The sequence below is a fragment of the Parasphingorhabdus sp. genome, from assembly GCF_039982415.1.
Taxonomy (GTDB): Bacteria; Pseudomonadota; Alphaproteobacteria; order Sphingomonadales; family Sphingomonadaceae; genus Parasphingorhabdus.
Genome location: NZ_JBDWYL010000006.1, coordinates 743,457 through 801,127 on the forward strand (window position 1 = coordinate 743,457; position 57,671 = coordinate 801,127).

The following is a 57,671-nucleotide window of genomic DNA, read 5'->3' on the forward strand; positions in this document are numbered from 1 at the left end:
TTCATCGAAAATGTTGCGGGCAAATCAAAGACAAGGACGTGATTGTCGGTAATTTGGCAGTCATGGATGGAGGGCCCTTGATGAACCGGAATGGGTTCTTCGCGGATCACTTTGCCTTCGGGGCCGATAACGACATGCCAGACCGTGTCCATGATTGGCGCGTCATAACAAATGGCATGCATTTCGCCGGTTTTAGGATCGAGATGCGGATGAGCCGAAAACGCATTGTGTAGCGTGCCATCAAACGGATTGTGAGAAACCGTTTCCAGCTCATCAGTCAATTCGACAGGAAAGCCGCCAGCTTCCACAATCGCAAAGGTTCGCCCGCCAATTTCCACGATATTGGTATTGGCGGTATCGGTCCGCGGTTTGCGGGTGCCGGGTTTGCGGTCTTCACCGAGTGCGTCGCTCACCGCATTGGAGCGGATCCAGCGATTGCGATACCAGTCGGCTTTGCCATCAGAAATGCGAATGCCATGAGCCATGCCTTCGCCGACAAACCAATGATAGCTGGCTTCATCGGGCGCGGTGACCGGATTGGGACCGATCCGCAAATAGCGGCCATCAATCTGTGCCGGTATTTCTCCCTCAACTTGCAGTTGCGCCAAGGTGACCTCTTCCGTCATTGGCTTATGGATGCCGTGTAAATAGGGATGTCCGCCTTCCGGCGCCTTCATCCGTTTGCGATTGAAATTCGCAACCGCGCCCATGACCGGAGTGACCGCTGAACGGATCGTATTTTCAATAACGCTGGCCATATAATTTTCCTTTTCAATGTACCCAAATGTCCGCGGCGGTCAGGGCTGCGGCAAGTAACAACAAAATGCCTCCGGGATGGGGGCGGCGCAAAGCAATAAAATTTCCAACACCGGAAAGAACAAAAATAAAAATGGCCAAATAGCCGATGAGCGCACCGCCAGCGTGCAGACGATTGACCAATACCGCAATGCCAAGGCTGGCCCAAACCACACTGTGCAATTGATACATTGCCCATGTCAGATGCTGTAAGGTTGGTGCGGCCAATACCCCTTCTGTCTGTTCGTTAAGCAAGGGGCCTAGCACGAGTTTTTGGCCAAGTATAAAGTGGGCGGCCGCCACAATTGTGGCGACAATAGCTGCCGAAAGAGCAAATATCAGCATGGACGCAAACTCCTGTTGGCTTACCGACTCCAAATGTTTATGCTGTTAACATGCGACGTAATGATAACAGTGTCAACATTAAAGATTCAAACCCCTATCACCACGGTGATTTGAGGGCGGCGGCTATAGCAGTGGGGATGAAGAAAATTACCGAAGCGGCGCATCCCGATCTTGGGCTGCGCGCATTGGCGCGAGAACTAGGAGTGTCCGCAACGGCTCTATATCGGCATTTCCCGAACAAAAATGCTTTGCTCGATGCATTGGCTTTGGAGGCCTTGAACAGATTGGGTCATAATCAGGCGGTGGCCGCCCGCGCCGCTGGTGGCGGCCGTGAAGGCTTTGTCGAAGTGGGTATCACTTATGTGCAATGGGCGGTTGAAAACCCGGCCATGGTTCGGCTTATTTATGACCGGGTCGGCAAAGTCGATCTCGATAGCGACGATCCGACCGCCATGGGTGAAGCCTTTCTCCAACTGCGCAAGGGGATTGTCGCGCTGATGCCGGATGACATGTCGGGTGAACGACGAACAATCGCTGCCCTCCACGCTTGGTCTCTCGTCCATGGCTTGGCGATGCTCATCCTGGATGGTCAGGTTGAATATGATCCCGACATGGTACGCAACGTGGTTCAAGCCACTGACCTGGCCAATTGCTGAATCGCTGCACGATCATGATTTAGGCAGCCTAATTAGCTTTCTTCATAGCGCAGTAAATCGCCCGGCTGACACTGCAATTCTTGGCAGATTGCTTCCAAAGTACTGAATCGGATTGCCTTGGCTTTCCCGGTTTTTAGGATCGACAAATTTGCTATCGTAATATCAACCCGTTCTGCCAATTCGGTCAGGGTCATGCGATTATCATGGAGCAAATCATCCAGCTTCACTTGCACTGCCATTAGATGGTCCCGTCCAATTCTTCTCGCATTTCTGCGCCGCGATCAAAAACCCGAGCGAGAATGATGAGCAACAAGACCATCAATATTCCCGAAAGCGACAAGCCGAAATCCATATGTAGCGAATCTTCGCGGCCATCTTTCATTTCGCCGAGAAACCGTATGATCAATCCGACAACCGCGCCCAAGGCGAGCGTTAAAACCTGGATGGCAAGCATGGCAATGCCCATCCCGCGCAACCGGACGCCGTTTATTCTGATGAAGGGATCGCCATCGCGTACGGAAGCAACGACTTTGCGCAGACGATCAATCGTGAAATAGCTGAGCAGCAAGATGAGCATCAGGATAAGGATGACTCCGGCCATGGCCCAAAGCACTTCTGTTGGGGGGCTTTCTACATAGGCGTTGCCCAATTCCGCGAGAATCTCTTGAGAAAAAATCACTAGCATGGGCAAGGCTATGATCGCGGCCAGGCCTGCGATTATGACTGCAACGCGGAAAAAGCCTAAAAGACCGCGAGCGGATTTTAATATAAGGTCATCGTGCCCTTGGACGGATGGTTGACTCATTTCTGTCTCCGTAGAATATTGATTTACGATATATGATTCGTCGACTATCAATACATATTTATTGATAAACATCAAATTATTTATTGATATTCGATAATTTCACGCTTATGGGCATTTTCATCGAAATTGGGCAAGTGAGGAAATTTTCTATGACCTTCATTATGGCCGTGCATATTGGCATGAGGACGATTGTGGTCATTTCCGGCGCTGCTGCTCTTTTTGTCCGCAAAGGATCTCCCGGGTATTGATCACGAAATGGTACCAAGACAAACCAAGCCATGCGTCAGAAATGCCGCCTCCGGCCTCTTGACCGGAGTCCAACATCTCCCTATATGAGCCGCTCACCACAGATTTCGAGACAGGGCGTGCAGTTGCGCGGTGCGCCAAAAGAAATGAAATTTGAACGGTTTTCAGGACGCTAAGAGCTGCGACTCTCTTTCCCAAATTGGGTGTGAGAGGACGTGGCTTTTGTTGTTCTGATGCGCCCCTTAATTGATTTCCGTTGGTCTATTCCTAAGGAAAACCGGCGATGGCGAGAAGGCAAAATTACATGGCGACGAAAGCAACTTCGGTAAAGACAACAGCTCTCACACCGACCCGCAAAAAACGCATCCGCAAGATTTTTGGTGATATTCACGAAGTGATTGAAATGCCGAATCTCATCGAGGTTCAGCGCGAATCATATGAGCAGTTTTTGCGCTCAGATGCTGCTATCGGTTATGTCTCCGGTCTTGAAAAAACACTGCGCAGTGTTTTTCCCATTCGCGATTTTGCTGGCACGGCGGAAATGGATTTCGTCAACTATCAGCTCGAAGAACCCAAATATAATGTCGAAGAATGCCGTCAGCGCGGGATAACCTACGCGGCCCCCATGAAAGTCACATTGCGCTTGATCGTTTTTGAAGTCGACCCGGAAACCGAAGCGCGGTCTGTTCTCGATATTAAAGAGCAGGATGTTTACATGGGCGATATGCCTTTGATGACTAAGAACGGCACGTTCGTCATCAATGGTACAGAGCGCGTGATTGTCAGTCAGATGCACCGTTCGCCCGGTGTCTTGTTCGACCATGACCGTGGCAAAACCCATTCGTCCGGCAAGTTTCTGTTTGCTGCACGGGTCATTCCTTATCGTGGCTCCTGGCTCGACTTTGAATTTGATGCCAAAGATATTGTCAATGTCCGCATTGACCGGAAGCGCAAATTGCCAGTGACGGCACTATTGCGCTCTCTTGGCGATGCAACCATTGAAGTAAAAGAGAAAAAGCCACCCTTTAAAGTCGGCGAAATGGTTCGCGTTGCCGGCATGAAGCAGCCAGCTGAAATTATTGAATTGGATGGCAATCGGATCACCATCAAAGAGCCGATGGGCGCGATTGAAATCCAAGGCAAAATTGAAGATGAAGGCCGGACCAAAAGTGCTGAAATTACGGGTATTCTGAAGCAAGGCTATTCTGAAGAAGATATTCTCAACGAATTTTATAACCGCATCACGTACAAGCGCGCGAAAGATGGTTGGACCATACCTTTTGTTGCTGAGCAATGGCGTGGTCAAAAACCATCTTATGACATTGTCGATGCTGATAGCGGCGAAGTCATCTTTGCCAGCGGGAATAAAATCACACCGCGCGGCGCCAACAAGGCAGAAAAAGATGGCATGAAGAATGTCGTTATTCCCACCGAGGAAATTTTCGGTCGGTATAGTGCTTTCGATTTGATCAATGAAAAGACCGGTGAAATCTATATTGAGGCCGGTGATGAAGTGACGGTCGAAAATCTCGAGAAGTTGGATGGCGCTGGTATTGACCAGCTTGAACTGCTCGACATTGACCATGTGACAACAGGGCCTTGGATCCGCAATACGTTGAAAGTCGACAAGGCGGACGATCGCGATGGCGCATTGTCTGATATTTATCGGGTCATGCGTCCCGGTGAACCGCCAACCCGTGAAACCGCTGAAGCTTTGTTCGAAGGCTTGTTCTTTGATCCAGAGCGTTATGATCTGTCGGCTGTTGGTCGGGTGAAGCTCAACATGCGTCTCGACCTTGATGCACCTGATGATTACACGGTTCTTCGCAAAGAAGATATTTTGGCTGTGGTCAAAACGCTTGTCGATCTGAAAGACGGCAAAGGCGAAGTTGATGATATCGACAACCTTGGTAACCGCCGGGTTCGGTCTGTAGGCGAACTGCTTGAAAACCAATATCGTGTTGGTTTGCTGCGGATGGAACGGGCTGTCAAAGAGCGTATGTCCAGCGTGGATGTATCGACTGTGATGCCCAATGATTTGATCAATGCGAAACCGGCCGTTGCGACTGTGCGTGAATTTTTCGGCAGTTCACAATTGTCGCAATTCATGGATCAAACCAATCCGTTGTCGGAAGTTACCCATAAGCGCCGTGTGTCGGCGCTTGGGCCTGGTGGTTTGACACGTGAACGTGCTGGCTTTGAAGTGCGCGACGTTCACCCAACCCACTATGGTCGGATTTGCCCGATTGAAACGCCAGAGGGACCGAATATCGGTCTAATCAACTCTTTGGCTTCCTTTAGCCGGGTCAATAAATATGGCTTTATCGAAACGCCTTACCGTCAGATCAAAGACGGCAAGGTCACCGATGAGGTGGTTTATCTCTCGGCCATGGAAGAGCAAAAACACACGGTCGCGCAAGCCAATGCTGAGCTGACCCCAGATGGCAGCTTTGTTGAAGAATTGGTATCTTCGCGCGAAGCAGGTGAATTTTTGATTGCCCAACGTGAACAGATTACGTTGATGGACGTTTCCCCGAAACAGCTCGTTTCGGTTGCGGCCTCGCTGATCCCTTTCCTGGAAAATGATGATGCCAACCGCGCCCTGATGGGATCGAACATGCAACGTCAGGCTGTGCCATTGGTAAAAGCGGAGGCGCCGTTTGTCGGCACTGGTATGGAAGAAACAGTGGCGCGCGATAGTGGCGCTGCGATTGCTGCGCGTCGGGGCGGTATTGTCGATCAGGTCGATGCGACCCGGATCGTGATCCGTGCGCAAGGTGATGTGGAAGCAGGCAAGTCCGGCGTCGACATTTACACGTTGCAAAAGTTCCAGCGGTCCAACCAAAATACCTGCATTAACCAGCGTCCGTTGGTGAAAGTGGGTGATATCGTTCAACAAGGCGATACGCTGGCTGACGGTCCATCCACGGATATGGGTGAATTGGCACTGGGCAAAAATAGCCTCGTGGCTTTCATGCCCTGGAACGGATATAATTATGAAGATAGTATTCTGATTTCCGAGCGTATCGTGAAAGACGATGTCTTCACTTCGATCCATATCGAAGAATTTGAAGTCATGGCGCGTGATACGAAATTGGGTCCTGAAGATATTACGCGTGATATTCCCAATGTTGGCGAAGAAGCACTGCGTAATCTTGACGAAGCGGGCATTGTTTACATCGGTGCAGAAATTGAACCGGGTGATATTCTTGTAGGTAAGATCACCCCAAAGGGTGAATCTCCGATGACCCCGGAAGAAAAATTGCTCCGGGCGATTTTTGGTGAAAAAGCCTCTGACGTTCGAGATACGTCCCTGCGTCTGCCGCCCGGTGTTGCCGGAACGGTCGTCGAGGTGCGTGTGTTTAACCGTCATGGTATCGACAAAGACGAACGCGCTTTGGCGATTGAACGGGAAGAAATTTCTCGCTTCACTAAAGACCGCGACGATGAACGCGCTATCCTTAATCGGGCAACCTTCAATGCCTTGAAAGACATGTTGATTGGGCAAACCGCAACATCGGCACCCAAGCCAATGAAAAAAGGCGCCGAGATTACGGCTGACGGTCTGGCTGAGTTGGAAACCGCGGATTGGTGGAAAATTGCCGTCAAGGACGACAAGGTCCAATCTGACTTTGAAGCCACTCGCGGACAATATGACGAAGCGATCAAAGAAATTAACGAGCGCTTTGAAGATCGTCGTGAGAAGTTGGAGCGCGGTGATGAACTGTCTCCTGGCGTCTTGAAAATGGTCAAAGTTTTCGTCGCGGTGAAGCGCAAGCTGCAACCCGGTGATAAAATGGCTGGCCGTCACGGAAATAAGGGGGTTATCTCCCGTATTCTTCCGCAAGAAGATATGCCATTTCTCGAAGATGGAACGCCGGTTGATATCGTGTTGAACCCACTGGGTGTGCCTTCGCGCATGAATGTTGGGCAAATTTTTGAAACCCATTTGGGCTGGGCTGCACGTGGTCTGGGCGAACAGGTGACAAAGGCTCTCGAAGAATGGAAACTGGCCAATCCCGATCCTCAAGCGGCGCCGCCGCCTGATGCAGTCAAGGAGCGGCTCAAGACCATTTATGGCGAACAATATCACGAAGATATTGATAGCCGGGAGACTTCGGAAATTGTCGAAATGGTCGGTCATTTGCGCAATGGTGTTCCGATGGGAACGCCCGTGTTTGACGGCGCACATGAAAGCGATGTTTCTGACATGCTGGAACTGGCAGGATTGGATCGCAGTGGTCAGGTAGACCTTTATGATGGCCGGACCGGCGACAAGTTCGATCGCAAGGTTACCGTGGGCTATATTTATATGCTCAAACTGCACCACTTGGTCGACGACAAGATTCATGCCCGTTCAATCGGACCTTATTCTCTTGTCACGCAGCAACCATTGGGCGGTAAAGCGCAATTTGGTGGTCAGCGTTTCGGGGAAATGGAAGTCTGGGCTCTGCAAGCTTATGGTGCGGCTTATACTCTCCAGGAAATGCTGACAGTCAAATCGGATGATGTGATCGGACGGACCAAAGTTTACGAAGCGATCGTCAAAGGAGACGATACGTTCGAAGCCGGTGTGCCCGAAAGCTTTAACGTTCTGGTCAAGGAAATGCGTTCGCTGGGTCTCAATGTCGAACTCTCCAGCTTCGGTGACGAAGATGAAGACGATGATGATGACGGTGTGGCGATAGCGGCGGAATGAGGCGGTAATCCTCATTCTCGCTAGCATTTAGATTTTTGGGCACAGGCCCCGAAGGAAAAGAATATGAACCAAGTAACAAATTTCGCAAATCCGATCGCAAAGCCGGAAACTTTTGATCAGATCCAAATCGGCCTCGCTTCGCCAGAGCGTATTCGTAGCTGGTCTTTTGGTGAGATTAAAAAGCCTGAGACGATCAACTATCGGACGTTCAAACCAGAGCGCGATGGCTTGTTCTGTGCACGTATCTTCGGCCCGGTAAAAGATTATGAATGCCTGTGCGGAAAATATAAGCGCATGAAATACAAAGGCATTGTCTGTGAGAAATGCGGTGTCGAGGTTACGGTCACTAAGGTGCGTCGTGAGCGTATGGGTCATATCGATCTGGCCGCACCAGTTGCCCATATCTGGTTTCTGAAATCCCTGCCTAGCCGTATCGGCCTGTTGCTGGACATGCAGCTCAAGCAATTGGAGCGTGTGCTTTATTTTGAAAGCTATGTGGTCATCGAGCCCGGTCTTACCGCGTTGGAAAAATTCCAACTGCTGACCGAAGATGAGATGCTTGAAGCACAAGACGAATATGGCGAAGATGCTTTTTCTGCCGGCATCGGTGCAGAAGCTGTGAAAATCATGTTGCAAGATCTCGATCTGCAGCGTGAAAAAGAAGATCTCATGGAAGAATTGGCGACGACCAAGTCTACCTTGAAACCGAAGAAAATCATCAAGCGTCTCAAGGTTGTCGAAAGCTTTATCGAATCTGGCAACAAACCAGAGTGGATGATCCTCGAGATTATCCCTGTGATCCCGCCAGAGCTGCGCCCGCTCGTGCCTCTTGATGGTGGTCGTTTCGCAACATCGGATCTGAATGATCTCTATCGCCGCGTAATCAACCGGAACAACCGTTTGAAACGTCTGATGGAATTGCGCGCGCCGGATATTATTGTCCGTAACGAGAAGCGTATGTTGCAGGAATCTGTCGACGCCTTGTTTGACAATGGTCGTCGCGGCCGGACGATTACGGGTGCGAATAAGCGCCCGCTAAAGTCTTTGTCCGACATGCTGAAAGGCAAGCAGGGCCGTTTCCGTCAGAACCTTCTCGGTAAACGTGTCGACTATTCCGGTCGTTCGGTAATCGTGACCGGTCCGGAGCTGAAATTGCACCAATGTGGTCTGCCGAAGAAAATGGCCTTGGAATTGTTCAAGCCGTTTATCTATGCGCGTCTCGACGCCAAAGGCCTTTCGATGACGCTGAAACAGGCCAAGAAATGGGTCGAAAAAGAGCGCAAAGAAGTTTGGGACATTCTCGAAGAAGTGATCCGCGAGCATCCCGTGATGCTCAACCGTGCGCCTACGCTTCACCGTTTGGGCATTCAGGCGTTTGAACCGGTATTGATTGAAGGCAAGGCGATTCAGCTGCACCCTCTCGTCTGTTCCGCATTTAACGCTGACTTTGACGGTGACCAAATGGCCGTTCACGTTCCGCTGAGCCTGGAAGCACAGCTGGAAGCACGGGTCTTGATGATGTCGACCAACAATATCCTGTCTCCTGCAAATGGTAAGCCGATCATCGTGCCTTCACAGGATATGGTGCTAGGTATTTACTATCTCACCATGGATCGTAAAGGCGAACCAGGCGAGGGCATGATGCTCGCTGATATGGCTGAGGTGCATCAGGCGCTCGAAATTGGTGCGGTCACCTTGCACTCGAAAATCCACACCCGGGTTCCGCAAACGGATGAAGAAGGCAATCCCATCCTCAAACGTTTTGAAACCACACCGGGACGTTTGCTGATCGCAGAATGTCTGCCGAAATCTCACAAGGTACCGTTTGACATTGTGAACCGTTTGCTGACCAAGAAAGAGGTCGGTGACGTGATTGACCAAGTTTATCGTCACACCGGCCAGAAGGACACCGTCCTGTTTGCCGATGCGATTATGGATCTGGGTTTCCGTCACGCATGTAAAGCCGGTATTTCTTTCGGTAAGGATGATATGATCATTCCGGATTCGAAAGATGCTACGGTGGAAGAAACCCGGGCTTTGGTGGCTGACTATGAGCAGCAATATCAAGATGGTCTGATCACTCAGCAAGAAAAATATAATAAGGTGATCGACGCGTGGAGCCGCTGTGGTGACCAAGTTGCGAATGCGATGATGGAAGAACTGGCCGCAACGCCAGAGGATGAGCATGGCCGAGAGCGTCAGATTAACGCGATCTACATGATGAGCCACTCTGGTGCTCGTGGTAGCCCAGCACAAATGAAGCAGCTGGGCGGTATGCGCGGACTGATGGCCAAACCTTCAGGCGAGATTATTGAAACACCAATTATCTCGAACTTTAAAGAAGGCCTCACGGTTCTCGAATATTTTAACTCGACTCACGGTGCGCGGAAAGGTCTTGCCGATACCGCGTTGAAAACCGCTAACTCCGGTTATCTTACCCGCCGTTTGGTTGACGTATCTCAAGATTGTACGATTGTCGAAAATGATTGCGGCACCGAAAATGCGCTGGAAATGAAAGCCATTGTCCAGGGTGGTTCGGTTATCGCTTCGTTGGGCGAACGTATTTTGGGTCGGACCATGGCTGAAGATATTGTCGACAGCAAAGACGATAGCGTTGTTATCAAAGCCGGTACGTTGCTGGATGAAGCCGCAATTGTCCTGATCGAAGAGCTCGGTATTCAATCCGCGCGCATTCGTTCTCCGCTTGTCTGCGAATCCAAAATGGGCGTTTGTGCCACATGCTATGGTCGTGACCTGGCTCGGGGTACGCCGGTTAATATCGGTGAAGCCGTGGGTGTTATCGCAGCGCAATCTATCGGTGAGCCGGGTACCCAGCTTACCATGCGGACGTTCCACATTGGCGGTGCTGCGCAGCTGAACGAGCAATCCAATCTGGAAGCTGTTGCTGAAGGTACGGTGCAATATCGTGATATGCCGGTGATCGAAGATAAGAATGGCCGGTTCTTGTCGCTTGCGCGCTCTGGCGAAATTGCGGTTATTGATGATGAAGGGCGTGAGCGTAGCGCTGACAAGCTTCCTTATGGTACCAGCCTGTTGGTTAAAGATGGCGCTAAGGTCAAGCTGGGTGATCGTCTGGCGGAATGGGATCCATTCACCATGCCCATGATTACCGAGAAGCCCGGTGTTATCAAATATCAGGATGTGATTGAAGGCAAAACCATGTCGGAAATTACCGATGAGGCAACTGGTATCGCACAGCGCGTGATTACCGAATATCGGGCGTCTGGTCGTGGGGCGAATAAAGAAGACTTGCGTCCACGTTTGACTTTGCTTGACGAAAATAGCGGCGAAGCTGGCCGGTATTTGTTGGCCAACGGCGCGACTTTGTCGGTCACCGATGGTCAGGAAGTTCAAGCGGGTGATGTGATCGCGCGTGTTTCACGCGAGGCAGCCAAAACCCGTGATATTACCGGTGGTCTACCGCGGGTTGCTGAATTGTTCGAAGCGCGTGTGCCGAAAGACAATTCGATTATTGCGAAAGTATCGGGCCGGATTGAATATCTGCGCGATTACAAAGCGAAGCGGAAAATCGCGATTGTTCCAGAGGAAGGCGAACCAGTCGAATATCTTGTTCCGAAGACGAAAGTCATCGATGTTCAAGAAGGCGATTTCGTGAAAAAAGGCGACAATCTTGTTTCCGGATCACCCGATCCCCATGACATTCTTGAAGTTATGGGCGTGGAAGCTTTGGCTGAATATCTCGTTGCAGAAATTCAGGAAGTTTATCGTCTGCAAGGCGTGAAAATCAACGATAAGCATATCGAAACGATTGTTCGTCAGATGTTGCAGAAAGTTGAAATCACCAATGGTGGCGATACGACACTTCTTCCTGGCGAGCAGGTCGATTTGGAAGAGATGCTGGAATTTAATGCCAAGCTCACCAAGAAACAGGTTCCTGCGGAAGGTAAGCCTGTTCTCTTGGGTATCACCAAGGCAAGCCTGCAAACGCGCAGCTTTATTTCTGCCGCTTCTTTCCAAGAAACCACCCGGGTCCTGACCCAGGCGGCTGTCGAAGGGAAGAAAGACTCGCTCATCGGTCTGAAAGAGAACGTCATTGTTGGCCGTTTGATCCCAGCCGGGACAGGCGCTGGCATGAACCGCGCACGAATTGCGGCAACCGGCCGTGATGCAGCGCTGCGGGCACAGCAACAGAAAATCGCGGATGCCATGGCAGCAGCGGATGATCTGAAAGCCGAAGAAGCTGCTGCAACCGCTCCAGCGGTGGCTGCTGAAGAGGTGTTCGATGCTCCGGCGGCTGAAGAAACGCCGGCAGTCGATGTGATGGTGGAAGACGCTCCTGAGGCCGACGCACCAGCAGCGGCGCCTGAAGCAGGAGAAGAGGAAGCATAGCTTTTTACTCTTCGCCAAAACAAAAAAGCCCCGCTGGAGACAATCCTGCGGGGCTTTTTTGACGTTATGCTTATGCTGTTGCGATTTGCTCCAACGCGTGGGCAACAGCCGTTTCGCCTTTTGCCATTTGCTGGTCTGCTGCGATGATCGTCACATCGTCTATGCCGATAAAACCCAAGACATGGCGTAAATAACCGGTCGCAAAATCTAATTCACTCCCTACCTGGGTGCCGCCAGATGCCGCCAAAATATAGGCCTTCTTGCCTTGAACCAATCCCTCGGGGCCAGTGGCTGTATAGTGAAAAGTCTTGCGAGCCCTTGCGATCATATCGATCCACGCTTTTAGAGAGGCTGGGATACCAAAATTATATATCGGTGCGCCGATGACAATGATATCGGTGGCAAAAATCTCTTCCACTAGAACGTCCGATAGACTGAGTATCGCTTTTTGATCGTCCGAGCGATCCGCTTCATCTGTGAAATTGGCTCCGACCCAATCTTCAGTCACAAAAGGCAAGCCTTGCGAAACATCCCGCACCGTTAGATTCTCAGGCGCAATTTGATCGATCAGTGCATCGGTCATGGTGCGTGTTGATGAACCAGTTGTTCGCGCGCTGGCATCAATGCGGAGTACAGATTTATGTGTCATAAGAAGTTCCTTTTTTTGTTTGGTTTGGGAAGGAGCGCCCGAATTTCGCGTGCGCTCCTTCTGTGCAGTTGTCAGTTTTGGGTTTCAAGGGCTTCGACAAAAACCAGCTCGGCATTGTCGGTGGCTTCTATTTCCAGCGTCGCCACGTCCCGAATGGCTAAGGCATCACGCGCAGCAACATCTTCGCCATTGATCCGCAGGGAACCAGCGGACGCGACCAGATAGACATGAGCATTTTCGTCTATATCGTGGCGAATAACCGTTCCGACTTTCAGGGTCGCACCGTAAAGGCGCGCATCTGCTTGGATCATCAAAGCTCCGTTATCAATGTCTGCATCATATCCACTGGCTAATATCTCGAGACTTCCCGAACGCTCTCCCTTGGGAAAGGTTTTGGCATCCCAGCGTGGATCACCGCCCAAAGTGCGGGGTTCGATCCAGATTTGGAAGAGCCGTGTCTGTTCGTCTTCAAGATTATATTCGCTATGTGTGACCCCGGTTCCCGCGCTCATGACCTGGACATCGCCAGCTGCGGTGCGGCCTTCATTTCCAAGAGAGTCTCGATGGGTAATGGCGCCTTCGCGAACATAGGTGATGATTTCCATATTTTCGTGCGGGTGCATGGGGAAACCTGTTTGCGAAGCGATTTCGTCATCATTCCAAACTCTAATGGGGCCAAAGCCCATTCTTGCTGGATCATGATAACTGCCGAAAGAAAAGTGATGCCGGGCCTTTAGCCAGTCGCGGTTGGCATGAGCCAAATCACTAAATATACGTTTCTCAATCATGTTCATTCTCCTTCTGGGGACCATTTTCGCTTGGTTGAAGGCGATGTCCGTTTGCTTGAGAGTGAACTAGAATGGATTAGACTATATAAAAATAGAAAATATAGAAATTGATTGTTTCCAAAAATTATATAATAAAATCCTATGAACCTTCCAGATTTTGAAGCTTGGGCAATTTTTGCCACCGCCGCCCGTTTGGGCAGTTTTACCGCAGTGGCGAGGGAATTGGCGCTGTCCAAACCCACTGTGTCCAAAGCTATAACCCGGTTAGAAACAGAGTTGGGAACCGTATTATTCCATCGGACATCGCGGAAAATATCCTTGTCTTCTGCTGGAAAAGCGCTGCTTCCTTTCGCGCAATCGATCGCGCGCGACGGGGAAATGGCAATGGAAGCGGCGCGGGAAACAACCCAATTGCTGCGTGGCCGGGTCCGGCTTGCCGCGCCGCTGAGCTTTGGCTTGTCGCATCTGGCTCCGGTGCTTGCTGACTTTATGTGTGAGTTTCCAGAAATCACAATTGATGTGCAGCTCAGCGATGCGCGGGTTGACCTGGTGGATGAAGGATTTGACCTGGCAATTCGTATTGCCGAACTTTCGGATAGCAGTTTGCGCGCGATTCCTATCCGCAAAATGCAAGGCTATTTCATAGCATCGCCTGACTATCTGGCGCGCCATGGTCATCCGATGGAGCCTAGCGAATTGGCGGCACGTGACTGTTTTCTCTATTCCAACGAAGCCAGTCCTGAGCTTTGGCATTTAAACGGACCGGACGGTCAACAGTTAACGGTGCGGCCGCAATGCCGTTTTCAAAGCAATAATGGCGATATCATGTTACCCGCTTTGATCGCAGGAAGGGGTATTGGCTATCTGCCTGATTTTCTCTGTCAGCAGGCCATCGATAGCGGCGCCTTGAAAACAATCTTGCCGGGTTGGCGCTTTGGCGAACTGGGACTTAATCTGGTTATGCCGCCTTCGCCGCAACGGCCGGCTCGGGTCAATGCATTGATCAAATTTCTGAAACATGGCCTGTCTTGACGGACTATCGCTGGTTCAAGGCATCTTTCCGTTCAAAGGAAGAAATAGAGCCCGGGCTGTTGATTTGTTGAGAAAAGGCCCGCGCCTTTTGATTGATTCCGTGTATAGATTGCCCATCTTGGTGATTTGGCAAGAGGTTGCTTTTCTTAACTATGCCGCTCGAAACTATCTTGCTGTTTGTGATTACAGATTTGACCTTTTGTTTCTCGCCCGGGCCGGCCACCATGGTGACGGTTAGCCATGCTTTGCCTGCGGGTCGTCAGGGCGGCATGCGCGGCGCTTTGGGGCCGATTGTTGGCATTAATGTTGGTAATTTTATCTGGTATGCGCTCACCGCTTTCGGACTCATAGCCATCATCCAGGCTTTTCCATCCATTTACAGTTTCTTGCGCTGGCTCGGTGTGGCCTATCTGGCCTGGCTTGGGATCGCCATGATGCGGGCATCTCAACAGCAGCTCAGTGGTTCAACGGCAAAAATTGCCGATTTCAAGCGGGGATTTTTAAGCGGTCTGGCGGTGCATATGTCCAACCCCAAAGCCTTGTTCTTCTACACAGTCATTATTCCCCCATTTGTCGACCCCAATGGCGATTTGTGGGTACAATTCGCGATCTTGGCCGGATTGACCATATTGACCGAAACGGCAGGCCTGACATTTTATGCAGCCTTGGCAACCCGAGTGCGTAGCTTGGGAAATGCGGATAAGGTTCAGAACCGATTTAAGATCGTTGCTGCGGGCGTTCTTATCGCGGTGGCGCTGATAATGGCCTATCTCAATCTCAGCGAAGCCAATATCGATTCTATGTTCAACAGCGGGAAAGGCTAAGTTGGTTAGATGAAGCCGATGATCCGTCTGATTTTTTTAGCCCTGAGCGCTGTATATCTGCTGTTGCCGGTTCATCTTTCCGCCCAAAGCAGCCAGCAACCGCCCGTGCCGGAAGCGATACAATCCCTCCAGGCTTTGCAAAAGCTTGATCAACGGCTTCACAATGTGGGTTATCGTTTGGCGTCGGCCAATGCTGAATTTTGCCCCACCACGATTTCCAATCTTGGATTATTGATCCATGATATTGACCAATATGGCAATAAAAGCATGGCGCGGCGCGCGTTTGGTTTTGATCACCCTATTGCGATAAATGCTATTGCTTTGGGCAGTCCCGCGGCATTGGCGCAGCTGGCCGTCGGCGATAATATTATAGATATTGCGGGCCAGCCGATTGAGAATATTATGGTTGATCAACAGAAACTGGCGGATGAAAAGGCGGAATATCGCCGTATCGCTGCGGTTAAAGATCATCTCGCCCAATCGGCTGCCAGCGGTGAAGTTGCCTTGACCCTCACCCGCGAAAATCAAAAATATTCTGAAATATTAAAGGCGGCGCGGACCTGTCCTAGCCAATTCCAGATCCGGGTGAGCAAAAGCCGCGAAGCATCGGCCGATGGGAAAATGGTCAGCGTCAGCTCAACTCTGGCGGAATATGTTGTCGATGACAATGAACTGGCCGCCATTGCGGCGCATGAATTGGCGCATAATATACTCAAGCATCGCGACCGCCTCAACGCGTTGAAAGTTAATCGTGGTTTTTTTGGTCAATTTGGAAAAAGTGCCGGACGGATAAAGGCGGCGGAAATTGAAGCCGACCGGCTATCGGTATGGTTGATGGCCAATGCGGGCTATGACCCGCAGGCCGCGATCCGTTTTTGGACGCGTTACGGCAAGCGCTATGGCAAAGGAATTTTTTCAGCCTCGACTCATTACCGTTGGAAAAAACGGGTCAAATTATTTGCAGAAGAGTTGAAAAAAATGACCAATGCGAAAACCAGAAACGGCAAATTTGCGCCTCCATTATTAACGCAAGAAGCCAAGTTCTAGGTCAATTATCCTCGTAGTCCCGCTTGCATTGTTTGCGTTCGACTTTGGTTTCTGCGCGATCAAGACAGACTTCGCGTTGTTGTTTACGTTCGGCTAATACCCGCCGCCCGACATCTTCCTCTTTTTCAGACTGGGTTTGCGTGGTCGCATCCACCGCCGTCTCGACCACTGTGCCCGCCGCTTTGAATGGCGCAGTGACGATCTTGCTGGCAACGCAGCCGCTGAGCGAAATGCTGACCAGAATTGTGGTGATGATAGCAGATGTGCGCATGATTATCTCCTCACGGCCGTTGTGGACGGTGATCAATGAAGACCGGCTGAACAGTCTATTTCAAACGGATAAGCCTATGATTTCGCCAAAAGCTTTTCTGCTATTGTGCGAATATCGCTGCCAATTTCCGGATGCGCGAGTGCCAATGCAAGATTTGCTTCGACATAGCCTGCTTTGGACCCGCAATCATAGCGATGGCCGTCAAAGGTCATGCCGTGAAAAGCTTGTTTGCCAATCATCTGTGCCATGGCATCGGTCAGTTGAATTTCGCCACCAGCCCCGGCTTCTTGCGTCTCAAGAATGCGCATTACTTCCGGTTGCAAGATATAGCGGCCGGGCAATATGAGATTGGAAGGCGCCGTACCCGCTGCGGGCTTTTCAACCAGCCCTTTGACTTCCGTTATCGGTCCATCCCGATATCCCGGGTCGATGACCCCGTAAGAAGGCGTGTCTTCAATGGGAATTTCCAAAGCGCAGACAATATTGCCACCCAGCTTTTCATAGGCATTGACCATTTGGCGCATGCAGCCCGGGCTGCCAACCATGAACTCATCGGGCAGGAAAATCGCAAATGGTTCATCGCCAATAATATCGCGCGCGCACCAGATTGCATGGCCTAGTCCCAGCGGTTCTTGTTGGCGAACGAAGACGCTATTGCCAGGTGTGAGCCGAGTTCCGTCGAGGACCGATCCGTCCTTGCCCCGATCACCCATGGTGCGTTCCAGCTCATAAGCGAGATCAAAATGATCCTCGATCATTCCTTTTCCGCGCCCATTGACGAAGATCATTTGTTCGATGCCCGCTTCCAACGCTTCATCCACGGCATATTGCAATAATGGCCGATCAACGATGGGGAATAATTCCTTTGGCATGACTTTCGTCGCCGGAAGAAAACGGGTCCCCATGCCTGCGACAGGGAATACGGCTTTTTTAATAGGTTTTTGAGACACGAATTCAGTCCTTTAGCTTATCAGCAAAACTGGTGCGCAGTTTTTGCAATTTCGGGGGGATGGTGGCAACACAATAGGGATTTCCACGCCCTTCGTCTGCCCAATATTGTTGATGGTAATCCTCGGCAACATACCAGGTTGCCGGACCTTCTATTGTTGTCACAATCGGATCCGCATGATCTGCGCTGACGCGCTCAATCGCGGCCACTGCAGCCGCGCGCTGCGCCTCATCTAACGGAAATATAGCGGATCGATATTGCGTCCCAATGTCATTGCCTTGCCGGTTTAGCTGGGTGGGGTCATGTGTGGCGAAAAATATTGCGAGCAGATCGTCATAAGAAACCCGCTCAGGATCATATTGCAATTTAATCCCCTCTGCATGGCCGGTCGTACCCGAGCAGACTTGCCGATAAGAGGGATTGGCATTGGAGCCGCCAATATAGCCGCTTTCCACGCTGTGCACGCCAGCAATATCGTTGAATATAGCTTCGGTACACCAGAAACAGCCACCGGCAAAAATTGCATCCTGCATGGTCATTATACACTCCTTTTAGGCAGGCACCGTGAGATCAGGGGCCGCGCCGTCACCATTTTTCTTCTCTTCATCACGTCGTGCAATGAGCAAATACATAGCTGGGGTCACGACGCGGGAAAGCAAGGTCGAACTGATCAATCCGCCAATAATGATAATCGCTACGGGCGCGTAAAGGGTCCCGCCGAGCAGCGCCAATGGCAGCAAACCTCCAATGGCTGTTACCGACGTGAGCAGCACCGGGAGGAAACGGACCTCACCAGCTTTTTCAATTGCATCCCGTAGCGGCATGCCTCTTTCGCGCAATTGCGCTGTAAAATCGACAAGCAGGATGGAATTTTTAATCTCAATTCCGATCAGCGCGATAAACCCAATCACGCCCATGAAGCTTAGGGCGCTGCCGCTCAGATATTGCGCGATTAATCCGCCAAATGTTCCCAGGGGAATGACGCCGGCGACGACAATCGTCTCTCTAAAGCGCCCGAACTCAGCAACCAATATCGCCAAAATCAACAATATTGCCGTGAAAACAATCGGCCCGAGATCACCAAATGTGTCGCCGATTGACTCGCTTTCACCGCCGACCGAAAAAGAATAGCCATCCGGGAAATCAATTTTTTCAATTTTCCGCACGGCCTTGTTGGTGACGATGGACGCCACTTCATTATATTCCAACTGCGCGGTGACCGACACCGAGCGTTCTAGCTGGCGTCGCTGAATCTGCGGAGGGACATTGGTCAATTTGGGATTGGTCACCTGGGACAATGCCACTGGCGCGCCGCTTCGTGTTGCCAGATAAATATCATCCAAAACCGATACAGGTTGGGTGCCATTTAAAGGCAGTCGGACCGTCACCGGATAGTTATCACCTTCCTCATCCCGGAACGTAGCGGCCCGTTCGCCGCTAATCGCCAATTGAATTGCCCGCCGTGCTTCGCCTGGCGGAATGTTGAGCAAGGCCGCCTTTTGAGCATTCAAACCAATATCAAGGTCAATCTTGTCCGTTCCGATGGGGTTATTGATATCGCGCGCGCCCTTTGTGTCGCGTAAAATATCTTCGACCTGCCCGGCCAAGTCTTTCAATATGTCCAGCTGTTGGCCGGATATCTCTATCGCGACCGGGGCTTCAATCGGAGGGCCATTTTGAAATGGTTCCAACTTTACCCGAGCGCCGGCAATGGCATCAAATTTTTCTCGCAGCCGGGACACTAATCTGGGTCCTTCATCGGCATCCCATTCGTCCATTACGGCCAATATTTCCCCATAATTTGTGCGCTCTGCACTGACGAAAATATTGTAGAATACTTGGGGATTGCCGGCCCCGATATTTTCTGCACGCACTTTTATGGCGGGCTCCGCCGCCATAATTTTTGCCACTTGGCTCACTACCTGGTCTGTTTGGTCCAAGCTGCTGCCTTGCTCGGTTTCGACCGACACTCGGAAATAGGGGGAATCGGAATTGGGGAAAAGCGAGAAACCCATCAGCGGAACAAGACCAAAAGCGGACGTACATAAAAGCATAGCAATAATAACGGTCCGACGCGGCGCGCCTAAAGCAATATGCAAAAGCGGGCTGTAAACTTTTTGAATTTTTTCGTTCAACCAGCGCAGCAAGGCATTGCCTTCTGGGTTTTCATCTCGCCGGAGCAGATGACTGGCCAGAAACGGGATGAGGGAAAGCGAAATCACCAGTGATGCAGCAACGGTCATCATGATCGCCAAATAGAAAGAACGGGTATAAGAGCCCGCGCCGCCTGGTAGAAAGAGCAGCGGTGCAAACGCAAAAATCAAGACAAAAGTCGATCCAATCACTGCCCCGCGAATTTCCAGCGTGCCTTCTATCGCCGCTTGGGTTCGGGCTTTCCCCATCCGCAAATGGCGCGCAATATTTTCGGTGACCACGATACTGTCATCAACCAACAAGCCGAGCGAGACGATGAAACCGGCAATGGAAAGCTGACTGAGATTATAACCCATCGAATAGAGCACGAGCAGCCCGGAAGCCAAGGAGAGGGGAATGGAAATCATGACCATTGCCGATGCGCGCCGGCCAAGAGGCAATAGCGTGAAAATCACCAAGCCCACGGCAATGGCAAAATCGCGGGTTAGTTCATCCAGGCGTCGGGTCACATCGCGGCTTTGATCAAATTGTAGCTCCAGCTTGATATCGGGAGGCAATATGGCCTGCTGATTTTCCAATTCGACATTGAGTTGTTTGCGTAATCGCGTGACATCAATGCCGTCTTTTTGGGTGGCCGTCACGATAACGGCGCGTTTGCCATTATGCCGCGTGCGATAAATTTGCTCCGCCGCGCCCCATTTGACAGTGGCGACGTCCTCGACGGTGAGCAAAGCGCCATCGGCTGCGCGAAGCGGCAGCGAACTGATGGTCTCGAGATCGCGAAACGCTCCTCCGGCTTTGACATTGAGACGACGATTGCCGCTTTGCACAGCGCCGCCAGGCAATTCTATTCCGCCTTGTCGCAAGGCATCGGCAACGGCATTGGCCGGAACGCGCAATTCTGAAAGGCGTGCGGGATCGACTTCGACACTGATTTCCGGCTGCGGCAAACCAAATATGCGGGATTCCCGGACGCCGGGATAGCGGGTCAAATTGTCGACCAGATCGTCGGCATATTTTTCCATTCGCCGCCAAGACGCGGTTTCGCTGACCAGAGCCAGTTGCAATACTGCAGCTTCAGTGGTGCGGACCTTGCGAAATTCCAATCGTTGCAGATTGGGCGGTAGGCTATCGCGAATGGCATTTACCTCGCGGACGACGTCGTCAAAATATCCTTCAACATCGCCGGTCCAATCGGTAAATTCAACCGTGATGGTGCTGCCGCCGTCGGTGCTGTTAGACCGCACTTCCTTGATATCGTCTAAGCTTTGAACGGCTTCTTCAATCGGCTTGGCTATTGTTTCTTCCATGTCCTGCGCATCAGCACCCGGTAAAATCGCGATGATGCTAACGACCGGAATAGGAAAATGAGGATCAACCGCGCGGGTGATGTTAGACAGCGCGCTAATCCCCAATATGACGAGCAGCGAGAATAGGATGAGAGTGAGCTGCCACCGGTTTATGACAAATTTAGCGAGCATTCACAGATGACTCACCAAGGGAAATGGAGCGTTGATCATTGCTTCTTGCTGATCGGTTTGATGCTGTCGCCATCGCGTAATTTTTCGACGCCGCGCGCAACCACAATTTCGCCTTCCGTCAGACCCGCGGTTATTTCCAGGCTATTGTCCGTCAGTTTGCCAAGGATCACGTTGCGGGCTTTCACGCGCTTTTCTTGATCCACAATATAAACCAGGCCTTCTCCAGACCGGACACCAAAAATTGCCGTGGCAGGTACGGCAATCGAACCGTCATTATCCCGCGAAACTTCAATCTCAACCGTTCCCAATTGCCCCGATCGGAGACGCGAATTGTCAGGCAGTAGAAAGCTTATTTCAAACGTTCCGGTTTGCTCATCGGCGCGGCCGTCTTTTTCGCTGACAACCGCTTCGAGCGGTGCATCAGAAACAGCTGAAATCGTGACCAACGCGCGCATTCCCGAGCGCACCCGAGAGGCATCTGCATCGGTGAGCGGGACTTTGAGAACAAAACCTTTGTCGGTTTCGCCCAATATCAAAGCAGTGGATCCGGCTGTGACAATCTGCCCTTGATCGATATTCCGGCTGAGAATAATCCCATTGCTTGGGGCATGAATATGCGAAGTCCGGCTAGCAAAATTGCTCGCATTCACTTGCGCCTGTGCCGCACGCATTGCAGATTCGGCTTGTTCCAATTGCGCTTTGGTTACCCATCCATCGGCATAAAGCGATTTGACACGCGCAAATTGCGACTTTGCGCGGTCCCGTTCCGCTTTGGCTGATTCCAGGCTCGCTGAAACCGTGCTATCGTCAAGCGCCGCAAGCGTTGCCCCGCGTTTCACTCGGTCGCCTTCTTCAAAGCGCACCGAAGCAACTTGCCCTGCTGTGGTAAATCCCAATGCGGTCTCTCGCCGCAAACGGACTGTTCCGGCGGCAGTGAGCGTTTCATTTTGACTGGCAAATTGCGCGACAATGGTCGCTGCCGGGATCGCTTGTCGGCTTTTGGGTGGTTCTTCGGCTTCTGTCCGACTGCATCCGATCAGCAAAAGCGAGGCTGCTATAGCCAGAGACTTGTGGCTGAATGATGTTTGACTGCGCCCCACCATAATCTCAAATTAGTCCTCTCTAGTGACCCCTTCATAAGTCGCTAAATCGCTGTGACCAATAAAAAATTGCATATTGCAACCAAAAGGGCCGGACAATTGCCCGGCCCTTGAGGTTTATATTTATCCTTTGGGAAGAGAAAGCTAGCTTTCTGTCCCGGCGTTATTTTTGTCATCTCCGCCGATAATCTTGTAAGCAATGCCGGCCAAAACAGCACCGACAATAGGTGCAATCCAGAATATCCACAGCTGAGACAGCGCGATACCGCCTTCGATTAAGGCCGGGCCCGTGCTCCGCGCGGGATTAACCGAAGTATTGGTTACTGGAATGCTGATCAGATGAATCAGAGTGAGACCCAAGCCTATGGCCAAAGGCGCAAATCCGGCTGGTGCACGGCCGTCTGTGGCCCCCAAAATGATCATCAAGAAAAAGAATGTCAGCAAGACCTCAATGGCAATGCCAGCGCCCATTGCATAGCCGCCTGGTGATTTTTCACCGACACCGTTTGTGGCCAATCCATTGACCGCAATGTCATAGCTTGGTGCGCCACTAGCGATCAGATAGAGCACGGCAGCGGCGGCGACAGCGCCCACCACTTGTGCAATAATATAGACCGGGATTTCATTGGCTGGGAACCGCCCGCCTGCCCATAGTCCGATGGTAACCGCCGGGTTCAGGTGACACCCGCTAATATGGCCGATGGCATAGGCCATGGTCACAACGGTCAATCCGAAGGCCAGCGATACACCCAATAGGCCGATGCCAACATCTGGAAAGGCAGCAGCAATAACCGCGCTACCACACCCGCCAAAAACGAGCCAAAATGTACCGATAAATTCCGCTAAAGATTTTTGAATAGCCGTCATAGGCTGCACTCCCCTCAATTTATTCACGGCATCGTATGGCCGGATCGCAGCAAACTAAACCAATTGCGGGAAATTTCCAAATGAGGCAGCGTAAATCTATGTAACAGAGAAAGCGGCTTAGTGCGCTGCGCGGCGCAAACGATCGTTAATCGCCGCGCCAATGCCATGTTGCGGAATAGGCGCAACGGCGATATCGGCGTGGTCGCTGGCATCAGCTTGGTGGAGCGCGGCGAACAGACCGGCAGCAGCTTGAGCGAGATCTCCACTTGGTGCCAAGTTCATATCACCTTCATAGGTGCCAAAACCGATATAAAATTCGTCATTTTCAGCGCTCTTGGCATTGAGGCGAAGGGGTTTGGAGGGCGCATAATGGCTATCCAATTGTCCCGGCGCTTCGATTTTCTTCCTGTCCGGAACTAATGCAGGTTTTCCAATCTGATTTTGAAGATCGCCGGCTGTAATCGGGCCTTCTCGAAGAATGTCATAATCGTCACCGCGGACAGCGACAATCGTCGATTCAATGCCGCTTTCACAGGGTCCACCATCTAAAATCATCGGCGCGGCGGTACCCAGGCTCCGCCGCACATGGTCGGGCGTGGTGGGACTGATCTTGCCGCTTTTATTGGCGGAGGGTGCCGCGAGATAGAGGCCGGATAGGGTGAGCAATTCTTGCATCAGCGGGTGCGCTGGACAGCGCAAGGCAATGGTGTCCAAGCCCGCGGTTACCGCCGGAACCACCGGGCAATCTTGCTGCCGCGGAACAATAATGGTTAGCGGACCGGGCCAGAAGGCTGCTGCGACACGCCGCGCCAAGACATTAAACTGGCCGAGTTTTTCCGCCATTTCGAGATGCGCAATATGGACAATGAGGGGATTGAAGTCCGGACGGCTTTTGGTGCGATAAATGTCGGCAATGGCATCGCTATTGGTCGAATCGGCTGCCAAACCATAGACGGTTTCGGTCGGAATAACGACCAAGCCGCCGGCATGAAGGCTAGCCACCGCTGCCGATAGCGGCTGATTGCCGTAGCGTCGCGTATTTTCGTCAATATGATCATTTGAGCCAGACATGATAGGGCGCTATAGCCCAGCAAGATTTCAAGCAATAGCGGATAGATAAAAGATGAGCTTTACAGCGCCCAGCCGGGAACAAAATTTCGTTCTGAAACATATAGCCAATGTCGGTGCATTGGCTGAGCATGAACGCTTCTCCGGGGCGAGTGAAGATATGGTTGAAGCGATAGTCGAGGGCATCGGGCAGTTTGCCGCGGGCGAATTTGCGCCGATAAATCGCACTGGCGATACGGTCGGCGCGCTATGGCAGGATGGCAATGTGACCATGCCGGCTGGGTTTAAAGACGCTTATAGCCAATTTGTCGCAGGCGGATGGGCCTCGATTGACGGCCCAGAGGAATTTGGCGGACAAGGCTTACCTTATTCCTTGTCAGCTTTGATTCTCGAAACCTGCGGTGCGGCCAATTTTGCTTTTACTTTATGCCCGATGCTCAGCTTTGGCGCTGTCGAAGCTATTCATGCCCATGGCAATGACGAGCAGAAAGCTACATATTTGGAAAAAATGATATCCGGTGAATGGACCGGAACGATGAATTTGACTGAACCACAAGCCGGTTCCGATGTCGGGGCATTGCGCTCCACTGCCGAACCGATTGCGGAAGGCGAGCATGCCGGGAAATATAAGATCAAGGGCCAGAAAATCTATATTACTTTTGGCGAGCATGATCTCACCGACAATATTATTCATCTGGTGCTGGCACGCACGCCGGACGCGCCGGAAGGAACGCGGGGCATATCCTTGTTCATTGTCCCTAAATTTCATTTGGACGCCGAAGGAAAAAGTGCGGCTCCCAATGATGTCACCTGTGTATCGATCGAGCATAAGCTGGGCATTCACGCGTCGCCGACTTGTGTCATGGCTTATGGCGAAAATGATGCCTGTATCGGTGAAATGATAGGCGGCGAATTTGGCGGCATGAAAGCGATGTTCACGATGATGAACAATGCGCGGATAAATGTCGGTTCGCAAGGCGTTCAAATTGCCGAGCGCGCAACCCAGCAGGCTATTCACTATGCCATGGAACGGGTTCAATCAGCACGGGCGGGTAGCGGAAACAAAACACCGGTCGCGATTATTGAGCATCCGGATGTGCGGCGGATGATATTGCGCAGCAAGGCGCTGACTCAGGCCGCCCGCGCCTTGCTCTATTATGCCACATCCTATGTCGATGGGGCTACGCTAGCGTTGGAAGGCGCAAAGTCGCGCGCCGAAATTTTAACTCCTCTAATCAAGGGTTATGGCACGGATATTGGCAATGAGGTGGCGTCTATTGGCGTGCAAGTGCATGGCGGTATGGGTTTTGTAGAAGAAACTGGAGCCGCGCAACATTTTCGCGATGCCCGGATTGCACCAATATATGAAGGGACGAACGGCATCCAGGCTGCTGATCTGGTCGGCAGAAAATTGGGATTGGATGGCGGTGATGCGATGGCCAGCCTCATTGCTGATATCAAGGCCGAAGCTCAAGATGAAGACGGGTTGATGACATTGGCGATGATGGTGGAAGATGTCGCGACATGGATGACTGGCGGAGAGGCTTCTATTGATGACCGATTGGCTGGCAGCTATCCGTTTATGACAATGGTGGCGACCGCCACTTGCGGCATGTTGATGAAAAAACAGCAACGCATTGCCGAGGCGCAATTGGTAGATGGCAATGATCCATTTTTGAAAGCAAAGCTGGTGACGACCCGCTATTATCTCGATCATTTGGTACCCGAGGCCATTGGCTTGAAACCAGCGGCAATGGCTGGTGCGCAGATTTTATATCAGCTTGATAGCGATCAATTGACCGCCTGACATGCGCGATGAGCAAACCACAAGGGCCCTGGAAAGAATTGCCAATGCCTTGGAACGCCTGTCCCCGGCAGTGCAAGATGCGCCCGCTCTAGAAAGCGGGTCTGCTTTTCATTGGAATGGGCAACAGCTTGTCGCGGTCGACAATTTTGAACCGATCGGGTTGGATCTGCTGACTGCAATCGAGCGGCAAAAAGAAAAATTGTGGGTGAATAGCGAACGTTTTGCCGATGGCTTTGCGGCCCATGATGTCTTGCTATGGGGATCACGCGGAATGGGAAAGTCGGCGCTTTCCAAATCGGTGATCCGGGCCTTGCAACAGAAACACAAAAATATCGTCTTGGTGGAAGTCGGAGCCGATCAGCTTGCAAGCTTGCCCGATTTGTTCGCCAAGCTGCAAAATATAGACCGCGCATTTGTCCTGTTTATCGATGATATTGGCTTTGACGAAGGCAAGGCTGCGCCGCGCATTTTGCGCTCGGTTCTGGAAGGCGGCGCGGCGTCACGGCCCGAAAATATCCGCCTATATGTGACATCCAATCGGCGGCATATTCTTCCCCGACATATGTCCGAACAAGAAGATCCGATCAATCCGCGCGATGTGATTGATGACAAGCTTGCCCTTTCGGACCGATTTGGATTGCGTTTGGGCTTTCATGCCGCATCACAAGAGGATTATCTGGCTATGATTGCCCGCTATGGCGAGGTCCATGGTTTAGATTATGATCCACAAGAGGCGCTAACATGGGCCAAACAGCGCGGTCATCGCTCTGGCCGGGTCGCATGGCAATTTATTGTTGAATTGGCGGGCCGGGCTGGCAAAAAGCTTAGCTAGCCGGTGGCGCCTCGGTTGCTTTAGCCCGAGTTTGCGCAGCGCGTTTTTGTGACACACGCCAAATAATTCCACCGACATCGTCGCTGACCAGCAGCGCTCCGCTTTGATCAAACTCGACCATAGTGGGCCGACCTCGCGCCTTATCTTCTTTATCAACAAAGCCGCTGAGCAGCATTTGCGGTTTGCCTTGTGGTTTTCCTTTGCCGTCAAAGGCCACATAAACCACATCATAGCCCGATAAGGGTTTGCGGTTCCAAGAGCCATGGCGGGCAACGACCGCCCCGCTATCAAAAGCTGCTCCCAAGGCTTGGCCATGAGAAAAGGCCAGGCCAAGAGGCGCGACATGGGCGCCCAGCGCATAATCTGGTCGCCGTTCATATTGCCGATGATCAAGGTTTTTCGGCTCAACTCTAGGGTCAATATGGCCGCGCCAAAAATGCCAGGGCCAACCATAGTGGGAAGCAAATAGTACTTCGGTGAGATAGTCGGGAACCATGTCGCTACCGAGCATGTCGCGTTCGTTAACAACAGTCCAAAGCTTCCCGCTCGTTGGCTCATAGGCCAAGCCGACCGGATTGCGCAGACCATCAGAATAGACAATCTTATTGTTGGTCGCTAATTCGACGCGCAACACGGCAGCGCGTTCTTTTTCGCTGTCCATGCCATTTTCGCCAATATTGCTGTTGGAGCCAACAGCGATGAAAAGATATTTGCCGTCCGGACTGGCGATTAAATTGCGTGTCCAATGGTTGTTCGGCGCCCGCGCATTGAGATTGGCCACTTTTCGGCCTTCGGCTGTAATGTTCGTGTCGCCGGTCGCATAAGGATAAGCCATGACATTATTGGTATTGGCAACATATAATAGGTCGTTCACCAATACCATGCCAAAGGGGGAGTTGAGATTTTCCAGAAAGGCGAATTTTTCATCCACTTTGCCATCCGCATCTGTATCGCGCAGCAAGCTGATCCGATTGGCCGAAGCTGTACCAGCGCCCGCTTTGCTCATCAGGTTGCGCATGATCCAGCCTTCGATACCGCTATTGGTGCGCGGCGGACTGTTGGTCTCAGCGACCAGGATATCGCCATTGGGCAAGCGCAACATCGATCGGGGATGGTCCAAGCCTTCGGCGAATCGTTCAACCTTGAGGCCATCTGCGGCAACGGGGCTTTGATCGGCTTCCCATGGTGAAGCCTCGGCGATATTAATGGTCGGAAATTTCTCGGTTCGAACATTGGTAATTTCCGGTTTAACGCCTGTTGTGGCTTCAAGCGGCAAGCGCGCCGTATCGCCGCGCGTGAAATAATAGCCGGCACCAATGACGATCAAAATCACCAAAATCGATATATTGCGAAAATGTTTTAGCATGGTCTGATAATAGGAAGCGGTGCCGATGATGACAAGCGCGCTATTGGATTGGCTGCGCCGTTTGTGGCTGCCTATCCGTTATTTTTCCGATCAAAATACCAAATCGCAACAGCAACAAGTCCGCCGGCCAGCAGTCCACCGATAAAACCCATGGACGGTTGCCCGAGAAGGCTGCCCACGACAACGCCCAATATACAGCCCATGGCCAAAAAAAAGCCGCCTGCATTTTTGTTGCTGCCGGGTTCCGCGTTTTTGCTGTCCGTCATCTTACCCTCAATATTGCCTGTCCTGTCGTCATGCCACGACCGGTTGCTGTTGGCCACATGACTTTGCCTACCAAAAAATAAGCTTTTGTTCACCATCGCCTTTGACGGAATTTCCATTCCTCTTGGCTAGACCCTTTGCTTGACCAGCATGGCCAAAGGGCCTTGCCTATTTTGCACAGGAGCCTGTTTTGCAACTACCCGTATTTATAGACTCCACCAGTTTTTCCGACGCCGAGCAGCTGATTACCAATTTTGGTGAGGAAGCGGGACTTGAAGCGGCCAATCGGGCGGATAAAAGCCGCGCTGTGGGTAACCATCTCCACTATTGCAAATGGCGCCAAGTGGAACGACTTTGTGTCCTGTTGTCGATTGATCAATCCATCGGAACAGTTCACTAAAGCATAGAAGTACATAGAATAATTCGGAAATTTTAGCGTTTAGGGTCGCAGATAATATCAGCGGATCCGCCTGATTTGACGCTACAATTCGGACGACCATCAATTCTGATCTGGCCGGTTCCGCTATTCGATATATCGACTTGCTTTTCGACAAAAATATGACTGCTGGCTGGACCGCGTTGCACGAGTTTCAACGTTTCCAAGGTCAGTTGCGATCCGTCAAAGATGCTGGATCCGAGCAATTGTATGGTCGCCTTCGTGGCTGTTCCAGCCATGACCATCTGGCCGCCGCCATTCATCGCAACGCTGAGCGTGTCACCGGCAACATCGTTAATCGTCAACACACCGAAACCGGTTAATCGCGCTTTGGGGTCGCGGCCACCCAATTTGTCTAATGACACGGTGCCAGAACCAGAATGGGTAATGGATTTGACAACATAGCTGCTGAGTGTGACGGTAACCGGTTCTTCCGCAGAAAACCGGCTATTATCTCCCGCTTTGGGGCGGATAGAGACAATTAACTGACTGCCGTTTTTGCGCAGCAATACGCGATCCAATATTTCGCGACTGGCGGCTTCTGCGCGGGCAGAAACACCTTTGTCGGTAGAAATAAAGACGTTCACATTGCCAATGATCCGGACATCTTCAAAGCTAGAAATTGAATATTTGCGTTCAGCAGCCTCAGCTGGTGACAAATATACTGCCGACAGCGCTGATAAAAAAATCAGAAAATATTTCATAGTGGACGCGCTTCTCCAAATTCCATCCAGCCCAACCACCGGGGCGTTTTCGGTGCATAGTGGCCGCCTTCTTCCTGCAACGCGAACCCTTCTGCTGTAAACAGCTTCGAAACGGGACGGTGCAGATGGCAACCACCGGCGATATGTTTCCACATCGGTTCAATCCGCTGTTGCCATTTTTCCGGCCCTTTGTCAGGAGCGCGACCATGTTCGAGAAACAAGATCTTACCCCCTGGCTTTAAGACGCGCCGCATTTCGTTCAGAACTTGTTTACCATCTTGAACTGAACAAAGGGTAAAAGTGGTGAGTATGGTGTCGAAACTATCCGGCTCAAACGGCATTGCTTCTCCGATACCGTTTAAGATCTCCATATCGAAACCGCGATCCTGGGCCTCGCTGCGCGTGTAATCCAACAATTCGGCGGAAGGGTCGAGCCCGGTGAGCTTATCAATTTTGGTTCGGTCGTAAAATTGCAAGTTTATCCCGCCGCCGCAGCCCAATTCCAGCACATGGCCCTTGGCTTTGGGCACGACTTCGCTGCGGTCTTTCATCACCGCGGGCTGTGAACATGCAAATTTTATAATTCGCGGGACGGCGTGTTTTTCCCAAAAATTGGGTTGGGATCCCGCTCTTGGACGGGGTTGATTATCAGACATGAACCGGCCTTTCGTTGCGCAACAAACAGTCAAGGCCCACTCTATAGCGGAGAAATATTCCAATCCAAAATGCATGCAAGGGATGCATGGGTTTGAAGGACTCACCAATCCACAGCAAAGCGACTTAGCTTTGCCTATCCGAAACTTGTCTGTGATAGTCGGCGGCTATCTAGATTATCCTTTTTTGCTGTCTCCAGGCTAGCAGAGGGATGATCCGGGGGACGATCTGGTAGGAAAGTGAAATCGTTAGCGAAGACTTAGCTGCAAGTGACTTTCCCTGATCCTGCGGCCTTAACCGTGCAGGTAGCGTTCCCGTGAACGCGGATATCACCAGAGCCGACTATTTTGGCGTCTACCGCGCCTTCAGAAGATAAGGCAACATCGCCGCTGCCGGCTATTTTTATAGTTGCCGAATCTGCGTTTAGGGACTTGCCTTTGACATCACCGGAGCCCGCGATGGAAATGGATACATTGTCTGCATCGCCGGATAAATTGGCATTTCCGGAGCCGGCAATTTTGGTGCTCAACGATGCTGTTTTCAGCGCTGAGACGGTGATGTTACCGGAGCCGGCAATGCTGACCTTGGCCTCTTCACCGTCCATTTCGTCAACCGACATATCACCCGATCCTGCCAGCTTGGCGCTCTTCAAGGATGGAGCGCTGACATAAACCGTCGCAGAATTCTTGCCGATACTCCAATTGCCGCTTTTTTCGCGGCCAATTTTGAGCTGGCCATTGGTAATTTTATAGCGCAATTGTTCTACAACCTCTTCATCGCCTTCGGCACGAATGGAAAATTCGGAGCCGCTGGTGAAGACCACATTGTCTGGACCGGCCAGCGAAACGCCTTCGAAATCACCCGGATTCACATCGCTGGTTCCGATGGTCTCTCCGTCAGAAAAACTGCTTTTTCCGGTATCGCTAATCGCACTGGCAATTGATCCTTCACAGGCAGCCAAGGCAAGCAGGGGCAAAGCGAATAAAAGTTTTTTCATAGATAGTCTCCAATGTGTATTGTTGAACTAATACAGCGATGCTGGAAATTTGGCAAGAGCGAAATTATCGCGCTCGGCTGATCCGATCACGCGCTGGACTCATTCCTCGGGCCAAGGGTAGACTGAGCAATGCTCAAAGTTGCCAGTTATAATATTCGCAAAGCATTGGGGACGGATCGGCGGCGTAACCCCGGCCGGATCATAGCGGTGCTAAACGAGTTGGATGCGGATATTGTTGCGTTGCAAGAAGCCGATCGCCGCTTTGGAAAACGCACTGCTGCCATTCCGCCTTTGCTGCTCGAACAACATAGCGACTATCGGCCGATACCATTGGACGTGCAGATTGATTCCATGGGATGGCACGGTAATGCGCTGCTGGTGCGAAAATCTGCAAAACTCTTGGCTCATGATATATTGCATATTCCCTATCTTGAACCGCGAGGCGCGGTCATGGCGCAAGTCATGATCAACGGATTTTCTCTGTCGATCGTGGCGATGCATCTGGATTTATCAGGCCTTTGGCGCCGCCGCCAAGCTGCGGCGATCATCCGCTACGCCCAAGATTATGCTGAGAATCGGCAGACAATATTAATGGGTGATCTCAATGAATGGAGCAATGGGCGCGGTTGCCTGCAGGATTTTGCGCGCCATTATCATTTCGCTGATTGCGGCCGGAGTTTTCACTCGCGCCGTCCAATCGCGCGGCTGGATCGAATCCTGCATTGCGATCAATTGCGCGCCATAAATGCCGGCGTGCACCGCAGTGCGGCTGCGCGGACAGCTTCGGACCATTTGCCAGTATGGGCCGAGATGATATTGGTTTAGCGCCGCTCGTATTTAAGGCTGGCTGCGTTGTTGATGGATCAGCATCCAACCATCAACAGCGCGCTTTGCACGTTTCTGTTTTTCAGCAGCCGACAGGTTCATTTTGTGACCATAGCGCAGAAACAAGTCCATTCGGCCCATGACTAAGCCTGCAAACATTTCCGCCGATGCTTTAACATCATCGCTTTGAATCTCGCCTTTTTCGATCGATAATTCCAGCAAATTGGTGAGATCTTGAAGTAGGCGTCGAGGCCCGTTGTCGAGAAACAATTCGCCAATGCCGGGATCGCGTGTGACTTCGGCCGCCAATATCCGTTCAAAGCGGATCATTTCTTCGCGCATCAAAAAATCCATCATTCCCAGTGCGGCCTGTTGCAAAATATCGCGTAAGCTTTTGTCTTCGAGATTTTCGACGACAAAATTTTTGCGCATGTGGGCGCATTCGGTGCTGACCACTTGGCCGAACAGATTATCCTTGTCTTTAAACCGGCTGTAGATTGTTACTTTGGAAACTTGCGCGCGCGCGGCAATGGCCTCGATTGTTGCGCTGGAAAAGCCATTGGTATAAAATTCCTCCCGTGCGGCCGCGAGAATATCCGCTATTTTGCGTTGGCTTGCGGGTCCTCCTGCGAGGCTATGAGATTGATTTATGTCCGCATCGGTCACGGCGCTTCCCCTGAATAATATCGTCTTGTAACAAAATGAACGCTATCGTACAAATAAAACGTTGACGTTCATTTACTTCAGTGGCTATTTAATATGGCTTGATCAGATTCAAGCCGCTGCAACGGTGCCCCTATTGTGAATATTTTTTTTGCTAGAGCCCTCTTATCGTCAAGCGCGATTGTCTTGATGGCGACTGGTTGCGTGAGTATGGCGCCGGCATCCAAGCCGCCACCAATTGTTGCGGCCATACCGCAAAATTATGATAGCATCGCCGTTGAGGGTTCTTACGCGCCGGCACAGTGGTGGACATCGTTTCAAGATCCTGTGCTCAACGCGCTGCTCGATGAAGCGCTGAAAAACAATCTTGATCTTGCTGAAGCGACGGCGCGATTGCGGGCGGCAGAAGCGCAGGCGCGAATATCTAAAAGCGGGCTATTCCCGCAAGTTAACGCCGATATTAACAGCAGCTTTTCCGACACGCCAACCGCGGGCACCGGTTTTGGAACGGGATTTGGCGCGTCGCGCTTGCAAGTCGAAAGCTATACGTCTGGATTGGGTTTTGCCTATGAAGTGGATTTATGGGGTCGCCTGCGAGATACCGCGCGCGCAGGCCGGGCGGATGCTGTTGCTGCTGCTGCTGATCTTCAAGCCGCGCGACTCGCTGTCATGGCGGAGACGATCACCAGCTATTTCGATATTGTCGATGCGCGTGATCAAATTGCTCTAACCGCAAAAATTGTTGATGTGCTTGGCGATCGGGTCGAGCAAACCGAAAATCGCTATCGCCGCGGGCTGGCGTCATCGTTCGAACTTTATCAAGTGCGCCAAGATTTTCGGAATATTCAGTCCGGCCTGCCGCAGCGCGAACGGCAATTGGCAGCAACCGAGGGTCAGTTGGCCGTGCTGGTTGGGCGCTATGCGGATAATATGGAGCAATATCTGGGACAAAAGCTAGCGCCGCAACTCATCTTCACGCCTATTCCAACAGGATTACCGATTGATTTGCTGGCGCAGCGCCCGGACATTTATGCCGAAAGCCAGCGACTTGAATCTGCCCGTTTCAATCTCGGCGCGCGCAAAGCGGAACGTTTCCCGTCGATTAACTTGTCGGCTGGAACCGGCACGCAATCGAGCAATCTGTCCGGCCTGTTTGATATATTTGACAAGTGGATTTTAAATCTCGGCGCGGGCTTGACCGCACCCTTGTTTCAAGGCGGTCGAATTCGCGCCAATATCGAGCTTGCCGATGCCCAATATGCACAACAAGCGGCGGTCTATGCGCGCACTGTTCTCAATGCTTTTCAAGAAGTGAATGCCGCGATTAAGGGCTATGAAGAAGAACGCCAGCGCTACCGCTTTCTCTTTTCACAGCTAGACGAAGCAAGAGCCGCAGCTGATTTACAATCCAGCCGATTTGCCAATGGCGTCGGAAGCTATGTGGACTATCTCGATGCATTGCGCGCCCAATATCAGGTGCAATCTGCCTTGTCCTCTGCGGGACGAGATGTGGCCTTGGCCCGATTGGCCGTGCATCGCGCCTTGGGTGGCAGCTGGGATTCCCCACGCGCGACCGGGTCGGGCAACCCATCCCGGCAATTTCGCACAGGTGCGCCAGAAATTCGAGGAGAGAAATAGTGTATCGGCAACGCGTCATTGGCGGACTGATCTTGATCGCAGCCATAGCGATTGCCGCCTTGCTAATTTTTCTGCGCAGCGAACCAGAGGAAAAGCCGCCGGAAGAGAATATTCCGCTGGTTCAAGCTCAGTCTCTTGAAATTCGCAGTGGAAATTTGATGATTCAAGGGTCCGGTACCATTCGTGCCCGCGAGGAATTAACGCTTTCGGCGGAAGTTGCGGGCAAGCTGGTCTATGTTAACCCAGGTCTGCGGGAAGGCCAAAGCGTAGCACGGGGCGCTACGCTTTTCCGCATCGAGACGGCAGATTATCGCAACGCTGTTCAAACCGCACAGGCTGATGTCGCTTCGCAAAATGTTGCGGTCCTGGAAGCCCGCGAAGAAGTGGCGTTGGCGAAAGCGGAATTGGCGCGATTTGCTGAGCGTGGAAAAAGCAATAACGCATTTGCGAGCGTCGACAGCAATGATTATGCCGCGCGGATCTTGCCCCCGGAAATGCTCAATCAAGAACAGTTCCCTGCGTCTGAAACGCCTACAAACTCTAGTCTTGCCAATGGCCTGGCAACCCGCGAACCACAGTTGCAATCGGCGCGCGCTGCCTTGCGCCGCGCGCAAGCGCAACTCTCTGACGCGCAGATTGCATTGAAGCGCACCACCGTTCGAGCGCCGTTTTCTGGTATTGTCCGTTCAGAGGATATTGCCTTGGGCAGCTATGTCGCGCCGGGACAAGCGCTGGGCGCCTTGGTCGGCACGGCCGATTTTGAAGCGGTGATCCCATTGTCAGAAAGCGAAGCGGCATTAATTCCGGGATTGTGGCGCACTGGATCCCAGCGGATCGAGGCGTCCATCTATTCCGACTATGGAGGAACCCGATATCGCTGGCAGGCTTTTGTGGACCGGGCCAATAGTGTTCTCAATCCCCAAACCCGAACCATCGATATATTCTTGCGCATCCCCAATCCGCTGCGCGGCGGTGCGCCCGCAGCCGATCAGAAAAAAGGCCAGACATCAGCAGGCGCGTCGGGCGCTCCACCATTATTTGTCGGCAGCTTTGTCGATGCGGAAATTACCGGCCGGGCTTTGGATGAATATGCCATATTGCCCTTGGCCGCCTTGCGCCCAGGCAATCAAATCTGGTTGATCCGCGATGGCAAGCTGCATATTATGAAGGTCGAAATTTATCAGCGTACCGACAAATTGGCGTTGATCAGTACGGCAGGTCTTGAGCCAAAGCCGATGGTGATTTTGGGGGCATTGAAAACCGCGACCAACGGCCAGAAAGTGCGTATCGCAGCGGCGCGGGCAAATAGCCCGGCCAATGCTAAACCGGTGGCAGATAAGCAGGACAAAGCCAAGAGCAAGGCAGATAAGGTGCAATGACTGGTCCCGCAGAATCAGCTGACGGACTGGCGCCTGCTCCGGAAACGCCCAGCAAAGAAATTATGGAGCAAAGCGGATTTGTCGCTTTCATGGCGCGCAACGGGGTTGCGGCCAATTTGCTGATGCTGTTTTTTTTCATAGCTGGCATCGCATCCTTTGGTACGATTGTGCAGGAAGTCTTCCCGGAAAATAGTCTCGACACCGTGCAGGTCAGTGTGACTTATCCCGGCGCAACTCCCGATGAAGTCGAAGAATCGATTGTCCAGAAAATCGAAGAAGCGGTGGAAGCGGTGGACGGCGTCAAGAAAGTGACCGCCAATGCCCGGGAAGGTTCGGGTTCGGTTTCGGTGGAATTGGAACTGGGGACGAATATCGATCGCGCGCTGGATGATGTCAAAGCCGAAATTGATCAGATTCAAACATTTCCGGCCGAAGCGGAAGAGCCGGATGTCCGCGAACTAACCACGCGGCAAAGCGTGGTTCGCATCGCTATATATGGCGACGTTTCCGAAACGGCGTTGAAAGAAGTGGCCTATCAGTTGGAAGATTCACTGGCGGCGCTGGATGCGGTTTCCTTTGTCGATACCAGTTCGATTCGCGACTATGAAATGTCCATCGAAGTGCCGCAAAACACACTGCAAGCTTTGGGCTTGTCGCTCAACGATATCTCGCGAACCGTAGCGGCCAGTAGCCTCGACAGCCCCGCCGGCTCGATCGATACCGATAGCGAAGAAGTCCGCGTTCGTACGCTCGGGCAAAATTATAATCAGCAGAATTTTGAAGATATTATACTCGTCAGCAGCGACAATGGTACGCTCATCCGCTTAGGGCAAGTGGCTGATGTCAAAGACGAATTTGAAGATTCCGATTTGATTTCCTTATATAATGGCAAACCGGTTGCCTTTGTCGAAGTGTTTCGAACCAGTGATGAACGGGTGTTGGACGTAGCCAAAGCGGTGCGTGAATATCTGGAAAATGATTTTCAAAAGACGCTTCCGGAAGGCGTATCTTATGCCATTTGGAGCGATGATTCCGAACTGCTCAATGACCGGCTGAGCTTGTTGTTGAAAAATGCCGCTATTGGGCTTTTGCTGGTATTGCTGGCGCTGACATTGTTCCTCGACATACGTCTTGCCGCCTGGACAGCGGTCGGGATTGGTGTGACCTTCATTGGTGCTATTTTCCTCCTCGATCTGGCGGGATCGAGCATAAACATGTTCTCGCTGTTCGGCTTCATTCTCGCATTGGGTCTCGTGGTCGATGATGCGATTGTGGTGGGCGAGAATATTTACGCCCAGCGGGAAAATGGGCGCACGGGATTAGGCGCATCCGTTTCCGGCGCACGGCGTGTGACCATACCCGTGATATTCGCGGTTTTGACAACCATTGCCGCTTTCTCCCCGATTTTTGCCGTTGGCGGTGTGATTGGCAAGTTAATTGCCGACATCCCGCTGGTGGTCATCTGTGTGCTGGTTCTGTCATTGATCGAATGTTTGCTGATACTGCCCAATCATCTCAGCCATTTGCCGCCCCCGGGGGCGGTTACGCATAATCCGATCACGCGTTTTTTTGAACGCGTGCAAAACAAGGTGGATGAATATTTTCAAGCCTTTGTTGACGGCCCCTTGGACCGGGCCTTGCACTTTGCCATTCGGATGCCGTTCGTAATTCTCGCTGGCGCCGTCGGTCTCTTGATCATTTTTGCATCGCTCATTCCCGCTGGAATTATTAAAGTGGGATTTTTCCCCTCCGTTGAAGCAGATGTGGTGACCGCAAGCTTGGAAATGCCTGCGGGGACTACCATTGAGCAAACCGAAAAAATCGCTGTTCTGGTCGAACAAAAAGGCCGTGAAGTTTTCGCGGACTACCAATCTGGCCGACCAGATGATGAAGACTCACCCCTGCGCGGTATTTTCACCAGAGTGGGGCAAGCGGCACCCAGTGGCGGCCCCGAACCCAATGGCGGATCGGCTTCATCCAGTCTTGCCAGTATTCAGTTTAGTTTTATCCCGGGCGATCAACGGGACTTGGAGGCTAAGCAATTTGAAAATGCGTGGCGCGATGCCGTTGGTCCAATTGTCGAAGCGCGGTCACTGGTCTTTGCATCGGAACTGATTTCTGTGGGTGCTCCCGTAAATGTGCAATTATCTGATCCTGACCCAGCCATTGTAGAGGCGGCGTCCGCGAAATTAATGACAGAATTAGAGCGCTTTAGCGGCCTGTTTGATATTGAGACCGATCAAGACGCCGGGTTGCAGGAAATTCAGCTGCGCCTAAAGCCCGAGGCGCGCACTTTGGGCGTCACGTTGCAGGATGTTGCGGCGCAAGTTCGCGCGGCTTTTTTTGGCAGTGAAGCGCTGCGAGTGCAACGCGGCCGAGAAGATGTTCGGGTCTATATCAGGCTGCCAGAAGCGGAGCGCAATTCCATCGCGGATGTCGAACGGTTTCGGGTGCGCGTTCCCGGCGGCGAAGTGGCCTTGGCAACATTGGCGGATGTTTCTTTTGGGCGGGCGCCGTCTGTTATTCGGCGTACAGATGGTCGCCGCGTCACCACGGTGACGGCGGACCTTGATGATGAGATTGTAACCGGCGAAGAAATTGCCAAGGCTTTGACCGAGGATATCATGCCGCAACTACAGGCAGATTATCCCCAATTGCTGTATAGCTTGGGCGGTGAGCAAGAAGAGCAAGCCGAATCATTTGATCGGTTTTTCCCAGCACTGATCTTCTCCTTCATGGTGATCTATGCGCTCCTGGCCATTCCTTTTCGTTCTTATGTGCAGCCGTTGATCATCATGGCGGTGATTCCCTTTGGCATTATCGGAGCGTTAATCGGTCACATGTTGCTCGATATCCAGCTGGTGATTCTTAGTGTTTTCGGGATTACCGCTTTGGGCGGCGTGATCATCAATGGTTCGTTGGTCATGATTGACTTTATCAACGAAAATCTGCGGGAAGGCATGCCGATTGAAGAGGCTATTATGAAGGGAGCTAAATCTAGGTTCCGGCCGATCATGCTCACCTCTCTCACGACATTTCTTGGCGTGGCGCCGATCACATTTGAGACCAGTCTTCAGGCTCAATTTCTTGTGCCCATGGCGGCGAGCCTTGGCTTTGGTGTGTTATTTGGAACGATAATATTGCAGCTTCTCATTCCTGCTTTGTCGGTTTTGGAATATCGCGGCAAACAGCGGGTTCAAAATTTTGTTGCGCGCCATCGCGCTGATCTTAACGCGCGGGCGGCACAAGCCGATCAGGCGTAATAAGCAACGCTTTGCATCCCGGTTGCAACCAGTTGCTGTTCGCTATTCCAAATGCTCATATATTGGCTACTGGCGCCATGATCCGCATGATGGGTTTGTGAATCAATCAACCACCAACCAGCGTCTGTAGCGGGGTGATCGGATATTATGTTCACTTGCCAATTCATCGAGCTGACCATCGCATTTTTATCGAGCATGCCCATGATGGAGGGCGGCAACGCATCGCCCATACATAATATTTCGGCGATCGGGTCGAGACCTTCACGGTCTTTCAGTCGCATCCAGCGTGTCAGTCGATTGGTTTTGACGCTGGTATCGATTCTTTTGCCGACAAATTCCATTTTAGAAGTAAAATATTGTTCTGGTCCGCTGTGTAGTGCTTCATTCTGAGGCAATGGTGGAAAGGCTGGTTTGATCATGTCATAGCTTTTGATTTCTGTCTCGCGCTGCTTGGCAAAAATGAAATTACAATGCAGGCCAAGTCCTTTGTCGCCATGAAGATCAGATTGTACAAAAGCAGTGCTGCGACCACGGCGTAACATTTTCGTTTGCGCGGTTAGCGCGCCAAATAAGGGACCGGTAAATGCAATTTGAGCCGTGCGAAGGCCCGGCAATTCATCTTCAATATGACTGGCGGCATGATAGGCCAGAGCGGTTGATACACCGCCAAAAGCCGTGCGGCCTTGTGTCCAGCCTTGAGGCAGCTGGACTGGATTGGCGTCTCCGCCGGTTCCGCATTGGTTCAAAAGAGAGGCGAGTGATACCGATTTGTCGGTGTCTTTGGTCATCTGATCAGTCATGTCTGCGGCTTATCGCGGTAAATGAACGAAATCCACTAATAGATTGATCCTGCGATTTACTTATTTGGCAAATTGCTCTATAGGAAGAGTAAGATTTTCAATCTCTTACTAGGAGATAATTGACATGAGTTACGCGAGTACCCTTACCCGGGCTGATCTTTCCGACACAATGAATCGCCAAGTTGGCTTGTCGCGCGCGGATAGCGCCGTCATGGTGGAATCGATTCTAGACCATATGATCAACGCGCTGATCGATGGTGAAAATGTGAAGATTTCAGGCTTTGGTACCTTTGTCCTTCGCGACAAAGGAGAGCGTACGGGTCGTAATCCTAAAACGGGTGTTGAAGTTCCGATCGCACCGCGCCGTGTGCTGACATTCCGGGCGAGTCAGACAATGCGGGACCGAATAATCGCGGCCGGCTAATCTGAAAGGTCGAGTAAAGTATGACCAAAGATAATGGTGCCTTTCGAACCATTGGAGAGCTCTCCAGGGAATTGAATATCAAACCGCATATATTGCGCTATTGGGAAGACCAATTTGCCATGCTGCAACCGCTCAAGCGGGCCGGTTCGCGTCGACATTATCGCCCGGAAGATGTCGAAATGGTCAAAACGATCAATCGGCTGCTCAACGATGAAGGCTATACGATAAAAGGCGCGCGGAAGTTTCTCACCGCCCGCAAAAAGCGCCCCATGACAGAGCAAGCAGAGTCAGTCGCCGCGCCGATGGCCGAAACTGTCAATGAGAATAAGGGGTTGATGTTGCAGGAATTGAAGACAATTCGCGACCGGCTCTCCACTGCGCTCAACCAGGCCTGAAATGCTCAGCTCAACGATTAATTGTAATCCGGGCCCAGTTCGGGATCGAGATCGCGCGGCCGGGTAAAGCGATCCAAAACCGCGCAACCGTCTTGTATGTCGACCCAGTTTTCAATGCCGAGCTGCAATTCTGCGAGCGCGGCGGTTGGATATTTGGCTTCGACCGCAGCACGGGTATTCGACGATCCGTCATCTGGCACCAGATCGAAAATTAGATCTTCAAGGCCGGGATTATGACCGACCATCAATATATGTTGTGCATCGGCATGGGCGTTGCGGATGACATCCATCAACGTGACAGACGAGGCGAGATAGATTTTGCGATCCCATTGTGGTTCCAAAGATGAACCACATGCAGACTCCACTTGCTCCAGTGTTTCGATGACGCGGACTGCAGGCGATGCCAAAATTTGATCAAATTGGAGGCCGTGGCGCTTGATGAACTTGCCCATGATTGTGGCTGCGCGTTTTCCCTTGTCATTGAGCGGGCGGTCGAAATCACGGTTTACCGGATCATCCCAACTCGATTTGGCGTGCCGCAATAGTGTCAGTCTTTTCATAGTCCGCCAGATCCATCCTTTTGCGCAGCGTCATGCCTGAAAGATAAGTCAGGGGAAAGACTGGATTGCATAGTTTTGGATTTTGCCGCTTTTATTTCTGCCAATGCTTGATCCAATGGCATGCGTTCAACAGGCGTTCCATCAGGAAAAGCGGATAGCAAGCGAGATGGAAAGGCGGAGGATAAAATGACGAAATGACCATGATCATCGGCCCGCCTTACAATCCGGCCAAAGGCTTGGGCCAGTCGGGCGCGGATTATCCGATCGTCATAGGCGCTGCCGCCACCAGCCAGCTTGCGGGCTTTGTGTAATATATCGGGGCGCGGCCAAGGCACCGATTCCATCACCACCAGGCGTAGACTTCGGCCGGGTACATCTACGCCATCGCGTAACGCATCAGTGCCCAATAAACTGGCTTTGGGGTCATCGCGAAAAATATCGACCAATGTGCCGGTATCTATTGGATCGACATGCTGCGCATATATTGGCAATCCATTTTGCGCCATGCGATCGGCAATGCGGGCATAGACAGTACGCAATCGCCGGATCGCGGTGAACAGTCCTAAAGTTCCCCCGCCTGACGCTTCGATCAGCTGTGCATAGGCGCCAGCCAATCCAGCCATATCTCCGCGTTTAATATCGGTCACGATGATGACTTTTGCCTGGGCAGCATAGTTAAACGGGCTGGCCACTTCAAATTCTTGCACGGGATGTTCAAGATGCACCGCACCGCTGCGCGCCCGCGCCGTATCCCAGTCGCCCCCGCCTTTCAGCGTGGCCGACGTAATCATCAGGCCATGCGCATTTTTGGTCACAACTTCCGTGACAGGGATGGTTGGATCCAGCCAATGGCGCGCAATGCCAATATCAAATTCGCGACCTTCAAATCGGTCAATCAAAAGCCAATCCACAAAATCAGGATCTGCCGGACCGCCGATACGAGACAATAAAGCCAACCAACCTGATAAACTATCACAGCGCCAGCCCAGGCTTGATAAGGCGCCTTCCATTCGCGCACGTGCGGGGGCATCCATCCAATCGGGCCCTTCTTCCATGAGATGCTCGATCCGCTGACCGAGCCGAACCAAGGGCTTGAGCAAAGCGTCAATGGCTTGCGCGGCGGTCGCGACGGCATCGATCATTGGGCCTTCGACATCGGTCAGCTCTGTTTCCAGACCATAGCCCGCATCTGCACTCTGGCTCTCGTCGCGCGCAAAGACCATATGGCGCACTTCGCCCAATAAGGCTTCGACTGGACCAAAAGGCTCACCCTCCGACAAGCGTTGCAACCAGCCGTCACTTGGCAAGGCTTCGGCAGCATGACGGGCGCTTTCGATGGCGCGTCCGCCCTCATCATCATAGGAAGCGAGATCGGCCAATCGCGCCGCCAAACCACGACGTCGGCCGCGGTTCTTGCTTTCTGGGCCGATGACCCACCGCCGTATTTCAATAGCTTCTTGTCCCGACAAACGGGCCGCAAACATTGAATCAGCTGCATCGAACAAATGATGGCCTTCATCAAAAATCAAGCGGGTGGGTGCATTTTTCTGATCTCGACCACGCGCGGCATTGACCATGACCAAGGCATGATTGGCGATAACAATATCAGCCTGCTGACTGGCACGCGCGGACTTCTCAATGAAACATTTGCGGTAATGTGGGCAGCCCGCATAGACACATTCTCCGCGGCGATCAGTTAGCGCGGTTGTCCCGTTCCGGCGGAACAAGCTGGTCAGCCAGCCGGGCAAATCGCCGCCAATCATATCACCATCTTTTGAAAAGGCCGCCCACCGCGCGACCAAATGTGCGAGCACCGCAGCGCGGCCGGTAAATCCGCCTTGCAAGGCATCTTCCAAATTAAGCAGGCAGAGATAATTTTCCCGACCTTTACGTACGACGACTTTTTTGCGGAAAAGAGCATCATCAGGATAGATTCGGCGCGTTTCTCGATCGAGCTGCCTTTGTAGCGCCTTGGTAAATGTGGAAATCCAAACCGCTCCACCTGCTTCAACCGACCATAAGGATGCCGGCGCGAGATAGCCGAGTGTTTTGCCAATACCGGTTCCAGCCTCGGCGAGCAGCATATTGGGCGCGCCTTTGATTCGCCGCGGATTAAATATGCTGGCGACCGCGGTGGCGTAGTTTTTTTGGCCGTCGCGATCTTCAGAGCCGTCCCCGGTCAGGGCATTTAACTGTGCCAAAGTCGCGGCGTCGTCCATGTGAATCGCCTGCGGAGCGGGGCGCGGGGTTTCTTCTTCCCATTCGGTTAATTTGGAAAAGAGCCAGCGCTCATTCTCCACTGGTTTGTGAAGTCGTTTAGAAATTTCTCCAGCCCAAGGCCAACGCAATCGATATAATGCTTGTGCACTGCTCCAAGCGCCTTCGCGTTCGGCCCAGGCGGGTGCCTGCAATCCCGCTAAAAGCTGTTCCGCAGCGTGGCGATAAATGTGCGCTATATCGGCTTCTTGCTCAACCGGTTCCAGTCCTAGGGCTTTAGCCATGCCTGCCGGAGTCGGCACGACAAATTGCGCGGGATGGATAAACGCAAAAAGTTCGAGCAGATCAAGCCCAGACAAATCGGGATAGCCCAGCCTTTGACCCATGAGCGGCGCATTGAGCAGGATGTGCGGTGTTTCGGCAACGCAGCCAATGGCTTCGCCTTTGCTAATGGCGCGTGAAACCCCATCGCTACCGCAAATCCAGATACCGCTGTGACTGGCATGGAGTGCCGGATAGGGAAGCTTGAGATCAGTCAAATATCATCGCCTTCCCCTATTGGTTATCCAGTCGCATTGGGGCCAGCCAAGGCGATGCCGGTGTAGAAGCGATGCATACCGAACAAGATGGCATATAACACCAAGGCAATAGCAAAGCTCAAAATTTCGCGGCCAAGCGTCACGGTTTCCGTAGGTTTGATCCAAGGACCTTCGTTGCGAGAGACGGTGAAAATCGAGATCAGCGCCCATAATCCCAGGCCGCCAAACAAAACCAAGGAACGACTATCGCCGTTGGCAAGCAAATGGCCGCCGGCCCAAACCAGCATACCGGTTAACATCGGATGACGGATAAATTGTTTCACCTGCGATTTGCCTTGCGCTGCGCCAAACAGGAAAATTGCAAAAACCATCAACAGCATATTGAGGTGGCGACCCCAGCTTGGCGGGTCATAGACAAATTCATATTGTGCGGTGCGCCAGCCATAGATCATGAGCGCAATGGAAGAAATGATGAGGAGCGCAACCAATCCCTGATGCGGTCCTTCGCCAATCTTGCCGCGAATTGCACTTCTCAACCCCGGGGCGACCGACTTGACCAGATGAACAACGCTCCAAAGCAATATGCCTGCAATCAACGCTCCCATAACAATCTCCTGCTTTTTGTACTGTTCTAACTTGCTATAGACGGTAATGCTACTATTGGCGCAGAACCAAGCAAATAAACATCTTTGATTTGACAGGATAATCCCATCGTGACCGACTATAGTGACGCAGCTCAGCAATCCAAAGCCTGGCCATTTGAAGAAGCCCGCAAATTGCTCAAACGGTATCGCGGTGAGCGCGGCGCACCGGCTCCTAAACCCGGCGGGGAACCGATGCTATTTGAAACCGGCTACGGTCCGTCTGGCTTGCCGCATATCGGTACTTTTAATGAAGTGCTGCGCACCACCATGGTTCGCCGCGCCTATGAGACGCTAACCGGCAACCCGACGCGGCTCATTGCTTTTTCCGATGACATGGACGGTTTTCGCAAAGTGCCAACCAATGTGCCCAATCAGGACATGTTAGCGGAGCACTTACATAAGCCGCTGACCAAGGTGCCCGATCCGTTTGAAAAATATGACAGCTTCGCCGCGCATAATAACGCTATGCTTCGTGAATTTCTTGATCGCTTTGGATTTGATTATGAATTTCTGTCCTCGACGGATCAATATCAAAGCGGTGCTTTTGACGAGACATTGAAACTGGTGCTCGCACGCAATCAACAGATTTTGGATATCATGTTGCCGACATTGGGTAAGGAACGGCAAGCCACCTATTCTCCGATTCTACCAATTAGTCCAAAGTCCGGCATGGTTTTGCAGGTTCCGGTTGAAATTCTGGATGCACAATCCGGGCTGGTGCGCTTTGAAGATGAGGGTGAACTGGTCGAGCATAATATTTTGTCCGGCGGCGCAAAATTGCAATGGAAAGTCGACTGGGCAATGCGTTGGACTGCGCTGGGCGTAGACTATGAAATGTATGGCAAGGACCTGACGGATAGCGGTGTGCAGTCCGGTAAAATTGCCAAGGTGCTCGGTGCCCGTAAGCCCGACGGCTTGATCTATGAAATGTTTCTAGACGAGAAAGGCGAGAAAATTTCCAAATCCAAAGGCAATGGTTTGTCGTTGGACGAATGGCTGCGCTATGGTTCGGAAAATAGCCTGGCCTTTTATATCTACCGGGAACCAAAATCGGCCAAGCAATTGCATATGGGTGTTATCCCGAAAGCCGTGGATGAATATTTTCAATTTCGCGCCAACTGGCATGAACAAGCCCCGGAAAAACAATTGGGTAATGCGGTGCATCATATTCATGGCGGTGCGGTTCCGACCGAGACCATACCTGTTACATTTGGGCTATTGTTAAATCTGGTCGGTGTTATGGGCGATGCGGATCGGAATCAGATTTGGGGCTATTTGCGTCAATATGCGCCGGATGCCACGGCGCAAAACTATCCGGATCTGGACGAGCTAATTGGCAATGCCATGGCTTATCACAAGGATTTTATTGCACCGACGCTTGCGCGGCGCAAACCCGAAGGCATCGAAGTTGCTGCCTTGCAAAGGCTTGATAGCGAATTGGGGAATTTGCCGGACGATGCACTAGCAGAAGATATCCAAACGATCGTGTACACCATCGGTAAAGAAGGCGGCTTTGACAATTTACGTGATTGGTTCAAGGCGCTTTATGAAACACTGCTCGGCAGCTCGCAAGGGCCGCGAATGGGCAGTTTTATCGCACTTTATGGTGTGTCCAATACTAGAAAACTAATTGCCGAAGCTCTGGCGTGAGCATGGACTATGATTGATATTTTTACCACTGGCGGGACCATCGACAAAGTTTATTTTGATGCGTTATCGGAATATAAAATCGGGGCAACGGCCTTACCCAATATGCTGGCTGAAAATAATGTTCATGTTCCGCACCGGGTAACTCAGCTGATGCGCAAAGACAGTCTGGAGCTTACCGATTCAGACCGGGCTGAGATTTTTGAAGCAATTATGGCGAGTGAGGCGGACAAGATTTTGGTGACCCATGGAACCGATACAATGGTTCAGACAGCCCAGAAGCTTTCTGCAATAACCAGCAAAACCATCGTATTAACCGGTGCGATGCAACCGGCCACTTTACGCAATAGCGATGCTGAATTTAACGTCGGTTTTGCTTTGGCCGCCACGCAAATCTTGGCACATGGTGTTTACATTGCAATGAACGGCGAAGTCTTTGATCCGGCTGTGACCCAAAAAGACCGCGCTGCGCACCGATTCATTCGGCAGTAGCTGATTGGTTTTGAAAGCGGCTCATGATCCGTGTCATGAGCGGCATGGCCTTAACAACCACCGCAATTGTTACGATCATCATTAGATAAGCGACAATGCCGTAGAAGGTTAGCCCCGGTATCGTCCACATCAGCAAGACGTCATTACCACCGGGTACAGTGGCAGCGCCAATACCCATCAGAAACCCGCCTATCAGATTGGCGAAAGCCATTTTCATTGTGCCTAGCTGCGGTCGAAATTTGTTTTTCAACCAGCTACTGAAAATCGCGCCGCCAAATAGTGCCGCAACCGCCAGTTCAACAGCCATACCAACCGACAAGCCCTGGCCGCTGAGCAAGCTATTCAAAACGGCCGCGTAGGACCATTCCGGTCGGGTCCCGTAAATTAATGCCGCAGTGACCCCAATTGCGAGGAGGGCCAGCATCGTCATATCGCGTTTGATTATGATGAAATAAAGGCTCAGCGAGGCTAAGATGAGAAAGGCCACAACCATAAATTGTTTGTACAAACTATCTTCAACTGCGACACGTGGTTTGAATATTATAGGCTCCGCTAGCTGGAAAAAATCGACCCGCAGCACAAGCATAGCGAGTGCTAATCCGACAAAAGTCAGGAGGTAGCTGAACTTACCCGCACCAATATAGCCGACTGTGCCAACAAAACAGCCTTTGTTGACAACGGCACCCACACCCATAATTGCGGCACCCGCGAAGAGCGGCCAGCCGATGACAATATCCACGGGAATATGTGCCCGGCCAGAATATTGCAGCAACAAGAACAGGACCACACCAGCCCATGCGGCGACAATAAGTAGTCCGAACAACCAGTCGCGCCGGCCTTCGCTCACCCAGCGCATCGTAGCAGCGACCGTGCAAGTGACAGCGCGGACCAAAGCAAAGCCGAGGATGAAGGCCAATGGTATGATTGAAAATGATGTCACTTATGCAGCGCTTTTCGGCATGAGGTCGTGGGTAACATTATCGAGATAGCGTGAATCGCGTGTGGCAACCGAGAGTATCATGGCGCCTTGCAGCGCTGAAATAATATGCGCCGCATTGGGATAGGCTGAAGGTTCAGTGTTTATCAACGCCTTTTCAGTCCAAGCGATAAGCCGGGCAAAAAAGTGATCGACTGCAGTTTGTACAGCGGGTGGCAATTGCGGACTCACAGACCCCAATACTGCACATAAACAGCTTGATTCGCCTTCTGCATAAGCGGCTTGATAGGCACTGATGAGTCGTCTGATGCGATCATCAATCTTATCTTCGGCTGAATCAGCTGCTCCTAGCGTATCAAATAGATTGTCCGCATAGCGCTCAACCACGGCTTTACCGAGATCCTCCTTGTGTGGAAAATGATAATGAACCGAGGCGCTTTTCATATCCAAAGCGGCCGCAATATCCCGAAAACTGAGCCCGGCAAAGCCGCCCTGTCGGTAGCCGGATTCGGCAATATCCAATATTTCGTCCCGTTTGCTGATCGTGTCTGCTCCTTTGAATATGATTACCTATCACAAGATAGGGGTTGATCAACTGAGATTTTACTGATACCTACCTATCGATAGGTAATAAACAATGTGAAAGGCCCTATGATGAAAGTTTATGATTTTGAAGGTTTCCCCAATCCCGCCCGCGTGCGCATCGCGCTGAAGGAAAAGGGATTGTTTGATTCCGTTGAGTTTGTTTCCATCAATGTTCCGGAAGGCGAGCATCGCAAAGCTGCGTTTCGGGAGAAAAACCCATCGGCAACAGTCCCGGTTCTCGAGTTAGAAGATGGGACGACTATCGCAGAATGCAGTGCGATTACAGAATATCTCGATCAACTGACCGGTGAACCGCAATTGACTGGAAAAACACCCAAAGAACGGGCCGTGATAGCGATGATGCAGCGCCGCGCTGAGGCCGGTCTGTTTGATGCTGTTGGTACTTATTTCCACCATGCTACACCGGGTTTAGGAGCGGAGCTGGAAACCTATCAATGCGCGGAATGGGGTCGCCATCAAAAAACCCGTGCGGAAGCCACGATGCGTTATCTTGACGGTGTCCTGGCAGACCAGCCTTATATCGCTGGAAAAGATTTTTCTGTCGCTGATATCACAGTTTATACCGGACTTGGCTTCGCCGATTTTGCGGGAGTAGACATTCCGGACGGGTGTGAAAATCTTGCGCATTGGCGTGCCAAGATGGATAGCCGACCTAGTATCGCCAATTAAGCGGAGCAAATGCCATGAGGATCAACGCTGATTTTGACAAACCGGTCATTCTCCACCCGGAAGACATGACCTGGGTTCCTTCTCCCTTGCCCGGTGTCGAGCGAAAAATGCTCGATCGGGTGGGCGGAGAAGTGGCTAGGGCAACGTCGCTGGTGCGCTATGCTCCTGGCAGCTATTTTGATCCTCATGTGCATAGCGGTGGCGAGGAATTTCTCGTTGTTGACGGTGTTTTTTCAGATGAGCATGGGGATTTTCCAGCCGGAACCTATGTGCGCAATCCTATCGGTACGAGTCACAAACCACACAGCCAAGATGGTTGTATTATTCTGGTCAAATTGCATCAGTTTGATGCTGCGGATACGGCACAATTTAGCCTCCAAATCGATGAGCTGAACTTCGAAGATGGTGGTACACCCGGTGTTGAATTTGCTTGGCTGCACCGTTTTGATGGAGAAGAGGTGAAAATAGTTCGCTGGGCAGCCGGAAGCTATTATCCTGAACATGTGCATGAGGGAGGAAGCGAAACCTATATTATTTCGGGCAGTCTGGCTGATGAACATGGAGAATATCCAGCCGGTAGCTGGGATCGGACACCTCCGGGATGGAAACACAGTCCCTATAGCAAAACCGGTTGTCTAGCCTGGACCAAAGCCGGCCATTTAACGGCTGAAAAACTGGGAAGCTTTGCGGATTAGGTGGATGCCGGCTGGGTAACTTCACTCAGCACGGAACGATAGCCATCGGAAATCGTCATTCGCTCAACATAGCCTTGAGTGCATAATAGAGTGTGCGCTTTGGAAAGGTTATAGCAGGGCAAGCCCATGAACAGATGATGTTCGCTATGATAGTTAACCCAATAAGGCGCTACGGTCGTCCGTTCGATCCAGTTGGCATAAGTGGTACGCGCATGAGAAAACGGATCGTCACTGCCCGTCGCTGTACAGGCGTGTTCGGCAATATTTCGAATTCTCAGGAACAGCTGAAAACTTGTCGCGAGTGCCACGATCCAAATCACGAAGGGTAAAATCCCTAATGTCAGAAGGCTGGTCAATAAAATCACAAGTTGAATGAAGAGAAAGCGGCCAACCGTCTTGGTCGTTCGCACCGCACCATTCAAATTGGTAATCGGGGCCGAAACGCCAGCCGCTCCGCTTCGGTTCAGCGCCGTGCCAGCGGAAGTATCGCGCTTGCCCGTATCATTGCTTGATGGGGTCCCGCGAACCATTGCTTGCAAGCCCAGCCAAGCGGCAGCCAACTGACCGCTGCGCTGTTTGAAAAAGGTCTGGCCCGTCAAATCGCGCATGATTTTCCTTTTCATGCTGGCCCGAGTGGTGGGAAAGGGTTTTGACAAAGCCAGATCGGGATCTTCGGGCTGTTGGGTATATTTGTGGTGGGTGAGATGATAGGCGCGGTAGCTGTGTAAATCACTGCCGGTGGCGGCTCCTGTCAACCATTGGCCAGCGAAATTATTAATCTTTCGATTGGGGTGCAACAGACCGTGCGCGCCTTCGTGCATCAATATCGATAGCCCCAGTTGGCGCCCACCCACTATTGCAATGGCAAAGGGTAAGGCAACAAGGCCCAATAGCCAATTCCAATCCCATAACAGCGTCGCTCCTGTCATTGTCAATATGGCGACAAACCATCCATGCGCGATCAGCCATAAACCGCGAGAAGTTGAGATATGAGTCAACCGCGCCCAATCATCCTGGGAAAATATATCTTTGGATCGGGCGGCTTTGACGGCTGGCATGGGACAATAATAGGCTGTTTTCTGCCAAAAAGCCAGTTTTTGTCAGAAATCGGATAAGCCGAGTAATCCGTAACGGAAATTACATCGCACTGTCTTGAACGCGTAACATCCTCTTGTCATTTTTATCGGATGAACTGGCAGAATAACGGATTCGCAGCACCCCATCAGGCGTTGATTCCAGCGGAGGTGAAGGCGCAAATCCATGAGCTTTTGCTGCGCTTAGGCTGGGTGAGTTTGGCTGGAGCGATGGCCCGCATATCCAATCGCATAGGGTTGACGATTAAACCGGTAATATTGGCTGATGGCCGGAATGCGATAGAGGTGGACAATGATCGATCATATCGCATTGTGTCCAATTTGATCGGCCAAGTTTCTAGCTAGATATCAACCAGGCCCTGTTCGAATTTATCAATGCGTTGGCGCATAGCGGCGCGCGTATCTCCATCATCGGTTGCGCAAACCAGGACGCCTCCGCCTGCGGTCATTACCCTTTCTATATCGGGCCACATGATTTCAGGCGTTTTGGCATTGCGCCACAGGCCAGCTATGGTCGGGTTCGTTCGTCGCTCTCCGCCAAAACGATCTGGCCGGGCTTTGGCCCCATCCCAAATCTCGGTATTGAGCAGCCCCGGGCATAAAATCGTGCAGCCGATATTTTTGGTGGCCAATTCACCCGATAGGGCTTCGGCAACGGCCATCGTGCCGTGTTTGGTCGCAGCGTAAAGCGGGAAATCTCCTTCCGGTGCGCGCAGCGCTGCGGTGGATGCGGTGATTCCGACATGACAGGGATTCCCTTTGAGCAAGGGGACGAAGGATTGAGCGGTCCAGATTGCACCCAATACATTGACTTCATAGGCCCAGCGCACTTGATCGGGTTTGCCGTCGAGCAGTGATGCGCCGACACCAACCCCAGCGTTGATCCAGAGCATAGCCAGATCGCCATGATCTCGGGCAAACCGTTCGGCAGCGGCTGTCACGGCTTCCCGATCGCTAATGTCAAACGCCATGGAGAAGGCGCCGCCGCCGATCGCCAAAGCTGTCGCTGCGGCCGCATCTTCTCGGATATCCTGTACACAGACAGTGATCCCGGCGGCCGACAATTGGGTCGCGAGCATCCGCCCGATACCGTCTCCGGCGCCGGTTACCATTGCGATACGGTTGGCATATCCGGCCAGTGCGGTCATCAGGTCACTCCTGTTCCAGCTGGGTGATTAATCTTATCATGAAATCCGCTCCACGCTCAAATTGTTCAAGGCTAATATATTCGTTCGGTTGGTGGGCTTGTTCGATTGAGCCGGGTCCACAAATAACCGTTGGAAAACCAGCTTGCTGAAACTGGCCCGCTTCAGCGGCATAAGAAACCACCCCGGCTGGAGTATTGTCGCCGGTTAATTTGCGAACAAAAGCTTCCGCCTCTTCGGATCCTGTTGGCCGCAAAGGCGGCGCATTGGACAATTGGGTCACGCGGATGCCTGCTTCTGGAAAGGCGTCTTTCAATTGGCGATCGAGCCGAGCAGCCTTGTCTTTAAATGGCGCTAATATAATGTGCGGATCAACTTCCGGCGGACAGCGTAAATCAAATTGGAAATGGGCATGGCGCGCGAGAATATTTGCGGCTGTTCCTCCTTGCATCTTGCCAACGGTCAACGTGGCATGCGGTGGAGTGAATGGAGAGGCAGGATCGGCTTGTTCCCACAATGAACGGGCCAGTTCAGCCAGATCATGCATCAAGTCAATCGCAACCATATTGGCGGAAACGCCCAGATGTGTGAGGCTGCTATGCGCTTCATGACCCCAGATTTCCACCGTGTGTACGCAAATGCCCTTATGTCCGATAACCGGTTTCATCATTGTCGGTTCGCCAACAATTGCGAGGGCTGGCTGCGGTAATTTTTCGGCAATGTCCTGGATCATGGCGGGCGCGCCGAGGCAGCCAATTTCTTCATCATAGCTAATCGCCAAATGCACGGGACGTTGCCCTTGTTTTAGCATGGGCACCGCCGACAGTGCCAGTGCGATAAACGCTTTCATATCGCATGTGCCCCGGCCATGCAGCAGCCCAGCGCGCTCGGTGACGGTGAACGGATCACTATGCCAGTCTTGCCCATCCACTGGCACGACATCGCTATGACCGGACAAAATAATACCGCCCTCTATATTGGGGCCGACAGTGGCATAGAGATTGGCTTTCGATCCATCGGCATTTTCAACCCGCGTCGATGATATGCCTAAGGCGGTGAGATAGTCTTCAACCCAATCAATCAACGTGAGATTGCTATTGCGCGAAGTCGTATCAAAAGAAATCAACGAATCGAGGATGGATCGGGCGGGGTTGAGTAACGGATTTGTCATGGAACTAACATAAACCTCAGATGAACAGAAAGAAATACGCTAAAAAAGACTTTATCTTTCAGACGTTTTACAGCAAGTTACAGAGACCGATTTGGCGGGTGACGGGAATTTGGCTAGGGCATTTGTCGGATGGTGAACCAAATGTTTAAAAAGATTTTTGTAAACCAGCCTGAGATAAAGGGTTCCAAATCGCATATGAACAGAGATATTTCAGTTGAAAGGGACTTGGGTCAACTGGCCGCATTGGGTGCGCGCCTGCTGGCGACCCCGTTTCTATCAATCACTGTTTATGATGGCGAGAGCGATCCTGGATCAACCGCGGTGCAGACCGTTTCCCATGTAGCGGCTTATTGCGATGAGCACTGGGCGGCCGCCAATCCGCAGATTAATATCAGCCAATTGGGGAGCCCGCGCAACGCGATGACCCAGCATCTTGGTCTCTACGCCTCTTTGCCTTTGCGAAATGATGAGGGAGAGACAATTGGCACACTGGCCTGTGCCGGTGACGAAGCACGCGATCTCAGCGAACAAGAAATGGGTGTGCTGAAAAGCATCTCAGCGCTCACGCTGGCGGTACTTCGCGGTTCTACCCATTAAAAATCGAGATTAATTTTTTCTCACCATTGTGCAGATGCCGTTCAAGGCTTCATGCATCAACATCGCTTGACTGTAGCGCGGCTTTACCGCGCGCCGTGATCATCGTGTCGAGAAAACGGGGGCCGGAAATGTGGCCGGTCAGAAAGGCTTCGTAAAGGATCATTCCATTGTCGCTCAAGGTCTGGACGGCATCAACGAAAAGCGCAGGATTGTCCGCCGCTTCGTGCGATTCAATCATATCGGGCGTCATCGTTGCGGCCGAAGGCCAAGTCTGATTGAGCGATCCCAGAACATAGCGTTCTGTTTCGGATAGGGTCGCTTCGGGGGAGTAAGCAAAAGTCATTTTCTATCGCAGACCAGATCAAATTAAGTATGCCCCACTCGCTTTGATTGCGTTAACCTTTATTAAACGAAAAAGTTAAAAAAGTGTTAACAAGCGGTTGTTACGCATTCTCAATTTCGGCCAAATTCAGACCAAGATCAATCGACGCAAACCCAGTTACAAGCTGGGGTTAAACCGCAAAAGCGGCTTACAGATATTTCCGGCCGAAGGTATAGCGAAGACGGTTGTTCTGCCCTTAACACCAGACGAGTTGAATCATGCGGCCGGACTTATGTGTATTTCCCCTACAGAATAATCCGGATGGATCCGGCAGACGTGATTGACATTGGTTTCATTTAAACATAGATATCTATATATAAGACAGCTATGGAGAATGATGATGGTTTCACGCAGACGGATATTAAAGACCGGAGGCGCATCCTTGCTTTTATTAGGCGGCGGCTTTGGTGCTTATGTGGGAACACGGTCGATTGCGCAGGCACAAGAGCCTTGGCGAAAAGCGGCTCAAGGCTTTGGCGATCCGCGGATTGATGCCCTGGCTTACGCCATTTTGGCGCCTAATCCGCACAACCGGCAACCATGGCTGGTTCAGCTGCAGGGGGAGGATAGTTTTCAGCTTTATTGCGATTTGGACAAACGCTTACCGCACACCGATCCACCGAACCGCCAGATTACAATCGGGTTTGGCGCTTTTCTGGAATTGTTTCGGCAAGCCGCCGCCGAAAATGGCTATCGGGCGGATATCAATCCTTTTCCCGATGGCGAACCACAACCGGTTTTGGATCGGCGACCGCTGGCTACGGTCACGATGATAAAAGATCCCACCATCAAATCCGACCCTCTTTTCGCCACTATCTTGGCGCGGCGCAGTACCAAAGAAGCCTTTACCAATGACATTATCACCGCCGCTCAAAGTAAGGCGTTAGAGCAAAGCGCCATATCTGCGGATCTGGTGAATAATATATCTCTGGCGATGACCAGTGACAGCGATCAAGTTGCTCGCTTGCGAGAATTGAATTGGCAAGCCTGGTCGGTGGAATATGCAACCGATCGAACGCAGAAGGAAAGCGTGGATCTGATGCGTATCGGTGCTGCCGAGGTAAATGCCAATCCGGATGGCATAGATTTGAGCGGACCAATGATGGAAGCCTTGCGTTTGGGCGGCATCGTCTCACGCGCGCAATTGGCCGACAAAGGATCCAATGCTTATGATGCGGGAATATCCATGTATCAGGAGATACTCGACAATACGCAAAGCTTTGGCTGGCTGATATCGCAAGAAAACAGCCGCGCCGCCCAGTTACAATCGGGCGCTACATGGGTGCGGTTCAACCAGGCGGCAACGCAAATGGGTCTGGCCATGCATCCGGTCAGCCAAATCCTGCAGGAATTTCCCGAAATGGCTGATCTCTATAAACAGTTTCACAGCGCTGTGAATGTGGCTGAACCAGCCCGAGTCCAAGGCTTTTTCCGATTAGGCTATGCCGCGCGTCCCGAACCGTCACCAAGATGGCCAGTGGAATCTATCCTGTTAAACGCTTAAAGCCAGATAATGAAAGAAAGCCATGAGCAACAAACCCGCCCCGCCGGATTGGAAGGGGATCCCATTCAATTTGAGGTGATGACCGAAATTGGAATCATCAACCAACTGGCGGACAATCTATTCCAGAACCAATTGCCAAAAGGCATGACCGTCGCGCAGTTTTCTGTGCTCAATCACCTTTTGCGTCTCGATACCCAAGAAACCATCAGCCAATTGGCAAATGCCATGCAAGTAGCGCAACCGACAATGTCGTCAACGGTCCGCAAATTGGAAGATAAGGGATTTGTTGCGCTTGTCCATGAACCAGATGATCGGCGCATCCGCCGCGTCTGCGTAACGGCTGCTGGGGCTGCGGTCCGAAAGGAAGCCATTGCCTCTTTGACACCAATGGCAGAAACGTTGCGACGGGAAATTCCCGATCAGTTGTGGTATGATATTTTACCGCAATTGCATCAGATCAGAGTGATACTCGATGGATTGCGCCCTTAGTTATCGGCGCGAAAAACCTGCTCAGTTCGATGCTTGTGGCTGCCCATCAGCATCCCGCTTTTCTTCGAACTGTTCCAAGAGCTGTTCAGCCAATTGTGATTGTTTGGAGCGATGCGGGCTGAAGGCCAGCGGGCGCAGGATTTGAATAGCGTGATCATAACGCCGATCTTGGGCATGTTGATTGGCTACCATCCAACGCAGGCTGGAATCAAAGGGGGCAAATTCCAGTGCCCGCTCTAATCCGCGCACAGCGATTTCTGGAATTTCTGCTCCGGCATCCCGGTAACTGCGATAATAATAGAGCAATGGTATCGGGTGATCATTCTCAACTTTATTGGCCTTTACAAATTGCCGTCGGACCGCTTTCCAGTCAATTTCAGGTTCTTCGCTATCCTTAGCCAGCGCAGCCAAAGCATAGCCTTTTTGAATAAGGGCGTTAATATGGCGCGGATCCTTGACCAGTGCACGATCCGCTGCGGCAATAGCGGCGGCATTATTGCCTGCATCAAATTCCGCTTCCGCCAAGGCGGCTTGAACGGCCGGATCATTGGGAAAGCCGGCGGCTATTTCTTGTGCTTGTGGAAGCAGTTCGATCGCTTGTTCCCTTGTTACGCCGCGTTTTGATCGCATGATAACCGGCATCATTTTCGCTTCACCGGAGCGCAGTTGGCGAGTCGTTATTTGCCCGATCTTCAATTCGGCCCGCGGACGAGAGAAATAGGACCATTTGCGGTTTCTCCGATAGACACCCAAATCTTTCGCCAATTGGCCAATATCACCAAAAACCTCAGCGGCTTCCTCTTCATTCGAACCGTTGGTCAATCGCAGTTGATATTCCCGAAACTGCTTTCGCCGTGTCGGATTGAAGGTCAGATAATGATAGAGCAGCCAGCTCTTACCATAAAAATTATCATAGCCTTTTCTCTTGTTGGCCAGGTATTTTTTGGTGTTGAGCAATTCGATCAACGGCACATCAGTGGCCCGTCCCAATTCATAAGCCCGATGTGCAGCGGGAAGCCCCAAACCGACATTGCCATCTTTCTCAAACCTTACCGTCGAATAAAATTCCGCAAAACCTTCGGAGAACCAGCGAGGGTAGGAATAGTCGGTTATTCCGTACATGAAATGATGGGCATATTCATGGAACAAAATCTGTTCCGGCGAGTTTTGAAACTTGTTGCTGGCTTTGCGCAGCTCGGGAACAAAGGCCACGGTTGCCCCGGCCCGCGGGAGATAGAAGCCGCCAATATTTCGACCGCCAAAGCGCGCTAGCTTCTGAACCTTTCCTTCGCTGCCGACCACAAAAATAGTGACGCGATTAGACGGGCTGGGTTTGGCCAAAACATTGGTCCGGCCATAGGCCAATGCAGCATGAAAAAGCTCCAGGCGTTCCGCAAATTTGCGGACCGTCTTCTCGTTTTTATTGGCGTAAATTATGAAATGATCACTGCTGGCTTCGATCCATTTGGCATATGCAGGATTGCTCCAAATACAAGCGATGAAAAACATCACTGCAATGACAAAGTGATTCATAAAAATTGCCCCTATACTTTACGGCAGCATAATAGTGACCGGAGTATAAGGGCAATAGTGATTGCAAATTTTATCGGACAAAATCTAGCCCTGGGAAGTAATCCAGTCGTCGATCTTCTTTTCCAGAACCGTCATCGGAAGCGATCCTGTGTTCAA

The 57,671-nt window shown here is 51.7% G+C and carries 53 protein-coding genes and 1 pseudogene (2 of these 54 cut by a window edge); 23 read left to right on the forward strand and 31 right to left on the reverse strand.

Annotated elements, in window-relative coordinates:
• Window positions 1-758 carry the 5' portion of a carotenoid oxygenase family protein gene (locus ABJU74_RS09355; RefSeq protein ID WP_348383286.1) on the reverse strand. Its footprint begins 685 nt before the window's first position, so only the first 758 of its 1,443 coding nucleotides appear in the window; its start codon is at window positions 756-758; its stop codon lies beyond the left edge, outside the window.
• Between the two features lie 13 nt (window positions 759-771).
• On the reverse strand, window positions 772-1,140 hold the full coding sequence (locus ABJU74_RS09360; RefSeq protein ID WP_348383285.1) for a hypothetical protein: 369 nt from the start codon (window positions 1,138-1,140) through the stop codon (window positions 772-774).
• Window positions 1,141-1,277: 137 nt separating this feature from the next.
• Here ABJU74_RS09360 and ABJU74_RS09365 point away from each other — a divergent pair, with 137 nt between their 5' ends.
• Complete coding sequence (locus ABJU74_RS09365) at window positions 1,278-1,796, forward strand: WHG domain-containing protein (RefSeq protein ID WP_348383284.1); 519 nt, start codon at window positions 1,278-1,280, stop codon at window positions 1,794-1,796.
• Between the two features lie 32 nt (window positions 1,797-1,828).
• Here the strand turns inward: ABJU74_RS09365 and ABJU74_RS09370 are convergent, their stop codons facing one another.
• On the reverse strand, window positions 1,829-2,035 hold the full coding sequence (locus ABJU74_RS09370) for a helix-turn-helix transcriptional regulator (RefSeq protein ID WP_348383283.1): 207 nt from the start codon (window positions 2,033-2,035) through the stop codon (window positions 1,829-1,831).
• A complete protein-coding gene (locus ABJU74_RS09375) occupies window positions 2,035-2,601 on the reverse strand; it encodes a DUF2975 domain-containing protein (RefSeq protein WP_348383282.1) in 567 nt (188 codons plus the stop codon). The genes ABJU74_RS09370 and ABJU74_RS09375 overlap by 1 nt, the downstream gene beginning before the upstream one ends.
• Window positions 2,602-3,202: 601 nt before the next feature.
• On the opposite strand from ABJU74_RS09375, the pseudogene rpoB reads away from it, so the two are divergent.
• Together rpoB and rpoC are read left to right on the forward strand one after the other, a co-directional pair.
• Window positions 3,203-7,546, forward strand: a pseudogene (gene rpoB / locus ABJU74_RS09380) (DNA-directed RNA polymerase subunit beta); the annotation flags it as partial.
• Between the two features lie 63 nt (window positions 7,547-7,609).
• Complete coding sequence (gene rpoC, locus ABJU74_RS09385) at window positions 7,610-11,917, forward strand: DNA-directed RNA polymerase subunit beta' (RefSeq protein WP_348383281.1); 4,308 nt, start codon at window positions 7,610-7,612, stop codon at window positions 11,915-11,917.
• A 70-nt stretch (window positions 11,918-11,987) separates the two neighbouring features.
• On the opposite strand, the gene ABJU74_RS09390 is transcribed toward rpoC, so the two are convergent.
• On the reverse strand, window positions 11,988-12,566 hold the full coding sequence (locus ABJU74_RS09390) for an NAD(P)H-dependent oxidoreductase (RefSeq protein WP_348383280.1): 579 nt from the start codon (window positions 12,564-12,566) through the stop codon (window positions 11,988-11,990).
• A gap of 71 nt (window positions 12,567-12,637) precedes the next feature.
• Window positions 12,638-13,354: a pirin family protein gene (locus tag ABJU74_RS09395; RefSeq protein ID WP_348383279.1), complete on the reverse strand. Its 717-nt coding sequence runs from the start codon at window positions 13,352-13,354 to the stop codon at window positions 12,638-12,640.
• A 141-nt stretch (window positions 13,355-13,495) separates the two neighbouring features.
• Between ABJU74_RS09395 and ABJU74_RS09400 the strand changes: the two genes are divergently transcribed.
• From ABJU74_RS09400 to ABJU74_RS09410, 3 genes are all read left to right on the forward strand, one after another.
• Complete coding sequence (locus ABJU74_RS09400) at window positions 13,496-14,386, forward strand: LysR family transcriptional regulator (RefSeq protein WP_348383278.1); 891 nt, start codon at window positions 13,496-13,498, stop codon at window positions 14,384-14,386.
• Between the two features lie 152 nt (window positions 14,387-14,538).
• Window positions 14,539-15,210, forward strand: a complete 672-nt coding sequence (locus ABJU74_RS09405) for a LysE family translocator (RefSeq protein WP_348383277.1) — start codon at window positions 14,539-14,541, stop codon at window positions 15,208-15,210.
• A 9-nt stretch (window positions 15,211-15,219) separates the two neighbouring features.
• On the forward strand, window positions 15,220-16,257 hold the full coding sequence (locus ABJU74_RS09410; protein WP_348383276.1) for a M48 family metallopeptidase: 1,038 nt from the start codon (window positions 15,220-15,222) through the stop codon (window positions 16,255-16,257).
• 1 nt (window position 16,258) lies between these two features.
• On the opposite strand, the gene ABJU74_RS09415 is transcribed toward ABJU74_RS09410, so the two are convergent.
• The 7 genes from ABJU74_RS09415 to ABJU74_RS09445 all read right to left on the reverse strand — a co-directional run bounded on the left by ABJU74_RS09415 (window position 16,259) and on the right by ABJU74_RS09445 (window position 24,150).
• Window positions 16,259-16,528: a DUF6726 family protein gene (locus ABJU74_RS09415; RefSeq protein WP_348383275.1), complete on the reverse strand. Its 270-nt coding sequence runs from the start codon at window positions 16,526-16,528 to the stop codon at window positions 16,259-16,261.
• Window positions 16,529-16,602: 74 nt separating this feature from the next.
• The gene (locus tag ABJU74_RS09420) at window positions 16,603-17,478 is read right to left on the reverse strand and encodes a UTP--glucose-1-phosphate uridylyltransferase (protein ID WP_348383274.1); all 876 of its coding nucleotides are present in this window, start codon (window positions 17,476-17,478) and stop codon (window positions 16,603-16,605) included.
• 4 nt (window positions 17,479-17,482) lie between these two features.
• The gene (msrA, locus tag ABJU74_RS09425) at window positions 17,483-18,010 is read right to left on the reverse strand and encodes a peptide-methionine (S)-S-oxide reductase MsrA (RefSeq protein ID WP_348384003.1); all 528 of its coding nucleotides are present in this window, start codon (window positions 18,008-18,010) and stop codon (window positions 17,483-17,485) included.
• A gap of 18 nt (window positions 18,011-18,028) precedes the next feature.
• Window positions 18,029-21,112, reverse strand: coding sequence for an efflux RND transporter permease subunit (locus ABJU74_RS09430; protein WP_348383273.1), 3,084 nt, complete (start codon window positions 21,110-21,112; stop codon window positions 18,029-18,031).
• Between the two features lie 35 nt (window positions 21,113-21,147).
• Window positions 21,148-22,215 carry an efflux RND transporter periplasmic adaptor subunit gene (locus ABJU74_RS09435; protein WP_348383272.1) on the reverse strand — a complete coding sequence of 356 codons (1,068 nt, stop codon included), beginning with the start codon at window positions 22,213-22,215 and terminating at the stop codon, window positions 21,148-21,150.
• Window positions 22,216-22,356: 141 nt separating this feature from the next.
• Window positions 22,357-23,079: an aquaporin Z gene (gene aqpZ, locus ABJU74_RS09440; RefSeq protein ID WP_348383271.1), complete on the reverse strand. Its 723-nt coding sequence runs from the start codon at window positions 23,077-23,079 to the stop codon at window positions 22,357-22,359.
• Window positions 23,080-23,196: 117 nt separating this feature from the next.
• Window positions 23,197-24,150, reverse strand: coding sequence for an L-threonylcarbamoyladenylate synthase (locus tag ABJU74_RS09445; protein ID WP_348383270.1), 954 nt, complete (start codon window positions 24,148-24,150; stop codon window positions 23,197-23,199).
• A 52-nt stretch (window positions 24,151-24,202) separates the two neighbouring features.
• Here ABJU74_RS09445 and ABJU74_RS09450 point away from each other — a divergent pair, with 52 nt between their 5' ends.
• Window positions 24,203-25,954 carry an acyl-CoA dehydrogenase gene (locus ABJU74_RS09450; RefSeq protein ID WP_348383269.1) on the forward strand — a complete coding sequence of 584 codons (1,752 nt, stop codon included), beginning with the start codon at window positions 24,203-24,205 and terminating at the stop codon, window positions 25,952-25,954.
• A gap of 1 nt (window position 25,955) precedes the next feature.
• Window positions 25,956-26,786 (forward strand): ATP-binding protein, encoded by an 831-nt coding sequence (locus ABJU74_RS09455; protein WP_348383268.1) that lies wholly within the window; start codon window positions 25,956-25,958, stop codon window positions 26,784-26,786.
• Here the strand turns inward: ABJU74_RS09455 and ABJU74_RS09460 are convergent.
• Together ABJU74_RS09460 and ABJU74_RS09465 are read right to left on the reverse strand one after the other, a co-directional pair.
• Window positions 26,779-28,152: a sorbosone dehydrogenase family protein gene (locus ABJU74_RS09460; RefSeq protein WP_348383267.1), complete on the reverse strand. Its 1,374-nt coding sequence runs from the start codon at window positions 28,150-28,152 to the stop codon at window positions 26,779-26,781. The genes ABJU74_RS09455 and ABJU74_RS09460 overlap by 8 nt on opposite strands.
• 71 nt (window positions 28,153-28,223) lie before the next feature.
• Entirely contained in the window at window positions 28,224-28,475 is a 252-nt protein-coding gene (locus ABJU74_RS09465) for a hypothetical protein (RefSeq protein ID WP_348383266.1), read from the reverse strand.
• Window positions 28,476-28,606: 131 nt separating this feature from the next.
• Here ABJU74_RS09465 and ABJU74_RS09470 point away from each other — a divergent pair, with 131 nt between their 5' ends.
• Window positions 28,607-28,816, forward strand: coding sequence for a hypothetical protein (locus tag ABJU74_RS09470; protein ID WP_348383265.1), 210 nt, complete (start codon window positions 28,607-28,609; stop codon window positions 28,814-28,816).
• A 32-nt stretch (window positions 28,817-28,848) separates the two neighbouring features.
• On the opposite strand, the gene ABJU74_RS09475 is transcribed toward ABJU74_RS09470, so the two are convergent.
• From ABJU74_RS09475 to ABJU74_RS09485, 3 genes are all read right to left on the reverse strand, one after another.
• The gene (locus ABJU74_RS09475; RefSeq protein WP_348383264.1) at window positions 28,849-29,556 is read right to left on the reverse strand and encodes a DUF2807 domain-containing protein; all 708 of its coding nucleotides are present in this window, start codon (window positions 29,554-29,556) and stop codon (window positions 28,849-28,851) included.
• Window positions 29,553-30,212, reverse strand: a complete 660-nt coding sequence (locus ABJU74_RS09480) for a class I SAM-dependent methyltransferase (protein ID WP_348383263.1) — start codon at window positions 30,210-30,212, stop codon at window positions 29,553-29,555. Before ABJU74_RS09480 ends, ABJU74_RS09475 begins: the two co-directional genes overlap by 4 nt.
• 257 nt (window positions 30,213-30,469) lie before the next feature.
• The gene (locus tag ABJU74_RS09485) at window positions 30,470-31,207 is read right to left on the reverse strand and encodes a head GIN domain-containing protein (RefSeq protein WP_348383262.1); all 738 of its coding nucleotides are present in this window, start codon (window positions 31,205-31,207) and stop codon (window positions 30,470-30,472) included.
• A 129-nt stretch (window positions 31,208-31,336) separates the two neighbouring features.
• Here ABJU74_RS09485 and ABJU74_RS09490 point away from each other — a divergent pair, with 129 nt between their 5' ends.
• Window positions 31,337-32,032 carry an endonuclease/exonuclease/phosphatase family protein gene (locus tag ABJU74_RS09490; protein WP_348383261.1) on the forward strand — a complete coding sequence of 232 codons (696 nt, stop codon included), beginning with the start codon at window positions 31,337-31,339 and terminating at the stop codon, window positions 32,030-32,032.
• A gap of 12 nt (window positions 32,033-32,044) precedes the next feature.
• Here the strand turns inward: ABJU74_RS09490 and ABJU74_RS09495 are convergent, their stop codons facing one another.
• On the reverse strand, window positions 32,045-32,698 hold the full coding sequence (locus tag ABJU74_RS09495) for a TetR/AcrR family transcriptional regulator (protein ID WP_348383260.1): 654 nt from the start codon (window positions 32,696-32,698) through the stop codon (window positions 32,045-32,047).
• A gap of 186 nt (window positions 32,699-32,884) precedes the next feature.
• Between ABJU74_RS09495 and ABJU74_RS09500 the strand changes: the two genes are divergently transcribed.
• Genes ABJU74_RS09500 through ABJU74_RS09510 form a run of 3 tightly spaced genes read left to right on the forward strand, consistent with a single transcriptional unit; the run spans window position 32,885 to window position 38,975 of the window.
• Window positions 32,885-34,333, forward strand: a complete 1,449-nt coding sequence (locus ABJU74_RS09500) for a TolC family protein (protein WP_348383259.1) — start codon at window positions 32,885-32,887, stop codon at window positions 34,331-34,333.
• Window positions 34,333-35,712, forward strand: coding sequence for an HlyD family efflux transporter periplasmic adaptor subunit (locus tag ABJU74_RS09505; RefSeq protein ID WP_348383258.1), 1,380 nt, complete (start codon window positions 34,333-34,335; stop codon window positions 35,710-35,712). Before ABJU74_RS09500 ends, ABJU74_RS09505 begins: the two co-directional genes overlap by 1 nt.
• On the forward strand, window positions 35,709-38,975 hold the full coding sequence (locus ABJU74_RS09510; RefSeq protein ID WP_348383257.1) for an efflux RND transporter permease subunit: 3,267 nt from the start codon (window positions 35,709-35,711) through the stop codon (window positions 38,973-38,975). The genes ABJU74_RS09505 and ABJU74_RS09510 overlap by 4 nt, the downstream gene beginning before the upstream one ends.
• Here ABJU74_RS09510 and ABJU74_RS09515 read toward each other — a convergent pair.
• Window positions 38,966-39,775, reverse strand: a complete 810-nt coding sequence (locus tag ABJU74_RS09515) for a thioesterase family protein (protein WP_348383256.1) — start codon at window positions 39,773-39,775, stop codon at window positions 38,966-38,968. The genes ABJU74_RS09510 and ABJU74_RS09515 overlap by 10 nt on opposite strands.
• 124 nt (window positions 39,776-39,899) lie before the next feature.
• Between ABJU74_RS09515 and ABJU74_RS09520 the strand changes: the two genes are divergently transcribed.
• Both ABJU74_RS09520 and ABJU74_RS09525 read left to right on the forward strand, forming a co-directional pair.
• Complete coding sequence (locus ABJU74_RS09520; RefSeq protein WP_348383255.1) at window positions 39,900-40,199, forward strand: integration host factor subunit alpha; 300 nt, start codon at window positions 39,900-39,902, stop codon at window positions 40,197-40,199.
• A 20-nt stretch (window positions 40,200-40,219) separates the two neighbouring features.
• Entirely contained in the window at window positions 40,220-40,594 is a 375-nt protein-coding gene (locus ABJU74_RS09525) for a MerR family transcriptional regulator (RefSeq protein ID WP_348383254.1), read from the forward strand.
• 17 nt (window positions 40,595-40,611) lie between these two features.
• Here ABJU74_RS09525 and ABJU74_RS09530 read toward each other — a convergent pair whose 3' ends face one another.
• The 3 genes from ABJU74_RS09530 to ABJU74_RS09540 are packed head-to-tail and all read right to left on the reverse strand — an operon-like array spanning window position 40,612 to window position 44,515.
• A complete protein-coding gene (locus ABJU74_RS09530; RefSeq protein ID WP_348383253.1) occupies window positions 40,612-41,154 on the reverse strand; it encodes a histidine phosphatase family protein in 543 nt (180 codons plus the stop codon).
• Window positions 41,151-43,910, reverse strand: a complete 2,760-nt coding sequence (locus ABJU74_RS09535) for an ATP-dependent DNA helicase (RefSeq protein WP_348383252.1) — start codon at window positions 43,908-43,910, stop codon at window positions 41,151-41,153. Before ABJU74_RS09535 ends, ABJU74_RS09530 begins: the two co-directional genes overlap by 4 nt.
• A 23-nt stretch (window positions 43,911-43,933) precedes the next feature.
• A complete protein-coding gene (locus ABJU74_RS09540; RefSeq protein ID WP_348383251.1) occupies window positions 43,934-44,515 on the reverse strand; it encodes an NnrU family protein in 582 nt (193 codons plus the stop codon).
• Between the two features lie 108 nt (window positions 44,516-44,623).
• Here ABJU74_RS09540 and ABJU74_RS09545 point away from each other — a divergent pair, with 108 nt between their 5' ends.
• Together ABJU74_RS09545 and ABJU74_RS09550 are read left to right on the forward strand one after the other, a co-directional pair.
• Window positions 44,624-46,204, forward strand: coding sequence for a lysine--tRNA ligase (locus ABJU74_RS09545; protein WP_348383250.1), 1,581 nt, complete (start codon window positions 44,624-44,626; stop codon window positions 46,202-46,204).
• A gap of 9 nt (window positions 46,205-46,213) precedes the next feature.
• Window positions 46,214-46,693, forward strand: a complete 480-nt coding sequence (locus ABJU74_RS09550; RefSeq protein ID WP_348383249.1) for an asparaginase domain-containing protein — start codon at window positions 46,214-46,216, stop codon at window positions 46,691-46,693.
• Here the strand turns inward: ABJU74_RS09550 and ABJU74_RS09555 are convergent.
• Window positions 46,680-47,633, reverse strand: a complete 954-nt coding sequence (locus ABJU74_RS09555; RefSeq protein ID WP_348383248.1) for a YeeE/YedE thiosulfate transporter family protein — start codon at window positions 47,631-47,633, stop codon at window positions 46,680-46,682. The two genes, ABJU74_RS09550 and ABJU74_RS09555, sit on opposite strands and share 14 nt — an antisense overlap.
• A complete protein-coding gene (locus tag ABJU74_RS09560; RefSeq protein ID WP_348383247.1) occupies window positions 47,634-48,152 on the reverse strand; it encodes a TetR/AcrR family transcriptional regulator in 519 nt (172 codons plus the stop codon).
• A gap of 129 nt (window positions 48,153-48,281) precedes the next feature.
• Here ABJU74_RS09560 and ABJU74_RS09565 point away from each other — a divergent pair, with 129 nt between their 5' ends.
• Window positions 48,282-48,905, forward strand: a complete 624-nt coding sequence (locus tag ABJU74_RS09565; protein ID WP_348383246.1) for a glutathione S-transferase — start codon at window positions 48,282-48,284, stop codon at window positions 48,903-48,905.
• Window positions 48,906-48,919: 14 nt separating this feature from the next.
• Window positions 48,920-49,600, forward strand: a complete 681-nt coding sequence (locus ABJU74_RS09570) for a cupin domain-containing protein (protein WP_348383245.1) — start codon at window positions 48,920-48,922, stop codon at window positions 49,598-49,600.
• Here ABJU74_RS09570 and ABJU74_RS09575 read toward each other — a convergent pair.
• A complete protein-coding gene (locus tag ABJU74_RS09575; RefSeq protein ID WP_348383244.1) occupies window positions 49,597-50,658 on the reverse strand; it encodes a fatty acid desaturase family protein in 1,062 nt (353 codons plus the stop codon). The two genes, ABJU74_RS09570 and ABJU74_RS09575, sit on opposite strands and share 4 nt — an antisense overlap.
• Before the next feature lie 129 nt (window positions 50,659-50,787).
• On the opposite strand from ABJU74_RS09575, the gene ABJU74_RS09580 reads away from it, so the two are divergent.
• Window positions 50,788-51,039 carry a hypothetical protein gene (locus tag ABJU74_RS09580; protein ID WP_348422667.1) on the forward strand — a complete coding sequence of 84 codons (252 nt, stop codon included), beginning with the start codon at window positions 50,788-50,790 and terminating at the stop codon, window positions 51,037-51,039.
• Here the strand turns inward: ABJU74_RS09580 and ABJU74_RS09585 are convergent.
• The gene (locus ABJU74_RS09585; protein WP_348383242.1) at window positions 51,036-51,842 is read right to left on the reverse strand and encodes an SDR family oxidoreductase; all 807 of its coding nucleotides are present in this window, start codon (window positions 51,840-51,842) and stop codon (window positions 51,036-51,038) included. The genes ABJU74_RS09580 and ABJU74_RS09585 overlap by 4 nt on opposite strands.
• A 4-nt stretch (window positions 51,843-51,846) precedes the next feature.
• Complete coding sequence (argE, locus tag ABJU74_RS09590) at window positions 51,847-53,010, reverse strand: acetylornithine deacetylase (protein ID WP_348383241.1); 1,164 nt, start codon at window positions 53,008-53,010, stop codon at window positions 51,847-51,849.
• 141 nt (window positions 53,011-53,151) lie between these two features.
• On the opposite strand from argE, the gene ABJU74_RS09595 reads away from it, so the two are divergent.
• Window positions 53,152-53,607 carry a hypothetical protein gene (locus tag ABJU74_RS09595; protein WP_348383240.1) on the forward strand — a complete coding sequence of 152 codons (456 nt, stop codon included), beginning with the start codon at window positions 53,152-53,154 and terminating at the stop codon, window positions 53,605-53,607.
• Window positions 53,608-53,656: 49 nt separating this feature from the next.
• Here the strand turns inward: ABJU74_RS09595 and ABJU74_RS09600 are convergent, their stop codons facing one another.
• The gene (locus ABJU74_RS09600; RefSeq protein ID WP_348383239.1) at window positions 53,657-53,950 is read right to left on the reverse strand and encodes a hypothetical protein; all 294 of its coding nucleotides are present in this window, start codon (window positions 53,948-53,950) and stop codon (window positions 53,657-53,659) included.
• 373 nt (window positions 53,951-54,323) lie between these two features.
• On the opposite strand from ABJU74_RS09600, the gene ABJU74_RS09605 reads away from it, so the two are divergent.
• Both ABJU74_RS09605 and ABJU74_RS09610 read left to right on the forward strand, forming a co-directional pair.
• Complete coding sequence (locus ABJU74_RS09605; RefSeq protein WP_348383238.1) at window positions 54,324-55,493, forward strand: hypothetical protein; 1,170 nt, start codon at window positions 54,324-54,326, stop codon at window positions 55,491-55,493.
• 9 nt (window positions 55,494-55,502) lie between these two features.
• The gene (locus ABJU74_RS09610) at window positions 55,503-55,982 is read left to right on the forward strand and encodes a MarR family transcriptional regulator (RefSeq protein WP_348383237.1); all 480 of its coding nucleotides are present in this window, start codon (window positions 55,503-55,505) and stop codon (window positions 55,980-55,982) included.
• A gap of 21 nt (window positions 55,983-56,003) precedes the next feature.
• Here ABJU74_RS09610 and ABJU74_RS09615 read toward each other — a convergent pair whose 3' ends face one another.
• Window positions 56,004-57,515: a hypothetical protein gene (locus ABJU74_RS09615; RefSeq protein WP_348383236.1), complete on the reverse strand. Its 1,512-nt coding sequence runs from the start codon at window positions 57,513-57,515 to the stop codon at window positions 56,004-56,006.
• 84 nt (window positions 57,516-57,599) lie between these two features.
• A protein-coding gene (locus tag ABJU74_RS09620) for a DUF885 domain-containing protein (RefSeq protein WP_348383235.1) crosses the window boundary here: on the reverse strand, window positions 57,600-57,671 show its final stretch. 1,761 nt of this gene lie beyond the right edge of the window; the window shows 72 of its 1,833 coding nt (coding positions 1,762-1,833); its start codon lies beyond the right edge, outside the window; the stop codon is at window positions 57,600-57,602.

Bases quoted from the DNA above. Each gene is read 5' to 3' on its own strand.
- ABJU74_RS09450 (WP_348383269.1), top strand. From the start codon at position 24,203: ATGAGCTTTACAGCGCCCAGCCGGGAACAAAATTTCGTTCTGAAACAT.
- ABJU74_RS09375 (WP_348383282.1), bottom strand. From the start codon at position 2,601: ATGAGTCAACCATCCGTCCAAGGGCACGATGACCTTATATTAAAATCC.
- ABJU74_RS09395 (WP_348383279.1), bottom strand. From the start codon at position 13,354: ATGATTGAGAAACGTATATTTAGTGATTTGGCTCATGCCAACCGCGAC.
- ABJU74_RS09510 (WP_348383257.1), top strand. From the start codon at position 35,709: ATGACTGGTCCCGCAGAATCAGCTGACGGACTGGCGCCTGCTCCGGAA.
- ABJU74_RS09415 (WP_348383275.1), bottom strand. From the start codon at position 16,528: ATGCGCACATCTGCTATCATCACCACAATTCTGGTCAGCATTTCGCTC.
- ABJU74_RS09585 (WP_348383242.1), bottom strand. From the start codon at position 51,842: ATGACCGCACTGGCCGGATATGCCAACCGTATCGCAATGGTAACCGGC.
- ABJU74_RS09490 (WP_348383261.1), top strand. From the start codon at position 31,337: ATGCTCAAAGTTGCCAGTTATAATATTCGCAAAGCATTGGGGACGGAT.
- ABJU74_RS09435 (WP_348383272.1), bottom strand. From the start codon at position 22,215: ATGGTGGGGCGCAGTCAAACATCATTCAGCCACAAGTCTCTGGCTATA.
- ABJU74_RS09525 (WP_348383254.1), top strand. From the start codon at position 40,220: ATGACCAAAGATAATGGTGCCTTTCGAACCATTGGAGAGCTCTCCAGG.
- ABJU74_RS09500 (WP_348383259.1), top strand. From the start codon at position 32,885: ATGGCGACTGGTTGCGTGAGTATGGCGCCGGCATCCAAGCCGCCACCA.
- ABJU74_RS09460 (WP_348383267.1), bottom strand. From the start codon at position 28,152: ATGCTAAAACATTTTCGCAATATATCGATTTTGGTGATTTTGATCGTC.
- ABJU74_RS09365 (WP_348383284.1), top strand. From the start codon at position 1,278: ATGAAGAAAATTACCGAAGCGGCGCATCCCGATCTTGGGCTGCGCGCA.
- ABJU74_RS09580 (WP_348422667.1), top strand. From the start codon at position 50,788: ATGAACTGGCAGAATAACGGATTCGCAGCACCCCATCAGGCGTTGATT.
- ABJU74_RS09390 (WP_348383280.1), bottom strand. From the start codon at position 12,566: ATGACACATAAATCTGTACTCCGCATTGATGCCAGCGCGCGAACAACT.
- ABJU74_RS09565 (WP_348383246.1), top strand. From the start codon at position 48,282: ATGATGAAAGTTTATGATTTTGAAGGTTTCCCCAATCCCGCCCGCGTG.
- ABJU74_RS09515 (WP_348383256.1), bottom strand. From the start codon at position 39,775: ATGACTGATCAGATGACCAAAGACACCGACAAATCGGTATCACTCGCC.
- ABJU74_RS09475 (WP_348383264.1), bottom strand. From the start codon at position 29,556: ATGAAATATTTTCTGATTTTTTTATCAGCGCTGTCGGCAGTATATTTG.
- msrA (WP_348384003.1), bottom strand. From the start codon at position 18,010: ATGCAGGATGCAATTTTTGCCGGTGGCTGTTTCTGGTGTACCGAAGCT.
- ABJU74_RS09480 (WP_348383263.1), bottom strand. From the start codon at position 30,212: ATGTCTGATAATCAACCCCGTCCAAGAGCGGGATCCCAACCCAATTTT.
- ABJU74_RS09600 (WP_348383239.1), bottom strand. From the start codon at position 53,950: ATGACTTTTGCTTACTCCCCCGAAGCGACCCTATCCGAAACAGAACGC.
- ABJU74_RS09595 (WP_348383240.1), top strand. From the start codon at position 53,152: ATGTTTAAAAAGATTTTTGTAAACCAGCCTGAGATAAAGGGTTCCAAA.
- rpoC (WP_348383281.1), top strand. From the start codon at position 7,610: ATGAACCAAGTAACAAATTTCGCAAATCCGATCGCAAAGCCGGAAACT.
- ABJU74_RS09445 (WP_348383270.1), bottom strand. From the start codon at position 24,150: ATGTCTGGCTCAAATGATCATATTGACGAAAATACGCGACGCTACGGC.
- ABJU74_RS09550 (WP_348383249.1), top strand. From the start codon at position 46,214: ATGATTGATATTTTTACCACTGGCGGGACCATCGACAAAGTTTATTTT.
- ABJU74_RS09400 (WP_348383278.1), top strand. From the start codon at position 13,496: ATGAACCTTCCAGATTTTGAAGCTTGGGCAATTTTTGCCACCGCCGCC.
- ABJU74_RS09455 (WP_348383268.1), top strand. From the start codon at position 25,956: ATGCGCGATGAGCAAACCACAAGGGCCCTGGAAAGAATTGCCAATGCC.
- ABJU74_RS09485 (WP_348383262.1), bottom strand. From the start codon at position 31,207: ATGAAAAAACTTTTATTCGCTTTGCCCCTGCTTGCCTTGGCTGCCTGT.
- ABJU74_RS09570 (WP_348383245.1), top strand. From the start codon at position 48,920: ATGAGGATCAACGCTGATTTTGACAAACCGGTCATTCTCCACCCGGAA.
- ABJU74_RS09605 (WP_348383238.1), top strand. From the start codon at position 54,324: ATGATGATGGTTTCACGCAGACGGATATTAAAGACCGGAGGCGCATCC.
- ABJU74_RS09405 (WP_348383277.1), top strand. From the start codon at position 14,539: ATGCCGCTCGAAACTATCTTGCTGTTTGTGATTACAGATTTGACCTTT.
- argE (WP_348383241.1), bottom strand. From the start codon at position 53,010: ATGACAAATCCGTTACTCAACCCCGCCCGATCCATCCTCGATTCGTTG.
- ABJU74_RS09370 (WP_348383283.1), bottom strand. From the start codon at position 2,035: ATGGCAGTGCAAGTGAAGCTGGATGATTTGCTCCATGATAATCGCATG.
- ABJU74_RS09530 (WP_348383253.1), bottom strand. From the start codon at position 41,154: ATGAAAAGACTGACACTATTGCGGCACGCCAAATCGAGTTGGGATGAT.
- ABJU74_RS09430 (WP_348383273.1), bottom strand. From the start codon at position 21,112: ATGCTCGCTAAATTTGTCATAAACCGGTGGCAGCTCACTCTCATCCTA.
- ABJU74_RS09610 (WP_348383237.1), top strand. From the start codon at position 55,503: ATGAAAGAAAGCCATGAGCAACAAACCCGCCCCGCCGGATTGGAAGGG.
- ABJU74_RS09360 (WP_348383285.1), bottom strand. From the start codon at position 1,140: ATGCTGATATTTGCTCTTTCGGCAGCTATTGTCGCCACAATTGTGGCG.
- ABJU74_RS09540 (WP_348383251.1), bottom strand. From the start codon at position 44,515: ATGGGAGCGTTGATTGCAGGCATATTGCTTTGGAGCGTTGTTCATCTG.
- ABJU74_RS09575 (WP_348383244.1), bottom strand. From the start codon at position 50,658: ATGCCAGCCGTCAAAGCCGCCCGATCCAAAGATATATTTTCCCAGGAT.
- ABJU74_RS09410 (WP_348383276.1), top strand. From the start codon at position 15,220: ATGAAGCCGATGATCCGTCTGATTTTTTTAGCCCTGAGCGCTGTATAT.
- ABJU74_RS09520 (WP_348383255.1), top strand. From the start codon at position 39,900: ATGAGTTACGCGAGTACCCTTACCCGGGCTGATCTTTCCGACACAATG.
- ABJU74_RS09615 (WP_348383236.1), bottom strand. From the start codon at position 57,515: ATGAATCACTTTGTCATTGCAGTGATGTTTTTCATCGCTTGTATTTGG.
- aqpZ (WP_348383271.1), bottom strand. From the start codon at position 23,079: ATGACGGCTATTCAAAAATCTTTAGCGGAATTTATCGGTACATTTTGG.